The sequence below is a fragment of the Pseudomonas cichorii genome (genome assembly GCF_003700275.1).
GTDB classification, from domain to species: domain Bacteria; phylum Pseudomonadota; class Gammaproteobacteria; order Pseudomonadales; family Pseudomonadaceae; genus Aquipseudomonas; species Aquipseudomonas cichorii_B.
In genome coordinates this window covers 1-52,039 of record NZ_RBRE01000012.1, presented here as the reverse complement: position 1 = coordinate 52,039, position 52,039 = coordinate 1, and the positions used below count along the sequence as shown (strand labels likewise).

At 57.9% G+C, this 52,039-nt stretch carries 50 protein-coding genes; 36 read left to right on the top strand and 14 right to left on the bottom strand.

The window, feature by feature from the left end; all coding sequences use genetic code 11:
* A partial coding sequence (locus tag ALQ04_RS02660; RefSeq protein WP_147466554.1) for a XylR family transcriptional regulator occupies positions 1–1,194 on the bottom strand: 1,194 nt, incomplete at its 3' end.
* Positions 1,195–1,365: 171 nt separating this feature from the next.
* On the opposite strand from ALQ04_RS02660, the gene xylA reads away from it, so the two are divergent.
* From xylA to ALQ04_RS02615, 9 genes are all read left to right on the top strand, one after another.
* The gene (xylA, locus tag ALQ04_RS02655) at positions 1,366–2,682 is read left to right on the top strand and encodes a xylose isomerase (RefSeq protein WP_122314308.1); all 1,317 of its coding nucleotides are present in this window, start codon (positions 1,366–1,368) and stop codon (positions 2,680–2,682) included.
* 139 nt (positions 2,683–2,821) lie between these two features.
* Positions 2,822–3,823, top strand: coding sequence for a D-xylose ABC transporter substrate-binding protein (gene xylF / locus ALQ04_RS02650; protein WP_122314307.1), 1,002 nt, complete (start codon positions 2,822–2,824; stop codon positions 3,821–3,823).
* Positions 3,824–3,932: 109 nt separating this feature from the next.
* On the top strand, positions 3,933–5,489 hold the full coding sequence (gene xylG / locus ALQ04_RS02645; RefSeq protein WP_122314306.1) for a D-xylose ABC transporter ATP-binding protein: 1,557 nt from the start codon (positions 3,933–3,935) through the stop codon (positions 5,487–5,489).
* Positions 5,489–6,625, top strand: a complete 1,137-nt coding sequence (locus ALQ04_RS02640; RefSeq protein ID WP_122314305.1) for a sugar ABC transporter permease — start codon at positions 5,489–5,491, stop codon at positions 6,623–6,625. The genes xylG and ALQ04_RS02640 overlap by 1 nt, the downstream gene beginning before the upstream one ends.
* Before the next feature lie 87 nt (positions 6,626–6,712).
* Entirely contained in the window at positions 6,713–6,946 is a 234-nt protein-coding gene (locus tag ALQ04_RS02635; RefSeq protein ID WP_122314304.1) for a zinc ribbon domain-containing protein, read from the top strand.
* 175 nt (positions 6,947–7,121) lie between these two features.
* Positions 7,122–7,799, top strand: coding sequence for a DsbA family protein (locus tag ALQ04_RS02630; protein WP_122314303.1), 678 nt, complete (start codon positions 7,122–7,124; stop codon positions 7,797–7,799).
* A 63-nt stretch (positions 7,800–7,862) separates the two neighbouring features.
* Complete coding sequence (locus ALQ04_RS02625) at positions 7,863–8,438, top strand: flavodoxin family protein (RefSeq protein WP_122314302.1); 576 nt, start codon at positions 7,863–7,865, stop codon at positions 8,436–8,438.
* 216 nt (positions 8,439–8,654) lie between these two features.
* Complete coding sequence (locus ALQ04_RS02620; RefSeq protein WP_122314301.1) at positions 8,655–8,915, top strand: hypothetical protein; 261 nt, start codon at positions 8,655–8,657, stop codon at positions 8,913–8,915.
* Positions 8,916–9,140: 225 nt separating this feature from the next.
* Positions 9,141–11,915, top strand: a complete 2,775-nt coding sequence (locus ALQ04_RS02615) for a PAS domain S-box protein (RefSeq protein ID WP_259644886.1) — start codon at positions 9,141–9,143, stop codon at positions 11,913–11,915.
* A 15-nt stretch (positions 11,916–11,930) separates the two neighbouring features.
* Here ALQ04_RS02615 and ALQ04_RS02610 read toward each other — a convergent pair whose 3' ends face one another.
* Positions 11,931–12,308 carry a helix-turn-helix domain-containing protein gene (locus ALQ04_RS02610; RefSeq protein WP_122314299.1) on the bottom strand — a complete coding sequence of 126 codons (378 nt, stop codon included), beginning with the start codon at positions 12,306–12,308 and terminating at the stop codon, positions 11,931–11,933.
* A gap of 91 nt (positions 12,309–12,399) precedes the next feature.
* Between ALQ04_RS02610 and ALQ04_RS02605 the strand changes: the two genes are divergently transcribed.
* Positions 12,400–12,807, top strand: a complete 408-nt coding sequence (locus tag ALQ04_RS02605) for a DoxX family protein (RefSeq protein WP_122314298.1) — start codon at positions 12,400–12,402, stop codon at positions 12,805–12,807.
* A gap of 8 nt (positions 12,808–12,815) precedes the next feature.
* Here ALQ04_RS02605 and ALQ04_RS02600 read toward each other — a convergent pair whose 3' ends face one another.
* Entirely contained in the window at positions 12,816–13,376 is a 561-nt protein-coding gene (locus ALQ04_RS02600) for a TetR family transcriptional regulator (protein WP_122314297.1), read from the bottom strand.
* Positions 13,377–13,672: 296 nt separating this feature from the next.
* On the opposite strand from ALQ04_RS02600, the gene ALQ04_RS02595 reads away from it, so the two are divergent.
* Entirely contained in the window at positions 13,673–14,680 is a 1,008-nt protein-coding gene (locus ALQ04_RS02595; protein ID WP_122314296.1) for an NADP-dependent oxidoreductase, read from the top strand.
* A gap of 48 nt (positions 14,681–14,728) precedes the next feature.
* Here the strand turns inward: ALQ04_RS02595 and ALQ04_RS02590 are convergent, their stop codons facing one another.
* The 3 genes from ALQ04_RS02590 to ALQ04_RS02580 form a co-directional block, all read right to left on the bottom strand.
* On the bottom strand, positions 14,729–15,271 hold the full coding sequence (locus tag ALQ04_RS02590; RefSeq protein WP_259644885.1) for a demethoxyubiquinone hydroxylase family protein: 543 nt from the start codon (positions 15,269–15,271) through the stop codon (positions 14,729–14,731).
* 93 nt (positions 15,272–15,364) lie between these two features.
* Positions 15,365–15,670 carry an NIPSNAP family protein gene (locus ALQ04_RS02585; protein WP_122314295.1) on the bottom strand — a complete coding sequence of 102 codons (306 nt, stop codon included), beginning with the start codon at positions 15,668–15,670 and terminating at the stop codon, positions 15,365–15,367.
* A 118-nt stretch (positions 15,671–15,788) separates the two neighbouring features.
* Positions 15,789–16,688, bottom strand: coding sequence for an AraC family transcriptional regulator (locus ALQ04_RS02580; RefSeq protein ID WP_122314294.1), 900 nt, complete (start codon positions 16,686–16,688; stop codon positions 15,789–15,791).
* Positions 16,689–16,845: 157 nt separating this feature from the next.
* Between ALQ04_RS02580 and ALQ04_RS02575 the strand changes: the two genes are divergently transcribed.
* The 5 genes from ALQ04_RS02575 (at position 16,846) to ALQ04_RS02555 (ending at position 21,059) form a co-directional block, all read left to right on the top strand.
* Positions 16,846–17,604: an SDR family NAD(P)-dependent oxidoreductase gene (locus ALQ04_RS02575; RefSeq protein WP_122314293.1), complete on the top strand. Its 759-nt coding sequence runs from the start codon at positions 16,846–16,848 to the stop codon at positions 17,602–17,604.
* 52 nt (positions 17,605–17,656) lie between these two features.
* Positions 17,657–18,358, top strand: a complete 702-nt coding sequence (locus tag ALQ04_RS02570) for a glutathione S-transferase family protein (protein ID WP_122314292.1) — start codon at positions 17,657–17,659, stop codon at positions 18,356–18,358.
* Between the two features lie 216 nt (positions 18,359–18,574).
* Positions 18,575–19,270 carry a tRNA (adenine(22)-N(1))-methyltransferase TrmK gene (locus tag ALQ04_RS02565; RefSeq protein ID WP_310886501.1) on the top strand — a complete coding sequence of 232 codons (696 nt, stop codon included), beginning with the start codon at positions 18,575–18,577 and terminating at the stop codon, positions 19,268–19,270.
* Between the two features lie 146 nt (positions 19,271–19,416).
* Positions 19,417–20,076, top strand: coding sequence for a TetR/AcrR family transcriptional regulator (locus ALQ04_RS02560; RefSeq protein WP_122314290.1), 660 nt, complete (start codon positions 19,417–19,419; stop codon positions 20,074–20,076).
* A gap of 59 nt (positions 20,077–20,135) precedes the next feature.
* Entirely contained in the window at positions 20,136–21,059 is a 924-nt protein-coding gene (locus ALQ04_RS02555) for an NADP-dependent oxidoreductase (RefSeq protein WP_122314289.1), read from the top strand.
* A 72-nt stretch (positions 21,060–21,131) separates the two neighbouring features.
* Here the strand turns inward: ALQ04_RS02555 and ALQ04_RS02550 are convergent, their stop codons facing one another.
* The gene (locus tag ALQ04_RS02550; protein WP_122314288.1) at positions 21,132–22,028 is read right to left on the bottom strand and encodes a LysR family transcriptional regulator; all 897 of its coding nucleotides are present in this window, start codon (positions 22,026–22,028) and stop codon (positions 21,132–21,134) included.
* A 102-nt stretch (positions 22,029–22,130) separates the two neighbouring features.
* Here ALQ04_RS02550 and ALQ04_RS02545 point away from each other — a divergent pair, with 102 nt between their 5' ends.
* The 14 genes from ALQ04_RS02545 (at position 22,131) to ALQ04_RS02480 (ending at position 37,732) form a co-directional block, all read left to right on the top strand.
* On the top strand, positions 22,131–22,994 hold the full coding sequence (locus ALQ04_RS02545) for an aldo/keto reductase family oxidoreductase (RefSeq protein WP_122314287.1): 864 nt from the start codon (positions 22,131–22,133) through the stop codon (positions 22,992–22,994).
* Positions 22,995–23,417: 423 nt separating this feature from the next.
* The gene (locus ALQ04_RS02540) at positions 23,418–24,104 is read left to right on the top strand and encodes a GntR family transcriptional regulator (RefSeq protein WP_122314286.1); all 687 of its coding nucleotides are present in this window, start codon (positions 23,418–23,420) and stop codon (positions 24,102–24,104) included.
* Positions 24,105–24,227: 123 nt separating this feature from the next.
* Complete coding sequence (locus tag ALQ04_RS02535; protein WP_122314285.1) at positions 24,228–25,079, top strand: glycine betaine ABC transporter substrate-binding protein; 852 nt, start codon at positions 24,228–24,230, stop codon at positions 25,077–25,079.
* An 82-nt stretch (positions 25,080–25,161) separates the two neighbouring features.
* Complete coding sequence (locus ALQ04_RS02530) at positions 25,162–26,280, top strand: glycine betaine/L-proline ABC transporter ATP-binding protein (protein WP_122314284.1); 1,119 nt, start codon at positions 25,162–25,164, stop codon at positions 26,278–26,280.
* A complete protein-coding gene (locus tag ALQ04_RS02525) occupies positions 26,277–27,125 on the top strand; it encodes a proline/glycine betaine ABC transporter permease (protein ID WP_122314283.1) in 849 nt (282 codons plus the stop codon). Before ALQ04_RS02530 ends, ALQ04_RS02525 begins: the two co-directional genes overlap by 4 nt.
* The gene (locus ALQ04_RS02520) at positions 27,122–27,973 is read left to right on the top strand and encodes a proline/glycine betaine ABC transporter permease (protein WP_122314282.1); all 852 of its coding nucleotides are present in this window, start codon (positions 27,122–27,124) and stop codon (positions 27,971–27,973) included. Before ALQ04_RS02525 ends, ALQ04_RS02520 begins: the two co-directional genes overlap by 4 nt.
* A gap of 157 nt (positions 27,974–28,130) precedes the next feature.
* Entirely contained in the window at positions 28,131–29,144 is a 1,014-nt protein-coding gene (locus ALQ04_RS02515; protein ID WP_183142091.1) for a GlxA family transcriptional regulator, read from the top strand.
* Positions 29,145–29,373: 229 nt separating this feature from the next.
* On the top strand, positions 29,374–30,096 hold the full coding sequence (locus ALQ04_RS02510) for a GntR family transcriptional regulator (protein ID WP_122314280.1): 723 nt from the start codon (positions 29,374–29,376) through the stop codon (positions 30,094–30,096).
* Positions 30,097–30,207: 111 nt separating this feature from the next.
* Positions 30,208–31,527 carry an FAD-binding oxidoreductase gene (locus tag ALQ04_RS02505; RefSeq protein ID WP_122314279.1) on the top strand — a complete coding sequence of 440 codons (1,320 nt, stop codon included), beginning with the start codon at positions 30,208–30,210 and terminating at the stop codon, positions 31,525–31,527.
* Between the two features lie 172 nt (positions 31,528–31,699).
* A complete protein-coding gene (locus tag ALQ04_RS02500) occupies positions 31,700–33,031 on the top strand; it encodes an MFS transporter (RefSeq protein WP_122314278.1) in 1,332 nt (443 codons plus the stop codon).
* A gap of 81 nt (positions 33,032–33,112) precedes the next feature.
* On the top strand, positions 33,113–34,024 hold the full coding sequence (locus ALQ04_RS02495) for a dihydrodipicolinate synthase family protein (RefSeq protein ID WP_122314277.1): 912 nt from the start codon (positions 33,113–33,115) through the stop codon (positions 34,022–34,024).
* Complete coding sequence (locus ALQ04_RS02490) at positions 34,017–35,510, top strand: aldehyde dehydrogenase (RefSeq protein ID WP_122314276.1); 1,494 nt, start codon at positions 34,017–34,019, stop codon at positions 35,508–35,510. The genes ALQ04_RS02495 and ALQ04_RS02490 overlap by 8 nt, the downstream gene beginning before the upstream one ends.
* 132 nt (positions 35,511–35,642) lie before the next feature.
* Positions 35,643–36,134: a GNAT family N-acetyltransferase gene (locus ALQ04_RS02485; RefSeq protein ID WP_122314275.1), complete on the top strand. Its 492-nt coding sequence runs from the start codon at positions 35,643–35,645 to the stop codon at positions 36,132–36,134.
* Between the two features lie 227 nt (positions 36,135–36,361).
* The gene (locus tag ALQ04_RS02480; protein WP_122314310.1) at positions 36,362–37,732 is read left to right on the top strand and encodes a gluconate:H+ symporter; all 1,371 of its coding nucleotides are present in this window, start codon (positions 36,362–36,364) and stop codon (positions 37,730–37,732) included.
* Positions 37,733–37,762: 30 nt separating this feature from the next.
* Here ALQ04_RS02480 and ALQ04_RS02475 read toward each other — a convergent pair whose 3' ends face one another.
* Complete coding sequence (locus tag ALQ04_RS02475; RefSeq protein WP_122314274.1) at positions 37,763–38,284, bottom strand: nuclear transport factor 2 family protein; 522 nt, start codon at positions 38,282–38,284, stop codon at positions 37,763–37,765.
* A 1-nt stretch (position 38,285) separates the two neighbouring features.
* Complete coding sequence (locus ALQ04_RS02470) at positions 38,286–39,374, bottom strand: aldo/keto reductase (RefSeq protein WP_122314273.1); 1,089 nt, start codon at positions 39,372–39,374, stop codon at positions 38,286–38,288.
* A gap of 143 nt (positions 39,375–39,517) precedes the next feature.
* Between ALQ04_RS02470 and ALQ04_RS02465 the strand changes: the two genes are divergently transcribed.
* Positions 39,518–40,414, top strand: a complete 897-nt coding sequence (locus tag ALQ04_RS02465; protein WP_122314272.1) for an AraC family transcriptional regulator — start codon at positions 39,518–39,520, stop codon at positions 40,412–40,414.
* A 37-nt stretch (positions 40,415–40,451) separates the two neighbouring features.
* Here ALQ04_RS02465 and ALQ04_RS02460 read toward each other — a convergent pair whose 3' ends face one another.
* Both ALQ04_RS02460 and ALQ04_RS02455 read right to left on the bottom strand, forming a co-directional pair.
* Positions 40,452–41,675 carry a diaminopropionate ammonia-lyase gene (locus ALQ04_RS02460; protein ID WP_122314271.1) on the bottom strand — a complete coding sequence of 408 codons (1,224 nt, stop codon included), beginning with the start codon at positions 41,673–41,675 and terminating at the stop codon, positions 40,452–40,454.
* A gap of 69 nt (positions 41,676–41,744) precedes the next feature.
* Positions 41,745–43,001 carry a Zn-dependent hydrolase gene (locus ALQ04_RS02455; protein WP_122314270.1) on the bottom strand — a complete coding sequence of 419 codons (1,257 nt, stop codon included), beginning with the start codon at positions 42,999–43,001 and terminating at the stop codon, positions 41,745–41,747.
* A gap of 175 nt (positions 43,002–43,176) precedes the next feature.
* On the opposite strand from ALQ04_RS02455, the gene ALQ04_RS02450 reads away from it, so the two are divergent.
* Positions 43,177–43,650: an Lrp/AsnC family transcriptional regulator gene (locus ALQ04_RS02450; RefSeq protein ID WP_122314269.1), complete on the top strand. Its 474-nt coding sequence runs from the start codon at positions 43,177–43,179 to the stop codon at positions 43,648–43,650.
* 41 nt (positions 43,651–43,691) lie between these two features.
* On the opposite strand, the gene ALQ04_RS02445 is transcribed toward ALQ04_RS02450, so the two are convergent.
* Complete coding sequence (locus tag ALQ04_RS02445; RefSeq protein WP_122314268.1) at positions 43,692–44,540, bottom strand: nitroreductase family protein; 849 nt, start codon at positions 44,538–44,540, stop codon at positions 43,692–43,694.
* Here ALQ04_RS02445 and ALQ04_RS02440 point away from each other — a divergent pair.
* Positions 44,533–45,570, top strand: a complete 1,038-nt coding sequence (locus ALQ04_RS02440) for a LysR family transcriptional regulator (RefSeq protein WP_259644884.1) — start codon at positions 44,533–44,535, stop codon at positions 45,568–45,570. The two genes, ALQ04_RS02445 and ALQ04_RS02440, sit on opposite strands and share 8 nt — an antisense overlap.
* A 31-nt stretch (positions 45,571–45,601) precedes the next feature.
* On the opposite strand, the gene ALQ04_RS02435 is transcribed toward ALQ04_RS02440, so the two are convergent.
* Positions 45,602–46,120 (bottom strand): hypothetical protein, encoded by a 519-nt coding sequence (locus ALQ04_RS02435; protein ID WP_122314266.1) that lies wholly within the window; start codon positions 46,118–46,120, stop codon positions 45,602–45,604.
* Between the two features lie 410 nt (positions 46,121–46,530).
* Between ALQ04_RS02435 and ALQ04_RS02425 the strand changes: the two genes are divergently transcribed.
* On the top strand, positions 46,531–48,735 hold the full coding sequence (locus tag ALQ04_RS02425) for an OsmC domain/YcaO domain-containing protein (protein WP_122314264.1): 2,205 nt from the start codon (positions 46,531–46,533) through the stop codon (positions 48,733–48,735).
* Between the two features lie 92 nt (positions 48,736–48,827).
* The gene (locus ALQ04_RS02420; RefSeq protein WP_409077232.1) at positions 48,828–50,132 is read left to right on the top strand and encodes an NTP/NDP exchange transporter; all 1,305 of its coding nucleotides are present in this window, start codon (positions 48,828–48,830) and stop codon (positions 50,130–50,132) included.
* Positions 50,133–50,181: 49 nt separating this feature from the next.
* Here ALQ04_RS02420 and ALQ04_RS02415 read toward each other — a convergent pair whose 3' ends face one another.
* Positions 50,182–50,550 carry a PH domain-containing protein gene (locus ALQ04_RS02415; RefSeq protein WP_122314263.1) on the bottom strand — a complete coding sequence of 123 codons (369 nt, stop codon included), beginning with the start codon at positions 50,548–50,550 and terminating at the stop codon, positions 50,182–50,184.
* A gap of 272 nt (positions 50,551–50,822) precedes the next feature.
* Between ALQ04_RS02415 and ALQ04_RS02410 the strand changes: the two genes are divergently transcribed.
* Positions 50,823–52,039, top strand: a 1,217-nt coding sequence (locus ALQ04_RS02410; RefSeq protein WP_147466553.1) for a methyl-accepting chemotaxis protein, incomplete at its 3' end; no start/stop codon positions are given.

Below are 52,039 nucleotides of genomic sequence, written 5' to 3'. Positions count from 1 at the left end.
GGGCTCGGAGATGTGTATAAGAGACAGCCCCTCCCTGGCCCCCCGTGGCGTACACCCAAACTCCCGCCGAAACACCGTATGCAGATACTGCGCAGACTTGAACCCGCAATTCCTCGCCGCCTCGGCAATCGTCACACCGCCATCCTTCAACTCATCCGCCGCCGCCGCCAATTTGAATCGCAATATCTCGTCATGCACGCTACAGCCGCGCACTTTGCGGAAGTGGGATTCCAGCGATGAGCGCGACACGCCGACATAAGCCGCGACTTGCGCAGTCTTGATGCCCTGGCAGGCGTATTGGCGGATGAATAGCAGGGCCTGCATGACGTACGGGTCGCCCAATGGCTGGTGCAGGCTGGAGACCTGGACGTTGATGGAGTCGGGCGGAATCAGGATCTGGGTGGTTTTGGCCGGCATGCCGTGCAGCATCTGGTGGAGCAGTTGTGCGGCGGTGCGGCCCATGGTTTCGGTGCCCTGGACGACGGAGCTCAGTGGCACTCGGGTCAGGCTGCGGGTCAGTGGGTCATTGTCGATGCCGATCAGGGCCACTTGTTCCGGTACGGCGATTCCGGCCGTGAGGCAGGCTTGCAGCAGTTGCCGGGCGCGGGCGTCGCTGACAGCGATGATGCCGATGGGTTTGGGCAGGCTTTGCAGCCAGGCGATCTGTTGTTCGACCGCGCTGTCCCACAGCGGCGCGCTGGTGCCCATGCCGCGATAGACCTCGGCGTGCAGGCCGTCGCGTTGCATCAGCCAGCGAAAGGCCTTTTCCCGCTCCTGGGCCCAGCGGTTGGCCTGGGCTTCGGGCAGGCTGAAGCAGGCAAAGCGCGTCAGTCCGGCTTCGATCAGGTGCTCGTAGGCGAGGCTGATCATGGCCTTGTTGTCTGTGGCGACGTAGGGAATGCCTTTGGGGTAGGCGCGTTCGTCCTGATAGGAACCGCCCACGGCGACCACCGGTAACTTGATGTCGGCCAGGGCTTCGCCAATCAGCGGGTCGTCGAAGTCGGCAATGATCCCGTCGCCTTGCCAGCGTTCGATTCCTTTTAGACGGCACAGAAAGTCTTCTTCGAGAAACAGATCCCACGAAGCACGGGTACTGCTCAGGTAGTTGCCGATGCCGCTGATGATGCCGCGGTCGTAGATCTTGCTGCCGTTGAACAGCAGGGCAACGCGGTGCACGGGCGGTACGGTTTTCATTGTTTTTGTCCTGGGCCGGTCCACACCAAGGTGGTGCTCACAGACTAAGCGCGGGGAGGGCGAATCTCAATACGCAAAATCGCACCCGCTGTTGGTGATTTTCATAATTTTTGGCCATGGGGTGGTTGCTAGTATCTGGGCACTGACAAGAACAACAAAAGGACATTGCCCATGCCGTACTTCCCCGAGGTCGAGAGCATTCGCTACGAAGGCCTGGCCAGCGATTTTCCTCTGGCTTTCCGCCATTACGACGCCAACAAGATCATCCTCGGCAAACCCATGCGCGAGCACCTGCGCATGGCTGCCTGCTATTGGCACACTTTCGTCTGGCCCGGTTCGGATGTGTTTGGGGCCGGCACCTTCAAGCGCCCGTGGCAGCGAGCGGGCGATCCGCTGGAAGTGGCGATTGGCAAGGCCGAGGCCGCCTTTGAGTTTTTCACCAAGCTCGGTATCGACTATTACTGCTTCCACGATACGGATGTGGCTCCTGAAGGCAGCTCGCTCAAGGAGTACCGCAATCATTTTGCGCAGATGGTCGATCATCTGGAGCAGCACCAGGAGCAAAGCGGCATCAAGCTGCTGTGGGGCACCGCCAACTGTTTCAGCAATCCGCGCTTTGCCGCCGGTGCGGCGAGTAATCCGGACCCCGAAGTGTTTGCCTGCGCCGCCGCGCAGGTGTTCAGCGCCATGAACGCCACCCAGCGCCTCAAGGGCTCCAACTACGTGTTGTGGGGCGGGCGCGAGGGTTATGAAACTCTGCTCAATACCGACTTGAAGCGCGAGCGCGAGCAAATGGGCCGTTTCATGCGCATGGTGGTCGAGCACAAGCACAAGATCGGCTTCCAGGGCGATCTGTTGATCGAGCCCAAGCCGCAGGAGCCGACCAAGCATCAGTACGATTACGACAGCGCCACGGTGTTCGGCTTTTTGCAGCAGTTCGGGCTGGAAAATGAAATCAAGGTCAATATCGAAGCCAACCACGCGACTCTGGCCGGGCATAGCTTTCATCACGAGATTGCCACGGCTGCTTCGCTGGGGATCTTCGGCAGTATCGATGCCAACCGCGGCGATCCGCAAAACGGCTGGGATACCGATCAGTTTCCCAACAGCGTCGAAGAAATGACCCTGGCCACTTACGAAATCCTCAAGGCCGGTGGTTTCAAGAATGGCGGGTTCAACTTCGACTCCAAGGTGCGTCGCCAGAGCCTCGACCAGATTGATCTGTTTCATGGCCATGTTGCGGCGATGGATGTGCTGGCCCTGTCTCTGGAGCGTGCCGCCGCCATGCTGCAGAACGACCGGCTGCAGCAATTCAAGGATCAACGCTACGCGGGCTGGCAGCAGCCTTTGGGGCAAAAGGTTCTCGCAGGTGAGTTCAGCCTTGAATCACTGGCTGAACATGCCTTTGCCAGCGAGCTGAATCCGCAGGCCGTCAGCGGCAGGCAGGAAATGCTCGAAAACATCGTCAACCGGTTCGTTTATAGCTGACGGTCAGTCGCGTCTGTCGGCTGTTACATTCTCACGACAAATCTGTGCTGGTCCGGTTTTACAACGCTCTACAGTTGTACCAGCACGATACTCATCGTCAGGCAGTGTCTTTCAAACAACAATAAAAGGACGCACCACCATGAATAAAGTCAAACGCACGCTACTGGCCGGCGCTCTGGCCTTGCTGTCTGTTCCGGCCATGGCCGATTCTGCCAACCCGAAAATCGGTTTTTCGATTGATGACCTGCGTCTGGAACGCTGGTCGCGGGACCGGGATTACTTTGTCGCGGCGGCAGAACAAATGAACGCCAAGGTCTTCGTCCAGTCGGCCGATGCCAACGAGCAGAAGCAGATTTCGCAGATTGAAAATCTTATCTCCCGTGGTGTCGATGTGATCGTCATCGTGCCGTTCAACGCCACAGTGCTGACCAACGCAGTGGCCGAAGCCAAGAAGGCCGGGATCAAGGTCGTATCTTATGACCGGCTGATTCTCAACGCCGATATCGATGCCTACATCTCCTTCGATAACGAAAAGGTTGGCGAGATGCAGGCCAATGGCGTGCTGCAGGCTGCGCCTAAGGGCAATTACTTTTTGCTCGGTGGCGCGCCGACCGACAACAACGCAAAAATCCTTCGCGAAGGGCAGATGAAGGTGTTGCAACCGGCCATCGACCGGGGCGATATCAAGATCGTCGGCCAACAATGGGTGAAGGAGTGGAACCCCACCGAAGCGCTGAGCATTGTCGAGAATGCCCTGACCCGTAACGACAACAGGATCGATGGCATCGTCGCTTCCAACGACGCCACCGCAGGCGGCGCGATCCAGGCGCTGGCTGCGCAGAAGCTGGCCGGCAAGGTGCCGATTTCGGGGCAGGACGCCGATCTGGCAGCGGTCAAGCGAGTGATCAATGGCACCCAGACCATGACCGTCTACAAACCGCTGAAACTGATCGCCTCGGAAGCCGCGAAGCTTTCGGTGCAACTGGCGCGTAACGAGAAGCCCAGCTACAGCTCGCAGTACGACAACGGCAACAAGAAAGTCGACACCATCCTGCTGACCCCAACCCCGTTGACCAGGGACAACATCGACCTGCTGGAAAAGGACGGCTTCTACACCAAGGCGCAGATCGCCGGACAGTGACTCTTCGGGCCCCAGCGGCTCGATTGAGCACCGGAACAACTGCGCAGATTCTGCGCAGTTGACCTTCGGTCTGTGACCGGAGAGTGGACCCTTTTCTGTGAGCCTCGCCATGTCCGACTATCTGCTGGAAATGAACGGCATCGTCAAAACCTTCGGCGGCGTCAAAGCCCTCAATGGCATCGATATCAAGGTCAGGCCGGGGGAGTGCATCGGGTTGTGCGGCGAGAACGGCGCCGGTAAATCCACGTTGATGAAAGTGCTGTCGGCGGTCTATCCGCACGGCACCTGGGACGGCGAAATCCTCTGGGATGGCCAGCCGCTCAGGGCACAGTCGATCAGCGAAACCGAAGCCGCCGGCATCGTCATCATTCATCAGGAACTGACTCTGGTCCCCGATCTGTCGGTGGCCGAAAACATTTTCATGGGGCATGAGCTGACGTTGTTCGGCGGACGCATGAACTACCCGGCCATGACCCGTCGTGCCGAAGCCCTGATGCGTGAGCTGAAAGTGCCGGACATGAACGTATCGCTGCCGGTTTCCCAGTACGGCGGCGGCTATCAGCAACTGGTGGAAATCGCCAAGGCGCTGAACAAGCAGGCGCGTCTGCTGATTCTCGATGAGCCGTCCTCGGCACTGACCCGTTCGGAAATCGAGGTGCTGCTGGACATCATCCGCGACCTCAAGGCCAAGGGCGTGGCGTGCGTCTACATCTCCCACAAGCTCGATGAAGTGGCTGCGGTGTGCGACACCATTTCGGTGATCCGCGACGGTAAACACATTGCAACCACCGCCATGGCGGACATGGATATTCCGCGAATCATCACCCAGATGGTCGGCCGGGAAATGAGCAATCTGTATCCCACCGAACCCCACAGCATTGGTGAGGTGGTTTTCGAGGCTCGACACATCACTTGTTATGACGTCGACACGCCGAAACGCAAACGGGTCGACGACATTTCGTTCGTCCTCAAGCGCGGCGAAATCCTGGGCATTGCCGGGCTGGTCGGGGCCGGTCGCACGGAACTGGTTTCGGCGCTGTTCGGTGCCTATCCCGGTCGCTACGAAGGCGAGGTCTGGCTGGACGGTGAGCTGATCGACACCGGCACGCCGCTCAAATCGATCCGCGCCGGCCTGTGCATGGTTCCCGAAGACCGCAAGCGCCAGGGCATCATTCCGGATCTTGGAGTTGGCCAGAACATCACCCTGGCGGTGCTGGACAGTTACTCGAAGCTGACCCGCATCGACGCCGAAGCCGAGCTGCACAGCATCGATCAGGAAATCTCGCGCATGCACCTCAAGACTGCGAGTCCGTTCCTGCCGATCACCAGCCTTTCCGGCGGCAATCAGCAGAAAGCCGTGCTGGCCAAGATGCTGTTGACCAGGCCCAGGGTCCTGATTCTCGACGAGCCGACCCGCGGCGTGGATGTCGGCGCCAAGTACGAAATCTACAAGTTGATGGGCGCGCTGGCGGCCGAAGGCGTGTCGATCATCATGGTGTCCTCGGAGCTGGCCGAAGTGCTTGGTGTTTCGGATCGGGTGCTGGTGATCGGCGAGGGGCAGTTGCGCGGTGATTTCATCAACCACGAACTGAGCCAGGAACAGGTGCTTGCCGCCGCACTCAGTCAGACCGCTGACCATAACAATAACGATCGGAAGTCCGCGTGATGAACCAGGTCAAACAGCTCTTCACCCGCTACAAAATGCTCGCGCTGGTTATCGCTGTGGCGATTATCTGGCTGTTCTTCAGTTGGCAGACCGAAGGCGGATTCCTGACCCCGCGCAACCTCTCCAACCTGCTGCGGCAGATGTCGATTACCGGGATTCTTGCCTGCGGCATGGTGCTGGTGATCATCAGCGGCGAGATCGATCTGTCGGTCGGCTCATTGCTGGGCCTGCTCGGCGGCCTGGCGGCGATTCTCGATGTGATCTATCACATCCCGCTGCTGGCGAACCTGAGTATCGTCGCTCTGTGCGGACTGATGATCGGTATCGCCAACGGCTACATGACGGCCTATCTGCGCATCCCGTCATTCATCGTGGGCCTGGGCGGCATGCTGGCGTTTCGCGGCATCCTGTTGGGGATTACCGGCGGCACGACCATTGCGCCGGTTTCGCCGGAGCTGGTTTATGTGGGGCAGGGTTATCTGCCGCATACGGTCGGTACGGGGCTGGGCATTGTGCTGTTCGCACTGACGCTGTTCCTGACCTGGAAACAACGCCGCAATCGCGCGCTCCATGGTCTGGCGGCGCATTCACTGGTACGTGACGTCCTGCGCGTGGTGTTGATCGGCGCGGTGCTGGCGGCCTTCGTCCAGACCCTCAACAGCTACGACGGTATTCCCGTGCCGGTGCTGCTGTTGCTGGTTCTGCTCGGGGTGTTCAGCTACGTGACCAGCCAGACCGTGTTCGGGCGCCGGGTCTATTCAGTGGGCAGCAACATGGAAGCCACGCGCCTGTCCGGCATCAACGTGCAGGCGGTGAAGCTATGGATCTTTGGCATCATGGGCGTGATGTGTGCGCTCGCCGGGATGGTCAACACTGCACGCCTGGCTGCGGGCTCGCCCTCGGCTGGCAGCATGGGCGAACTCGACGCCATCGCAGCCTGCTTCATCGGCGGCACCTCCATGCGCGGCGGCTCCGGCACGGTCTACGGCGCACTGCTCGGAGCGCTGGTCATCACCAGCCTCGACAACGGCATGTCCATGCTCGACGTGGACAGCTACTGGCAGATGATCGTCAAGGGCAGCATTCTGGTCCTGGCGGTGTGGGTCGATGTGAGTACCCGAAACGAACGGCGCTGATACATTTCGTAGGGTGCCCGAGAACCAAAGGTCGAAAAGCCGGTCTTTAGTTCAGTTTTCGGCCATTACAAAAACGGACGGTGCGGTATGAGCCTGATCGATTGCTCTGAGTGCGCAGCAAGGATTTCCGACAAAGCCTACGCTTGCCCACATTGCGGCAACCCTCTGAAAGAGCCGCCTTCCAGCGGGCCTTTCAGCGAGAAAAACATTGGTCAGATCGCTGGCGTGACCGGCGTATGGCTGACCGCACCATGGCTGGCACGCATGGTGTTTGGCGTGGTCGCTGTGATTGCTGTCGCGGCGGTATTGATTCTGCGTTGAGGTTGTTTTCGCGAATGAATTCGCTCCTGCACAGTGCGTAGGAGCGAATATGTTTTGCCCGGATGCTGCGTGGATTTGACCGATCCATGCAACAAACCGTCTCCTGTAATCGGCTATTTCTCCGTCTCATAAATAAATAACGTAGAGGCCTGACGAATAACCGGAGCCGTTTTCCATGGCCAGCCTCAAACTTCATTACCTTTTTGACCCCCTGTGTGGCTGGTGCTACGCCAGTGCTCCGGCGCTTGAACGCCTTGCACATGAATTTCCACAGGCATTGCAACTGTGCCCGACCGGCCTTTTTTCCGGCGACGGTGCCCGAGCAATCACGCCAGCCTTTGCCATGCATGCCCGCTCCAATGATCAGCGTATCGCCAGCCTGACGGGCCAACTCTTCAGCCCGGGCTACTTCCAGCGGATTCTGGGCGGCGCGAACATGCGATTCGATTCCATGGCCATGAGCCGGGCGCTGACGGCAGTTCGAGAAATTGACGCTACTCTGGAACCCGTACTGTTTCATCGTCTGCAAACAGAGCGATATGTCGAAGGGCTGGATACCTCATCGCCAGACATCGTTGCCAGGATCAGTGTTGACCTGTTGCGAAATGAAGGTCATGAACTCAGCGAAAGCGAGTTCGCGACCCGGCTCCAGCACGGAAAAAACCTTGCGAAGCAGACCCGCCAGCGCATCGAGGATGCGCAGTTTCTGATGGACCAGGCTGGCGCCAGCGGTGTGCCGCTTCTGCTTGTCGAGATCGATGACAGCGTCCATTCGTTCAGCGGCGCGGATCTGTATGCCGCGCCAGGTGACCTGATAGCGAAAATCGAACAAATCGCATCAACGACTGCCTGATTGTTCAGGTACGTGATGCCAGATCTTGCAATCCAATCATCAAGCCAGGCAGAGATAGAAATCATGACTAAAGTTGCAATCGTTTACTTCAGTGGCTACGGCCACACCGCCAGGCAGGCGGAAGCTGTCCAGCGCGGTGCTGCTTCGGTTCCGGGGGCATCGGTAACCATGCTGCGCATTGACGAGCAGGGCAATCTTGCGGATGACAGCTTTGAATTACTCGCCCAGCAAGACGCGGTGATCTACGGTTCACCCACCTACATGGGCGGCCCGGCCTGGCAGTTCAAGAAGTTTGCCGATGCGTCCTCCAAACTGTGGTTCCAGCAGGCACTCAAGGACAAGGTCGCGGCCGGCTTCACCAACTCGGCTTCGGTCAATGGCGACAAACATTCCACCATTCACTATCTGTTTACGCTTTCTCAACAACATAGCCAGGTGTGGGTCGGCACGGGGCTGCTGCCAGCCAACAAGAAGGAAAACGGTCCTGATGACGTGAACTGGACCGCAGGTTTTGCGGGTGCAATGGCCATTTCCCCATCCGACGCATCTGCCGAAGAGGCACCTCGCAGTGGTGACCTGAAGACCGCAGAGCTGTTGGGTGAGCGCGTAGCGCGGATCGCTGGGAAACTGGCTTCCTGAGGTTTGCTCCTCCCGCATGTTTGAATTGCCATGGCCTGTGGGAGGAGCTTGCTCGCGACAGCGGCATTGAAGGCGACAAATGCATAATGACCAGGAGCAGATTCATCGGCGCCATTACTGAAACTAACGAAATCCCGCCAAAGCAGAAGTATTCCTCGCAGGGAATGCATCGGCTTTTTTGCAGTCTGTATCGGCATCCCAGTCAAGGATCCGACCATGCTCACCTATCGCAACCTCTGTCTACTCTGCCTGCCATTGCTGTCAGGCTGCCAATATCTGCCGCACAGTTCGTTCTTCAAGGCGCCCGAGAATGAGCCGAATCCGGGAATCGGGGAGCGTTCTATAACGTCTGGCGAGAGGTGGCATCCGTTGTTACTTATCTTTAATGAAGCATCGCTTATCCCTATTGTCTTGACCGGTTTCTCCAACCATCCAGAACTAGCTGCTACTGTAGACGCAGAGCCGTATCATGGCTAAGCCATATCACGCAGTTGAAACGTTGGAATTATTGGGAGCGATCATGTGTAACTGGGGGCGGTTCTGAAAGACCTGACTAGAGAGGAGCTGGAGGCTGAAGTCGTACGGCTGCGTACTGCACTTGAGAAAGCTTCTGCCCAGACGGCAACTGCTCCCCGACAGCCTCGGCCTCCGGTCGTCGGGTCTGGCAAAAGCCTGTCCCTGGATGCCGCACGGCAACGCGCCGTGTTCGAGAGTGCCATCGACTTCGCCATCATTCTCAGCAACCCGGCCGGGATCATCACCAGTTGGAACTCCGGTGCCACGCATATCATGGGCTGGAGTGCTGAGGAAATGTGCGGCCAAAGGGTCGACCGGATGTTCACGGCCGGGGATCAGGCCAGCGGCAGGGTCGAGCAGGAAATGCAGTTGGCGTTGCACAACGAAAGGGTTTCGGACGAACGCTGGCATGTACGCAAGGGCGGGCATACGTTCTGGGCTTCCGGCGAGTTGATGCCTCTCTACGATGAAGCGCGCACGCATCTCGGTTTCATGAAAATCCTGCGCGATCGCACAAAAGAGCATCTGGCCGGCCTGGCCATGGAGGAAACCAAGGAAAGGTATCGGCTGGCTGCCAAGGCTACCAACGATGCCGTCTGGGACTGGGACCTGGAAGCGAACCATGTCCATTGGAACGAGGCGCTGGAAGAGGCCTATGGTCATCCGCTGGCGGCTATTGAAGCAACGGGTGACTGGTGGATCGCCCACATCCATCCAGATGATCGACAACGTATCCATGACTCGATCCATGCGGTGATTGACGCGGACGGCACTGACTGGACTGACGGCTACCGGTTTCAGCGCCTGGACGGCACTTACGCGGAAGTGCTCGACCGCGGGCATGTGATTCGCAATAGCGAAGGTCAGGCGATTCGCATGATTGGCGCGATGCTCGATCTGACCAAAATGCGCACGGCAGAGATCGCCCTGCGCAAAAGTGAAGAACGTTTCAGAACGATCCTCGACACGATTGAAGCTGCATTTGCCATCGTCAAGGTCAAGTTCAATGCCGACGACCATCCTGTCGACTACCAGTTTCTGGAAGTCAATCCGGCCTTTGAACGCCAGTCGGGTGTCGATCTGCGTGGCATGTGGGTGACCGAATACGCTCCGAATCTGGAACCGTTCTGGTTTGAAATCTATGGGCATGTCGCAAAGACAGGAGAACCTACCAACTTCGAGAATTATGCCGAGGCGTTCAAGCGCTGGTTCGATGTGCGGGCAGTGCGTGTGGGGGATCCCGAAGAGCGCCAGATTGGCATCTTTTTCAACGATGTCACCGAGCGACGCAATACCCAGGAACGCCTGCTGGTCAGCGAAGCCGTTGCGCGTGCCAACGTGGAGCGAGTTCAGCTTGCCCTCGCGGCCGGAGCCATTATTGGCACCTGGCATTGGGATTTGCCGACCGACCGGTTTACGGTCGACGAAGCCTTCGCTCGCGCTTTTGGTCTTGATCCGGCCCACGGTCGCGAAGGTCTGGCTCTTGAGCAGGTCGTTGAAACCGTCCATCCCGATGATCGCGAGGGGCTGATGACCGCGATCAACGAAGCTGCACTTCGTGGCGGGCCATATTCGTATCAATATCGGGTGCGGCGTGCTGATGGGAAGTATTACTGGATTGAGGCGAACGGGCGTGTCGACCACGCCGAAGACGGTACTCCTCGGAGCTTTCCCGGCGTATTGATCGATGTCGAGGAACGGCGCACCGTGGTGGCGGAACGTGACCATGCGCTCACCGAATTGCGTGTCCTCAACGAAACACTGGAACAGCGTGTCACAGAGCGAACCCATGATCTGATGCAGGCCGAAGAGAAGTTGCGTCAGTCGCAGAAGATGGAGGCTGTAGGCCAGTTGACCGGTGGCCTGGCACATGACTTCAATAACCTTCTGGCGGGTATATCCGGCTCTCTGGAATTGATGAACATACGCATTGCCCAGGGCCGCTTGAATGATCTGGACAAGTACCTGGTGGCCGCTCAGGGTGCCGCAAAACGGGCTGCATCGCTCACGCACCGCCTGCTCGCATTCTCCCGTCGACAGACGCTGGACCCGCAACCGACCAATGTTAATAAGCTGATGGAGGGCATGACCGAACTGATCCAGCGCACGGTCGGCCCCGGCATTGTGGTCGAAACCGTTGGCGCGACCGGCCTCTGGCCTGCTCTGGCAGACGGCGGCCAGCTTGAAAATGCGTTGTTGAATCTCTGCATCAATGCGCGAGACGCCATGCCGGACGGCGGGCGAATCACCATCGAGACAGCCAATCGCTGGATTGATCGCGAAGCCGCTCGCGCCCACGACATGCCCGAAGGCCAGTATCTGGTGTTATGCGTGACCGACACCGGCACAGGCATGACCCCTGAGGTGATCGCCAAGGCCTTCGATCCGTTTTTCACCACCAAACCCATCGGGCAGGGCACCGGCCTGGGCTTGTCCATGATCTATGGCTTCGCCCGCCAATCCGGCGGCCAGGCTCGTATCTACTCCGAGATCGGCCTGGGGACCACCGTGTGCATTTACCTGCCGCGCTATTACGGAGATACGCCGCAGGATGCCGGTGAAGTAACCAACGCGATGCGTCCATCGACCGCAACCGGTGAAACGATTCTGATCGTTGACGATGAGCCGACAGTACGCATGCTGCTCACCGATGTTCTGAGTGATCTGGGGTACGCGGTGTTCGAGGCGGCCGACAGTATTGCCGGACTCAAGATCCTGCGCTCGAACGTTCATATTGACCTGCTGATCACGGATGTCGGCTTGCCCGGTGGCATGAATGGCCGCCAATTGGCCGATGCCGGAAGAGACCTGCGCCCGAATATGAAAACGTTATTTATCACCGGTTATGCGGAAAATGCAGTGATTGGAAATGGTCACCTCAGCCCCGGCATGCAGGTGCTTACCAAGCCTTTTGCGGTGGATACGCTCATTTCTCGTGTTCGGGAGTTGATAGGCAGTTAGTGGAGGATGGCGAGGCTATTTCCCGGGATTGCGCCCTCGTGAAGTCGGGCGCTTTTCAAGCGTATCGCCGTATTGCTGCCACCAGGCGGTCAGCGCTTCCATCGTCGGTCCAAGCCCTTGCGCCTTGAGGGTTATTGCATATTCAACGCGCGGTGGCACCTCTGCGAAGACCGTGCGTGATACAAGGCCGTCCGCTTCCAGCTCGCGCAACTGCGCCGTCAGCATGTGCTGGGTAACGCCGGGAATCGCCTTGCGCAGCTCTCCGAAGCGATAGATCCGCTGATTGAGCAGCCACATGATTTCCAGTTTCCACTTCCCGGACAGTAGCGAAAAAGCGCGGCGCATTTCTTCATGCATATTGATGCCGGTATCTTCAATAGTATTGTTTTCCATACTAAGTCCAACTTATTCATCCTGCTTGTGAGTTTTTATCTTAGTCAATACTGTGGCGGCCTGTCTAACTTGAATACAGATTGGAAATAATATGGCTGTCTATATTTACTGGATAAGTACTGCACTTCTGGCATTGCTGTATTTTGCTTCTGCCTTCCTGTACATCACCAAGGGCGACTTTGTTCGCAAGGCACAGGAGGAACTGGGTTATTCAGCTTCCCTTCTGGTGCCGTTCATGATTGTCGTCAAGGTACTTGGGCCTGTCGTGGTGCTGTGGCACTTCAACACTGCACTCAGCGATCTTGCCTACGCCGGCATCTTCTACCACCTGATCTTGTCCGGTCTGGCGCATCTGGGTGTTCATAAACCCAAGGGGGCAGTACCTGCGGCTCTGGGCCTTATTTTTCTGCTCCTGTCCTTCTCGACACAAAATGTCGCACGCGAACTGTCTTCGCCTTATGCACCTGCTGCGCCTGTGATCCAGGCACTTTTCAATTAAAGGAAAACTTACATCTTCAGAATTGCATCACGGCATGCCGCAAGAATCTCGTCGGCCAGAGGCGAGTCATCCGGACAGGCACGAGACATGACGATGGCGCCGAGCGCATGAGCCATGATGGCAATGTACTTGGCGCGTGCATGTGCAGCGTCTGAGCTGTCCGTTTCGCCACGTCCCTCGCGCAACGCCGAGAGCTGGGTTTCAATCCCGGCGGCAAATGTGGCTCGCACGCCTTCCTCCTTGCGGGCGGCGTCAGCGCACAATGCTGCAAATGTGCAGCCTGCGGCGCGATCATCGCGGTGCTCACGGGAAATATAGAGCTTCACGAAATCTTCGACCGAAGTGCCGACCGTCAGCTCTGCAGATTGCGCAATGCCACAGGCCGACGACTCCGCCATCAGATCGGCTTTGGAGTTGAAGTGCTTGTAGAACCCGCCCTGAGTGAAACCCGCAGCACCCATCAGGTCCGCGATACCGACTCCGTCGTAGCCGCGCTCTCGAAAGAGGGCAGACGCGGTTTCCACGATATGTGCGCGATTTTCCTGTGCCTGTTTCCTGGTTACTTTCATCGTCTGTCCAACCGTTTTTACATGGCAGCAGTATGCATTGATGTCACTTGAAATCAAAACGTTGACTTTTTAGAGGTTGATCGTAATCATTAGTGCCGTCTCGCAGCGTTCACCTCCTTGCTGCAAACCTTCAGGAAAGCCACATGACCACACTTGCGTCAGTTCTCATCATGGGTGCTTCCAGCGGTATGGGTGCCGCCGAGCGCTATCAGGCACTGACCTGATCTTTGCCGCCTGCGCTCTGCCAGGCAACTCCAGCACCTGACATCGTTCAAGCACACCGGACTTCGACCAACATGAAAGCACTTACATTAAAGCGTTATGGCAAATCACCGGAAATCGGCTTTGCGCAAGTTTCCCGCCCGACGATAAAGCCTGATGAACTGTTGGTTGAGGTTTACGCAGAGGGCTTGAACCCGATCGACAATATGATTCCCACGGGTATTTTCAAACCTGTCCTGAAGTTTCAACTCCCCGCAGTCATGGGCAGCGATCTCGCTGGCGTGGTGAAGGAAGTTGGCAGTGCGGTAACTCGCTTCAAGGTGGGTGATGCCATATTTGCCAGTTTGTTTGACCTTGGCAACGGTTCCATTGCCGAATTTGCAGCCGTGCCGGAAAGTGTTGCCGCCTTGAAACCAGACAACCTGGACTTTGTGCAAGCCGCTTCCATCCCCATGGTCGGGCTTACCTCCTGGCAAGCCCTTAAAGAGCGCGCCAACCTCAAACCCGGACAGAAAGTATTCATACCCGCAGGCTCGGGCGGCATTGGCACCTTTGCGATCCAGCTGGCAAAACAGCTGGGTGCTCAAGTGGCGTCGACCACCAGTACCGGGAATATCGAGCTGGTTCGCAGTCTGGGCGCGGACGAAGTGATCGATTACAAGAAGCAGGAATTTGAGCGGGTGCTGAAGGGATACGATCTGGTACTCGGCGCAACCAGAGGAGATGCGATTGAAAAATCCGTGGGCATCCTCAAACCGGGGGGCAAAATTGTTTCTCTCGTCGGCCCGCTGGATAAAGCCTTCGCTAAAGCTCGCAGAATGAATTTTCTCCTTACTTTCGTCTTTGGTCTGATGAGCCGCAAGATCATGGGCCTCGCGAAAAAGAGCAACGTCAGTTATTCATTCCTCTTCGTGCGCCCGGATGGCTCTCAACTCAACGAAATTGGCAGGTTGCTCGAATCCGGGCGGATAAAGCCTGTGATTGACCAGGTCTTTCCTTTCGAGCAGGCCAGGGAGGCACTTGATTATTTGGCAAAGGGCCGTGCCAAAGGGAAGGTTGTCGTGAAGATAAACCGGCTATAAAAGGGAGAAAGGATTGCGGCACTGAAACGGTCAAGTCACACCCGTTTTTCAAGAACGCATACCCATCCAGATTACGGCCTCAGTCCAGGCAGTCACTATCGGTGTCAGCACTCGGAACCAGGGATCGCGCACATCAATCTGTGCTGCTGAATGGTCATGATGGTGCTGCTCCTCTGCCACAATCGAAGTAATAGCCATCACCGCGTGGTGATCGATATCGCCCAGCACATCAAGTTGATGTGCCAAGTGCTTGAGCACCACACGTTCAACCGCGACGGTAGTAGCGACAATGGCTTTGCGGCCACAGATGCCCGTCACCAGACCCAACGCCAAGCCGCCGATGCCACACAACCAATAACTACGGCAGCGGGGAAAGTTGCGACGTTTCAGTTCATCCTTGAACACCGTTCGATGGCGGCGCTCATGGGAGAGAAATTCCTTGAGTTCATCCACCATGTCCGGAACGAAAAGCCGGGCCATAAACAACTGTCCGCTGTAGATACAGATCGCACCATGTTCACCTGCATGGTCAACTTTCATCATGCGATTGCCGAGATCTTCGTTCTTGGCCGTATAGACGGGTGAGTTCACATTGAGGTTTCTTGTTGGAGGGGCTTGGTCATCGATTATATCCGCGCTCTTTGGCCGTTGAGCATCTTGAATGCAGTACGGCCTGGGTGAGATTCACTCCAGCAAAGGGCGCAGAAAGCTACGCTCGTAGCTCAGGATGAACTTTTTCTCTACAGCCTGGCTGACTGCTGCAATGCACTCCTGATCAGTTTCGGCGTCCTTACGATAGCGCTCGTAATCTGCGAGGCTGGAGAAACTGAATAGGCAGTACGCGATATTGTTGGCTCCTTCAGCGGGGAGAAAGTAGCCATGATGTTGGCCGCCCATACGGGTGACCAGTTGTATCCAAAGTCGTGAGTAGCTTTCAAAAGCCGGGAGTTGATAGGGGTCAATAACGTACTTTACGTGACATGTGATCACTCAATCATTCCTTTGAAAAACGTGGGGGGCTTATCTTACGCTCGACTCTGCTGCAGATGAAACGTCAGCGACGGATTCCATGTAGCCTCCACGGTAACAGCCTGTCAGCTCCGGCTCGTTATACCCTTGCCGGCATACCTATCGCCTGCCGTATTTCGCGTACGTCGCGTGCAGGCGGTGCGCCGAATTGTCGTACATATTCGCGGCTGAACTGTGACGCGCTTTCATAGCCGACAGCGAACGCCACGTCAGACGCGCGATGCTCGCCACCGAGCAAAAGCTGACGAGCTTCCTGCAGTCTGAGCTGCTTCTGATACTGGATAGGGCTGAGGCCGGTCATCGCCAGAAAATGACGATGCAGGCTGGCGCGGCTCATGCCGCTTGCATTGCACAACGCCTCGATGCGCAGCCGGGTAGTGTAATTGTCCCTGATCCAGGCAATGGCCCGGCGGATACGATCCAGTGCGCCATCGGGTTGGGCAATCTGCCGCAGCAGTCGCCCCTGAGGACCCTGCAAGAGACGATAGAGCAATTCCCGTTCGAGCATGGGAGCGAGAACCGGGATATCGACAGGCGTATCGAGCAACGACAACAACCGCAGCAGCGTGTCGCGCAGTGGGGCCGTCATCGGGTTGATCATGATGCCAACCCCTTTTTGTTCGCTCTCGCGAACCGGCGGCATGGTCGAGGCCAATTCCGCCAGAATGGCCGGATCCAGCACCAGCGATACCGCAACATAGGGTTGTCCCCCTTCAGCATCAATAATCTGCCCGATCAAAGGCAGGTCCAGGGCGCTGATGAGGTATTGCTCACTGTCGTAGCCGAGAAGATTGTCGTTGATAGCAACCTGCTTCGAGCCTTGCAGGATAAAGCAGATCATCGAGCGATACAGGCAGGGCGCCTTGTCTGTCGTGCCTTGTCCGACGCACAGGTCCAGACGCGGAATCCGTGTGCTGGTCAAACCCGGCGGCGCATGGCGCAGGGCGATATCAAGATGCGGTGCAAGGTTGTTGTTCATGAGCCGATTATGCCCATGGTTCGCGAGCACGCAAACTGATTGATACAATCAGGCAATTAATTGAGCTTATTGGGCGTGGGTTGAAAACCGGTCATTGCCTATCTTGAGCAGGTCACGAAAGCGTCGAAAGGCGCTCCCAACCTAGCAGAGACAATCCATGACCCATCAGATCGCACTCATCACCGGCGCCAGCCGTGGCCTTGGCCGCAACATGGCTCTTCACCTCGCCAGGCGCGGCGTGCATATCATCGGCACCTATCGCAGCGGCGCAGCAGAAGCCGAAACGCTGAAACAGGAGATCGAGGCGCAGGGCGGCAAGGCCGCGATGCTGCCGCTCGACATCACCGATACCGCCAGCTATCCGGCTTTTTCCAAGGCTGTGACGGACACGCTGCAGAGCACCTTCGGCCGCGAGCGCTTCGACTTCCTCGTCAACAATGCTGGCAATGGACTCTTTGCGAACTTCAGTGACGCGACCGAGGAGCATTTTGCATCACTGGTTGCCACGCACCTGCGCGGTCCGATTTTTCTGACCCAGAAACTGTTGCCACTGGTGGAAGACGGCGGGCGTATCCTGAACGTTTCCTCCGGCTTCGTGCGTTTCACCCTGCCGGGGTACAGCCTTTATGCGGCGGTGAAAGCCGCAGTGGAGGTTCTGACCCGTTACATGGCCGTAGAACTCGGTGCGCGGCAGATTCGGGTAAATGCAATCGCCCCTGGCGCCATCGCAACCGATTTTGGCGGTGGTGCAGTGCGCGACAACAAGGATGTGAACGCCTATGTTGCACAGGGCATCGCTCTGGGCCGTGTTGGTCTTGCGGACGATATCGGTGGTGCGGTAGCCGCCATCCTGTCCGATGACATGGCCTGGGCCAACGGAACGACTTTTGACATTTCGGGCGGGCAATTGCTGTAGCCACAACCGCACTCACTTCATCCCGTCGCAGCCTCATCATCGAGAGACACTTATGCCGAACGCTCAACTTACGCTCATCAGCCATCCGCTATGCCCATTCGTTCAGCGTGCGGCAATCGTGCTACTGGAAAAGAAGGTGCCCTTTGTGAGGATCGACGTCGACCTCGCTGCCAAGCCCGATTGGTTTCTGGCGCTTTCGCCGACGGGAAAGGTGCCGTTACTCAAGGTGGGTCTGGCAGATGGGACGGACGCGATATTGTTCGAGAGCATGGCTATTTGCGAATATCTCAATGAAACCCGGGAGGGTGTCAGCCTGTATTCCAGCGACGCGCTGCTCCGTGCACAACAGCGCTCCTGGGTAGAGTTTGGCGCGGCGGCGCTCTCCGATGCATGGCAGTTTCTCAATGCCAAAGATATCGAGATTGCTGACAGCAAGAAAGCAGCCTTTCGAGACAGATTGCAGCGCCTTGAAGACAAGCTTGACCAGGCGCCCTATTTTTCAGGATCGGCGTTCAGCATGGTCGATGTAGTGTTCGCTCCTGTCTTTCGTTACTTCGATCTGCTGAGCCCAACCGTCTCCCGGCCTATCTTCGACAATCTTCCCCGCGTATCGGCGTGGCGGGCTTCCATGGCAAGCAGGCCAAGTGTCATCTCTGCCGTGGGAGAAGACTACGCCGAGCGGTTTCAGCAGCATCTCGTCAAACAGCAGGCAATACTCGCTAGGCTTTGTACGAAAAGTGGCTGTGCTCGGTGATGCTGCGTTAAAAACAGGCTCGGAATGCTCATTTACAACACGTAAAGTCGAGCGCGACTCCGACCGTTCCTCGCCTGTTTTTGCCTTGCCTGACCTTCGCTCGCCGACTTTTCGTACAAAGCCTAACCCCCCAACTTGAAATCCACTCCATCCCCGCCCAGAATCCTGCCCCGGTCCGCGGCACACTCCCGACCGCCGCGTAAAAAAGGATACCCCTTGAACGAACAAACCTTATCCATGCGCCTGGAACGTGTGGCGGCGCATGTGCCGATGGGCGCGCGCCTGGCTGATATCGGCTCGGATCACGGCTATCTGCCGGTGGCGCTGGTGCGTCGTGGTGTGGTCGTGGCGGCGGTGGCGGGGGAGGTGGCGTTGACGCCGTTCCATGCGGCGCAACGTTCGGTGCGCGAGAACGAGCTGGACGAGCAGATTAGTGTGCGCCTGGCCAATGGTCTGGCGGCAATCGAGCCGGGGGACGGAATCACGGCGATCAGTCTCTGCGGCATGGGCGGTGAGACGATCCGCGATATTCTCGACAGCGGTCATGCGCATCTGAGTGGTCAGGAGCTTCTGATCATGCAGCCCAACGGCGGCGAGCAGCCGCTGCGCCAATGGCTGATGGACAATGGCTATCGCATCCTCTGTGAAGAGGTGTTGCAGGAAAACCGTTTCGACTACGAGATCATCGTCGCCGAGCGTTCCGGCCCGGTGCTGTATTGCGCCGAGGAGCTGTATTTCGGTCCGTTGCAGATGCAGGCTCGCAGCCCGGCATTTCTGCTCAAGTGGCAGCGCATGTTGCGCCAGAAGCAGAAAACGCTGGCCGACTTCGCCCGGGCGCGGCAGGCCGTACCCGAAGAGCGGGTGCAGGATATTGCCCGGCAGGTGCAGTGGATTACCGAGTTGCTGGCTTGATTGCTGAAATCAGGTCTTCAATCTTCGACAACCGTATCGCTGGCTATTTGTTCGTGACTTGAGACAAATGCATGCAGGGGGGGGGCTTTTTAAATTTATTTGGTGTGGTAACGTACCGTACCAAATTGATCCAAAGGCATCGACTCATGGCCGTACAGCGCGACACAACCTCCAGCACTCATCGCACTGCAAAAGGCGCACAACGGGTCGAAAGCCTGACCGTGGTCGCTGCCGAGCTGTTTCTGGAGCGTGGTTTTGAAGCGGTGGCTGTCGAGGACCTGATTGCGCGGGTTGGTGGATCGCGACGTAATATCTACTGCCATTTTGGCGGCAAGGAAGGGCTGTTCGAGGCTGCGATGATGCATATCTGCGCTGAGATGGCCAAACCCCTCGAACAAATGAACATTCAGGGACTAGACACCGAACGTGTGCTGTCGGCCTTTGGTCTTGAGCTGGTACGTATCGCACTGTCGCCTCGCACGCTGGCAGTGCATCGCCTGCTGACCACCGAAGGCAAACGCTTTCCCGAAATCGCTCAGGCCATGTTGGCGTGCAGTTACCAGAAGGTCATCGAGCTATTGGCGAACTGGATTTCCACTCAGCAGGCTTTGCCGCAACCCAGGCTTGCCAGCCACATCCCGTCCGAGATGCTGGCGGTGCAATTCGTCAGCATGGTGTCCAGCGATCTCAAGTTACGCGCCATCGTCGGGCTGATTCCCTCAGACCTTTCGGCCGACAAGCTCGACCGTCTTGTTGCCAGTGCCGTGCACACCTTTCTGCATGGTGCTGCGGGTGCGCGTACGTAGCCCGAATGCCCCCGGTCGTAATCCCGTTGCCCTTGCGTTTTATCAGGAGAAAATCGCCCATGAAAGCCATTCGCATCGATGCCTATAACGATGTTCCCGCTGAAAAAACAGTGTCCGTACCGGTTATTGCCCCGGATGAAATTCTGGTCCGGGTTCAGGCTGCGGCGCTCAACCCGCTCGATGCGCTGGTGGTGTCCGGGTTCGCCGCACAGTTCTTTGATATCAAGCTGCCGCTGACTCTTGCCACCGACTTTTCCGGCACCGTGGAACATGTCGGTTCGGCGGTCAGCCAATGGCAACCAGGCGATAAGGTGATTGCCTGGGCGGATGCCGGTACCAGCGGTGGCTTGGGCGAATTTGCCGCAGTGTCTGCCAGCGCCTGTGTGCGCTGGCCGCAGAGCTTGTCGGCGGTAGAAGGTGCGGCAATTCCTACCGCAGCGATCACCGCCTGGCACGCGCTGTTTTCTGGCGCAGGCCTCAAGCGTGGTGAAACGGTGTTGATTCATGCCGGTGCCGGAGGTGTAGGCACTTTTGCCGTTCAGTTCGCCCACAAGGCGGGTGCCCGGGTCATCGCTACTGCTTCGGGTGATGGTCTTGAACTGGTGCGTCGTCTCGGTGCTGATCAGGTAATCGATTACAAGGCCGAAGACTTCACGACTGCTGTTTCCGACGTCGATGTGGTGCTGGATCTGGTGGGGGGTGAGACTCTTTCTCGCTCCTTCAAGGTGCTGCGCAAAAGAGGCCGGCTTGTCTCCACGGTAATGCCGCCTGATCAGGCCGCTGCTCAGGTCTACGGGGTGACTGCTGGTATCTTTTACGCCAAGCCCTATGCCGATCAACTCGGCGAGCTGGTGACCTTTATCGCTGAAAATGGCGTGCAGGTGGTTATTGATCGCGCATTGCCTTTTGCCGCGTTCGACGCGGCCTGGGCACGTCAGACTTCAGGGCGGGCACGGGGCAAGGTCGTGCTGAGTATCGAGTAAGTACACCGAATCGATCTGCCTTGAGCGATGGTTCACCTTGTCCGGATGCGATCAGGGTGAACCAGCTGCTTTTCAGTGGGCCTTGATGAAGTCGATAAAAGCCCGCAAGGGCGAGGGCAGGTAGCGGCGTCCGGGGTAATAGAGAAACGGCCCCGAGAAGTTCTGCCACCAGGGTTCGAGTATCGGTTCCAGTGCGCCGCTGTCCAGATGCGGTCGCAGCCAGTCCTCGAACAGGTAGACAATCCCGAGTCCATCGATGGCCGTCTGGATGGCCATATCCATTGCGCCGCCGATCCGGACCACCAACGGGCCGCTGGGCTCGACACAGATCACTTCGCCATTGCGTTCATATTCCCAGCCCGGCATGACCCCGCTGGGAAATCTGCCGCGCAGGCAGGCGTGCTCAAGCAAATCGCGTGGATGTTCGGGGCGGCCATGGGCGTTCAGATACGCTGGAGAGGCTGCTGTCGCACAGCGTTGAATACGCGGCCCGACAGGGATCGCGATCATGTCCTGTTCCAGGCGCTCATCGTAGCGAATGCCGGCATCACAGCCCGCCGCGAGCACATCGACAAAGCTTTCCTCGGCAATCACTTCCAGGCGGATATCGGGATAGGTTTGCAGGAACGGGGTAATGATCGACGGCAATATCACCCGCGCGGCACTCAGCGGCACGTTCAGCCTGAGCGTGCCGGACGGCCGGTCACGAAAGTCGTTGACCACATCCAGGGCGGCTTCGACTTCGCCCAGCGCCGGCACTATGCGTTCCATCAATCTGGTGCCGGCCTCGGTCGGCGTCACGCTGCGCGTGGTGCGATTGAGCAGGCGCACACCCAGTCGCGCCTCCATGCGCCGCACCGCATCACTCAGGCTCGACGCGGATTTGCCGCTGGTTCTGGCACCCTCGCGAAAACCTCCGGCGTTGACCACCGCCACAAATGCCAGCAAGTCCTGAATGTCAGTTGCCACTGTTCGCTCTCCCGTACGACCTGTGCTGATTGCAGCGGATTATCAGGTCAGTCGTCAATATTTATAGTGGCTTCACATACTGATCAGATAGAGGCAAAACAGATGAGCGACGCCAGCAAGGCAGGTACGTTTTTACTCGGCGACCGAACCGTCAACCGCATGGGCTACGGCTCGATGCAATTGGCAGGTCCTCATGTATATGGCCCCCCCAAGGATCCGCAGGCGGCAATTGCCGTTTTGCGCGAGGCATTGGCGTGCGGCGTGAATCACATCGATACCGCCGATTTCTACGGACCGCATTTTACCAACAGGTTGATTCAGCAGGCGCTGCACCCTTACGCCGATAACCTGGTGATCGTCACCAAGGTTGGTGTTCTGCGCGGCAACGATGCTTCATGGCTGCCCACGCAAAGTGCTGCCGACCTGATTGGCTGTGTTCACAGTAACCTGCGCAATCTGAAGCTGGATGTTCTGGATGTAGTGAACTTCCGTGCCTGGGGCACGCAAAATGCTCCGGCTGAAGACTGTATCGAGGAGCAATTCACCACGTTGGCCGAACTGCAACAGCAGGGTTTGATTCGGCACCTGGGGCTAAGCAACGTCACGGCCTCGCAGATCAAGCAGGCGCAGGGCATTGCCAGGGTCGCCTGTGTGCAGAACCACTACAACCTGTCGCATCGCAGCGACGAGGTGCTGATTGCCGATCTGGCTGCGCAAGGTATTGCTTATGTGCCGTTCTTCCCTTTAGGCGGGTTCTCGCCGCTGCAATCGGAAACCCTTTCCAGCGTCGCTTCTCGTGTGGGCGCCTCGCCGCTGTGCGTCGCACTGGCGTGGTTGCTCAAGCGTTCCCCGAATATCCTGCTGATTCCAGGCACTTCGTCGGTGGCTCACTTGCGTGAAAACCTGAGCGCCAGCGAGTTGGAGATTGCACCGCAGTTGCTGGCCGAACTGGATGCACTGGCTTGAGGTGACTAGCTCCAGCCTCGGGAAAATTGCGCCGCGCACCAATCGTGCGGCGCTTTGCTCCTGGACGTTTACCTCTGCTTGTAGGGGTGTCGGAAAGGCAGGATGAACGAGTTCATCCGCTACAGTCGCCCTCAGTCGCGTCAGCGACGTTCTCGGACATCCCCTTCGTTTGTTCTGTTTGAACCCCTCGGCGCAGGGTGTTCAATCTGCGACAGGAAACATTCCTGTTAGCGACCACTCCTCATTCCCGGCCTTTTTATAACCTTCTGTTTTTAAAGAGTTTAGTCAATTCTCCAGTCGTATTTTTATAGTATTTACTGTGTATACATAAGAAATACAAAGCATTGACGGTGCTGGCGACCCGTGCGAATCTGGATTCAACAACAAGCTGTCAGCACGGATTGACCGGTCCTGGAGGTCTTTGTGAAAAGCGGCAAAAGCACTCTTTATGACGACCTGAAACGTCAGATTCTGACCATGGAACTGGACCCCGACGAGGCTCTGGATGAAGTGGCGATCAGTGAGCGTTACGGGCTTTCCAGAACGCCGGTGCGGGAAATATTTCGGCGTCTGGCCGGCGAGGGCTATATCGACATCAGGGAGAACCGTGGCGCCCGGGTGATTGCCATGAACCACTCGACGTTGCGCAATTTCTTTCTGGTTGCGCCGATGGTGTATGCCGCGATTGGCCGTCTGGCTGTGCAGAACTTCAAGGCTCGTCAGTTGCAGGACCTCAAGGAAACCCAGCAGCGATTCCGTGCGGCGACACTGTCGCGCGATGCGTTGACGATGGTGGTGGAGAACAATCGCTTCCACGCCATCATGGGTGAAATGGCCGGCAATCAATATCTGGAACCCAGTCTGGAAAGGCTGCTGATCGATCATGCCCGTATCGGCCATACCTTTTTCCGTCCTCGCGACGAGGACACCGAGCAACGCCTGCAACTTTCTGCCGAACATCACGATGCGTTTATCGTGGCCATCGAGAATCGCGACGAAAGTGCCGTCGTTGATCTGGTGTTTGAGCATTGGGAACTTTCTCGCGAAAACATGGAGATGTTCATTGCCCCTGAAGGGATGAAAGCAGACCTGCCCTTTTCGATGGAATGACATCAGAAGCGGTGCGGTTGTAACTACGCAATAAACCAGAGGGTGAGCTTCACGTTTCACACCACGGGCTTCCATTGTCTGGAAGTTGATAAAAACAAATGCAAACGTAGATCGAGGAACGCCATGAAAAAGATTTGGAAGGCAGTTTGTGCGGTCGCGCTGATGGGCATGGTCATGCTGCCCGTTCACGCTGAAGAAAAGACCATTACCGTGGGGACATTGTCCTGGGAGGATTTGACGCCCATTACCGGTATTACCAAAAAGGCACTTGAAGACTCCGGCTATAGCGTCAAGGTCATTGAGTTTTCCGAATGGGGCATTGCTTATGCAGCCTTGAGCAAGGGTGATATTCAGGTCCTGGCTTCGCAAACCGATTACGCCGCCCAGGATTACTGGAACCGCAACAAGAATCGCCTGGAAAAAATCTCCCCGGTTTCCTATGGCCTTTATCAGGCCATCGCCGTTCCTAAATATGTCGATATCGACTCGCTTGAACAACTCAATGATAACGCCGATAAGTTTGGCTCCCGTGTCATCGGTATCGAACCGGGCTCGGGGTTGATGAGTGATGCCACCAGCGCGGTCAAGGAATACGGCATAAAACTGAAACTGGTCGAAGGCAGTACCGCGGCCATGACCGCTGCATTGAAATCGGCCATCGACCGCAAGGAGTGGGTTGCAGTAACGGTATGGGAACCGTCCTGGATGATGCAGAAGTTCGACCTCAAGTTCCTCAAGGACCCCAAAGGCATATTCCCGCCACCACAAGGTTATTACTGGATCGGCCACAAAGGCTTCTCTCAGGAATACCCGCATGCCCGTGAAGTCATTGCCAGTGTCTATGTTCCGCTGGCCGACATCACCGCCATCAACGGTCAGGTCAAGGACGGCAAGACAATGGAGCAGGCCATCAAGGGCTGGACGGACAATCACGCCGATCTGCTGAAACGCTGGGGCAACATTAAAAAACCATAAGTCATGTTTTTCTTTAACTGCCGCGTTGTGTGTTCCATTGGATAAATAGAAAAACCAGTGAACTGGTTCAATAGGCTTAACAATGAATACGGTCAAAGTAGACGCCAACGAAGTGCTGGTCGATTGTCAGTCTGTCTGGAAGATCTTCGGGCAGAACTCCAGGGCAGCAATGGAGGCAGTGGTACAGAAGGGGCTCAGTAAAACCCGCATCCTGCAGGAATACGGATGCGTGGTCGGGGTTTCCGATGTCAGTCTCCAGGTTCGTCGTGGCGAGATCTTTTGCATCATGGGCTTGTCGGGCAGTGGCAAGTCCACCCTTATCAGATTGCTCAATCGCTTGATAACGCCCAGTTCCGGCAAGGTGCTGGTCAAGGGCAACGATCTTTCCGCACTGTCTCCCGCGCAACTGCGGGAGGTCAGGGCGCGCAATATCGGCATGGTGTTCCAGAGCGTTGCCTTGCTTCCCCATCGTACGGTGCTGGAAAACACCGCCTTCGGGCTGGAGGTCCAGGGTGTTGGCAAGGCCGAGCGTTATCAGGTGGCGGAGCGGGCACTGGCCAAGGTCGGCCTGAGCGACTGGGCTTCACGCTATCCCAACGAGCTGTCTGGCGGCATGCAGCAACGGGTCGGGCTGGCACGGGCGATTACGGCCAACCCCGAAGTGATCCTGATGGACGAACCTTTCAGTGCGCTCGACCCGCTGATCCGTCGGCAATTGCAGGACGAGTTCCGCCAGCTCACCAAGGATCTGGGCAAGTCTGCCGTATTCATTACCCATGATCTGGACGAGGCGATCCGCATTGGTGACCGGATTGCGATCATGAAGGATGGGGTAATCATTCAGGTCGGTACCGCTGAAGACATCGTGCTCAATCCGGCTGATGATTATGTGGCCGAGTTTGTGGCAGGTATTTCCAGGCTGCATCTGGTCAAGGCGCATTCGCTGATGACGCCGGTGGCGGCGTTTCAGGCGGCGCATCCGGGCTGTGATCTGGCGCCATTGCCCAAGGCTTCGACCGAGGCCGACATCAACGAACTGATCGGTTTGACGATGGCTTCCAGTCTCGATGCGATCAGCGTGGTCAACAATGACCAGGTGGTGGGCGTGATCACGTCCCGTGATCTGCTGCGCGGCGTGCAAGGTATCCCCAACGACGGCACGGTCGGGCAAGCGGCTGGCGTGCTGGAGACGTCGACATGAATACTCCCGACTTTTCGGCGCAGTTCGATTCGGCTGTCGACTCTGGACTGGAGTGGCTTGCCGATAACGGCGAGTTTGTCTTCGATGCGCTCAACAAGGGCCTGGAAGGCGTTTTCCGCGGCGTGCTGTGGTGCCTTGCCTCTCCACCGCATTACGTAGTGGCGATTGCCATCGGCCTGATCGGCTGGCGCATGGCGGGCCTGCGCTTTGCCGTGCTGTCGACGCTGGCCTTGCTCGGCTGCGACGCTATCGGTTTATGGGCCGAGACGATGAGCACCCTGGCGCTGGTGCTCACAGCCACGATTCTGGCGTTGCTGGTCGCGGTTCCGCTGGGCGTGCTGGCGGGCCTGGCACCGATGTTCGATCGGGTGGTCGACCCATGCCTGGATCTGGTTCAGACCATGCCGCCATACATCTATCTGCTGCCGGCCATTGCGCTGCTCGGCTATGGTCCCGCTACGGCCTTGCTGGCGACTTTCATTGTCGCTTTGCCTCCGGCCTTGCGCCTGACTTCCCTGGGAATCCGCATGACGCCGCGGGAATTCATCGAGCTGGGTGAGGCCAGCGGCGTGACCGGGTTGCAGATGTTCTTCAAGATCCGCCTGCCGTTCGCAATGCCGAGCATCATGGCCGGCGTCAATCAGAGCCTGATGATGGCGTTCGGCATGGTGGTGATCGCCGGCATTGTCGGCTCCGGCGGTCTTGGCGAATCCATTTATGGTGCCGTGCGCACGCTGGATATCGCCAAGTCGATCAACGCGGCGATTGCCATCGTGATTCTGACCATGATCCTCGACCGTCTTGCCCAAAGCGCGGCGCGTTCGCGGATGGGAGATAGCCAATGAATCTCACGGATATACGCATTTCTCCCGGCGACTTCCTGGCTCCGGTCATTGATTGGCTGAACGCTAATATGCATGGCTTTTTCGTGTTGATCAGCAAGCTGATCGAAGCCACGCTGGGCGGCATTGAAACCGTGCTGCTGGCACCGTCGCCCTATGTGTTGATTGCAGTGGTCGTGGTCCTGGCGATTATTTTTGCCAACCTGCGAGTGGCCATCTTTGCCGGGCTGATGCTGGCTTTCTGTCTGTTCTCGGGGCTGTGGGTTGCGTCCATGCAGACGATTGCCCTGGTTTCCGTCTCGGTACTGATCTCGGTGGCGATTGCCTTTCCCCTCGGCGTGCTGGCGGCGCGGGTCAAGCGGGTCGACGCGGTATTTGTGCCGATCCTCAATGTCATGCAGACGGTCCCGCCGTGGGTGTATCTGATTCCGGCGGTCATGTTGTTCAGCCTCGGTCGCGTACCGGCGATCATAGCCACGATTGTGTATGGCATCCCGCCGATGCTGAGATTGACCACACTGGCCTTCAAGCAATTGCCCAAGGATCTGCTGGAGCTTGGTCAGGCGCTGGGGGCTTCGCCGCGGGCGATCCTGTTCAAGATCGAGCTGCCCAGCGCCGCGCCGACGCTGCTGGTGGGGATCAACCAGTGCATTCTGCTGTCGCTGGCCATGGTCGTCCTGGCCGGGCTGGTGGGCGCCGGTGGTCTTGGCGCGGAGGTCACCCGTGGCCTGACCAGAATGGAGATGGGCCTGGGGTTGCGTGCGGGTCTGGCGATTGTGGCAGTTGCGTTGCTTCTGGACCGCTTGTCACGTGGCGCCTTGCAGCGTCATTCTCCACGCAAGCTGGCTTGAGAAGATTTACATGCCGGGCGCCCTACGGCAGCGAGGTTTGCTGCCATCATGGGGTTGCGGGCATGCGCGATCCGCGCGGTTGGGTTTCTGGTTCAGGAGTGAGCGCTATCAAGGCGTTAAATCACAGGTTCGTCAGCATGGCGAAGCGAGGCGAACGTTGCTAGAGCGTCGTCAGTTCAGTGGTGCGATGAAGGGCAAGAACCTTCGTTATCTCAAGGAGCATGAAGGCCAGTCCGTCATCAGGGCGCGGGCGGGCTTTCTGCTGCTGGAGCATTTTTCCTTGCCGGCCTTTACCCAGGCGCTCGATACGATCGTCACGGCAAACCTGCTGCGGCCCGAGCTGTTTACTACCAAGACCTTTGGTTTGAGCGAGGGGGAAGTGATCAGCGACCTGGGTCTGGTGATCCGTCCCGATGCACGTCTGAGCCATGCCGAGATACAGGACCTCGACTTGCTGGTGGTGTGCGGCGGCTATCGGACCAGCCTCCAGGCAGACGATGAGTTGATCAGCCTGTTGCAGGGCGCGTCCGAACGGGGCGTGGCGCTGGCGGGAATATGGAACGGGGCCTGGTTTCTCGGTCGCGCGGGTCTGCTGGACAGCTATCGCTGTGCGATTCATCCCGAGCATCGTCCTGCACTGGCGGAGATTGCCCGCTTGAGCCAGGTCACCAGTGAAGCCTATGTGGTGGATCGCGACCGTCTGACCGCGTCCAGCCCGACGGGCTCGTTCTATATGGCGCTCGAATGGATCAGGGGCCGGCACGACAAGACGCTGACAGACGGTATCGAGGATATTCTGGCTTTCGAGGCCTCGCGCTACCGGCGGATAAAACCTTCGTTGAAGGTTTCGGTCTGTGGTCCGCTGCGGGAAGTGATCAACCTGATGGACGCCAATCTCGAAGAGCCTCTGGAGATGGAGACGTTATGTCTCTACGCCAGCCGCTCGCGCCGGCAGATCGAACGCCTGTTCAGGGAGCAACTGGATACCACGCCTCAGCGTTATTACATGGACTTGCGAATCACTGAAGCGCGTCGTCTGTTGCAGCACACCACGTTATCGATTGTCGAAGTATCGGTTGCCTGTGGTTTTGTTTCTCCGAGCCACTTCAGCAAATGCTACAACGCCTATTTCGGTTATCGACCTTCAAAGGAAACCCGACTGGTCAAGTAAGTGCCGGACGGGTTCCGGATATTTCATTCAGCGCATACCAATAAACAGAAAAGGGCACTTTTCTGCCTTGTCTCGTCTGTGAGTTTCATTCGTTTCAACCATTCGTCACTGCGTCTTGAGAGTTGATTAATCTCTGTATTTTAATTGTAGACACAAAGAATAATGTTGTCTTATAGTGAAAGTGCAGGTAGTAGACACTGTTCACTTACCCGTACAAAGGTTTCTAACGATGGCCATAAAAGAACTCGATCAACAGGCCTGTACCGATTTGCCTGTTGACCGTAAAGCCGTGTTGGGAGAGGCGCTGCGGCGCCGGATTCTGAGCATGGAGCTGGCGCCCGGCGCCGTTGTTGACGAGTTGGCCTTGTGCGACGAGTTCGGCCTGTCCCGCCCGCCTGTGCGTGAACTCATGCGCCAGATGGCTGCCGAGGGTTATATCGACCTTGAGGCGAATCGGGCGGCGCGTGTTTCATCGATGAGTTATCAGTCGCTGAGAAGTTTTTTCCTCGCCGCGCCGCTGATTTATATCGCAACCACGCAACTGGCTGCGACTCAGGCGACACCGGGGCAGATTGAAGAGTTGAAGCGCATACAGGCGCTGTTTCGCATCGCCATCGAAGAGAAGGATGTCGAGAAGCGCGTGCTCTACAACGATGAGTTTCATCTGCAGATCGGCAAGATGGCGCATAACGCTTATCTGATGCCCAGCCTGCAGCGTTTGCTGATCGATCATGCGCGGCTGGGGAAAATCTTTTATCGCCATCCGACCACGGCAGACATGCAGAACGATCTGGAACTGGCGGCCCGGCAGCATGACGAAATGATCAGTGCGATTGAAAACAATGATCCTGTTCTGGCTGGCGATATCGTGCGCGCCCACCTTGAACTGTCGCGTCGTCGAATGTCCGAATATGCCGCCCCGGAAGGACTGGAAGTAGCTATTACCTATTAAGTAAGCGAACAACACCGGCTTTACAGCAATAAACACTGCAACTTGTGTGATGCAAGCGTGCCTGAAGGAAACTTTGCGCACTTACAACTATAAAAGAACCAGGTCGCGAAAATGGCAAAAGTCAGATACACACCCGCCGACGACTCCAGTTGTGGCTGGTTTCATCTAAGCCCGTTCAGGATGGCTCGTCCGTCTCACTCCGGGACTCGTTCGGCCCGCTGGGTGGTGGTCGGTGCCGGGTTCACCGGGCTGGCGGCGGCGCGGCAACTGGCGCTGAACTTTCCGGATGACGAGATCGTCCTGGTCGAGGCTCAGGAAGTCGGTTATGGCGCATCGGGACGTAATGCAGGCTTCGCCATCGACCTGCCGCATGATATCGGTGCAGAGGACTATATCGGCGATATCAAGACCGCAAGAATCAGCATGGAGTTGAACCTCACCGGGCAGTCCATCCTGAAGAACCTGGTCGAGGAGCACAGGATCGAGTGCCAGCTACGCACCTGCGGAAAGTATCAGGCCGCCATCGAAGACCGCGGCATTGCTGTTCTGGACGCCTACCGCCGTGGCCTTGACCGGCTGGGCCAGGAATACCAGATGCTCGAAGAGCGTGACCTGCCACAGCACATCGGCACCCGCTTTTACCGCAAGGCACTGTTCACACCCGGCACGGCGCTCATCCAGCCTGCCGCGCTGGTCAAGGGGCTGGCCGACAGCCTTCCGGCCAACGTGACGCTGTATGAAAACACCCCGATTACTGAAGTCGAGTACGGTGACAAGACCACGCTGATTCACCGCAACGGCAGGATAGTTGCCGACAAGCTGCTGTTGACCAACAACGCATTCGCCATGAGTTTCGGCTTCCTGAAAGGCCGCATGCTGCCGATCTTCACCTATGGAAGCCTGACCCGACCGCTCAGCGAAGAAGAGCAGGCACGCCTGGGTGGCTTGCCTTACTGGGGCGTGATCCCCGCCGATCCGTTTGGTACCACCTTGCGCCGCACCCCCGATAACCGGCTGTTGGTGCGTAACAGTTTCAGCTTCAATGCCGACGGCAAGAGCCAGCAAAAGTACCTGCAGCGTTTTATCCAGCGCCACAAGGATTCATTCGATCGGCGCTTCCCGATGCTGCCGGATGTCAATTTCGAGTACACCTGGGGCGGCTCGCTGGCGTTGTCCCGCAATCACATGGCGCACTTCGGTCAGTTGGCCAATAACGTTTATGGCGCGCTGTGCTGCAATGGGTTGGGCGTTACCCGGGGAACCGTCACCGGAACACTGTTGGCCGACTGGCTGGCGGGCAAGCGTAATCCGCTTATCGACTTTCTGCTGACCTCTCCGGGACCCAATAAAAACCTGCCCGAGCCGATGCTTTCGGCGGGCGTCAATATGAACCTGCTCTGGGGACAATGCCGCGCAGGCAAGGAAAGTTGATCAAGTAACACGTCGGGCGTGCCGTTCAAATTTAAATGATTGATTGGAAGTTATAGCGCTATTGGCTTGCCGATAACGGCTGACTGTTGCCTGTCGAGACGGATTTCATTTGTTTGAATTTTGGGTTTGCGCTTCAACCCTCTGAATGATCGAGGCGAACCAGGAGATAATAATGACAAGTCCTAATACCTCTGTTGAGGATATACCACTCAATAACTTTCATCGTCTGTTGACGCTGCGCTCCGGTGGCGGTTCGTTTGTCGATGGTTATGTATTAAGTATTATCGGTATTGCGATGCTGCATATAAGCGATGCCTTGAGCCTGACAGACTTCTGGCAGGGCATGATCGCGGCATCGGCCCTGATCGGAGTGTTTTTTGGCGGTTTTCTCGGTGGCTGGCTGACGGACCGGCTGGGTCGCAAGAAAGTTTATTTCATTGGCCCGAGCCTGTTTGTCCTGTGTTCGCTGGCGCAGTTGTGGGTCGACTCGGCGCCCGTATTGTTCGCCCTGAGATTCATCATTGGCCTGGCCGTGGGCATCGAATACCCGGTCGCCACTTCCTTGCTGGTGGAGTTTCTGCCGAAGAAACAGCGCGGGCCGCGACTCGCTGCGTTGACCATCCTGTGGTTTACCGGGGCGGCCTTTGCCTACGTGGTGGGCAATGCCATTCTCAATGCCGGTGGTGAGGATGCCTGGCGATATGCGCTGGCGAGCACGGCGGTCATTGGCCTGATGCTGTTGCTGGTGCGCATCGGCACGCCGGAGTCGGCGCGCTGGCTGTTGAGCAAGGGGCGTGAGGCCGACGCCGAGAAGGTCATCAAGCATGTGTATGGCGTGCATTATTCGCTGCGGGATCTGCCGGAACAGCCAGACGAAAGGAAAATGTCCTTCGCCGACCTGCTGCGCTCCGGCTACGGGAAGCGGCTGTTCTTTGTTTCAGTGTTCTGGTCCTGCTCGATTATTCCGGTCTTCGCGGTCTACGCCTTTGCGCCCAAGGTTCTGCTGGCGCTGAATCTGAAAGGCGAGTGGGCTTCTTACGGTTCAATGGCCATCACCCTGTTGTTTGTCGTGGGTTGTGTGATTGCCACAAGACTGATCAACACCATTGGCCGTCGCAGCATGCTGATTCACAGTTTCCTGTGGTCGGGGCTGGCGCTGTTGCTGCTGGGGGTATTTTCAAACAGCCACGAAATGCTCGTGCTCTTTCTCTTCGGAGCCTATGCCGTCTTTATCGGCGGTGCGCAGGTTCTGCAACTGGTTTACCCCAACGAACTGTTTCCCACCGAAATTCGTGCCTTTGCCGTGGGCATCGGCACATCGCTGTCCCGGGTTGGCGCCGCAATAGGAACTTACCTGGTGCCGGTTTCGCTGCAGACGCTGGGTATCGGCAACACCATGTACATGGCGGCCGTAGTCACTTTTATCGGGCTGATGGCGGCATGGGCCATGGCCCCTGAAACACGTTCGTTGAATTTGCGGGATGCGGCGGCCTTGAGCAACTGAACCCGAGGCAATGCGTTGTCACCGATAAAGAGCGATGGGCGTTTTATCGGCAAATATTTACCTGACCGATGGAGAGAAATCATGAAATTTGAAGGCATCTATACCCCGGCAATCACGCCTTTGACGCCACAAGGGGAAATCGACAAGCCGGCGTTCGCCGAAGTGCTCGAATACCTGATTGAGTCGAAAGTTCATGGAATCATCATTGGTGGTTCGACCGGTGAGTACTACGCCCACACGTCTGAAGAGCGTATCGATCTTGCGACCCAGGCGAAGGATGTCATTGGCGGGCGTCTGCCATTGATCATCGGGACCGGCGCTATCCGTACCGAAGACTCCGTCGAATACGCCAAGGCTGCCCGCGCCATCAAGGCCGATGCATTGCTGGTGGGTTCGCCGCCTTATGCGCTGCCGACCGAGAAGGAAAACGCCACCCATGCCCTGACCGTCGACCGCGCCGCCGACCTGCCGATCATGCTCTACAACTACCCGGCGCGCATGGGTGTCAGCATGGGCCAGGAGTATTTTTCGGCCGTTTCCCAGTCCCGCAACATCGTTGCCATCAAGGAAAGCTCCGGCGACCTGGCTCAGGTCCATAACCTGGCGCGCAATTATCCGAACATCGGCCTGTCCTGCGGCTGGGACGATCAGGCGCTGGAGTTTTTCGCCTGGGGAGCCCGTAGCTGGGTTTGTGCCGGATCGAACTTCATTCCACGCGAACACGTCGCTCTCTACGAAGCCTGTGTCATTGAAAAGGACTTCGACAAGGGCCGCCGGATCATGAGCGCGTTCATGCCGCTGATGGACTTCCTGGAAAGCGGCAAGTTCGTGCAGTCGATCAAGTTCGGCTGTGAGCTCAATGGCTTGCGCACCGGCAGTGTGCGGGCGCCGCTGCAAGGGCTGTACGAGCATGAAAAAGAGACGTTGAAAGACATCGTCACCATCCTCAAGCGTGAAGTCGCTCAAGTAACCGGGAGTGCAAACAATGGCTGATCTTCTTGGCGCGGCGGAATATGCCGCCATCGCCCAAAAACTGAAATTTCCCACTGCGTCCTTCGTCAATGGCGAGCCCTATATCTCCGGTTCGGGGCAGACGTTTACCACCACCAATCCGGCGACCAATGAAGTGCTTGCCGAGATCACCGCCTGCGATGCCAGCGATGTGGATTTTGCGGTCGACAAGGCCAGGGAAGCTTTCGAGGACGGGCGTTGGCACAAGCTGAGCCCCGGCGAGCGCAAGAAAGTGTTGCTGCGCTTTGCTGACTTGCTGGAGCAGAACGCCCATGAACTGGCAGTGCTGGAAAGCCTGGATAGCGGCAAGCCGATTCGCGAATGCCAGCTCACGGATATTCCTGAAACCATTCACACCATTCGCTGGCATGCAGAGTTGATCGACAAGATCTACGACAACACTGCTCCAGTGGGTGCCGGTGCCCTGACGCTGGTGGTGCGCGAAGCGATTGGTGTGGTCGGCCTGGTACTGCCATGGAATTTCCCGCTGCTCATGCTGGCCTGGAAAATCGGTCCATCCCTGGCTGCGGGCTGCTCGATCATCGTCAAGCCCGCCAAGGAAACCACTCTGACGGCCTTGCGCGTCGCCGGGCTGGCGTATGAAGCAGGCGTGCCAGCCGGTGTCTTCAACGTGCTGTCGGGTGGCGGCAAGGAAGTCGGTGAACCGCTTGGCCGGCATATGGATGTGTCGATGGTCAGCTTCACCGGCTCGACCGATACCGGCCGCCGCTTCCTTAACTACGCGGCAGACTCGAACCTGAAGCGGATCGTGCTCGAATGTGGCGGCAAGAACCCGGCGGTTGTGCTCAAGGACGTCGAAGACCTGGATCAGGTGGCCAGCCATGTGGTCAACGGTGCCTTCTGGAACATGGGGGAAAACTGTTCGGCTTCTTCACGGCTGATCGTGCATGCCGACATCAAGGACGAGTTGCTCAAGCGCATTGGCGCGCAAATGAGCGAGTGGAAAATGGGCAGCCCGCTGGACCCGGAAAACCGTCTTGGCGCACTGGTCAGCAAGGCGCATTTCGAGAAGGTCCGTTCCTATATCCAGCAGGCTGCAGCCGAGAAACTGCGCGTGGTGTTCGGCGGCAATACCGAGGGCGATATCTTTGTCGAGCCGACGGTGGTCGACGGCGTGGGCGCTGACAGTCGTCTGTTTCAGGAAGAGATTTTCGGCCCGCTGCTTGCGGTCACGACCTTTACCACCATCGAGGAAGCCATCGCCCTGGCCAATAACACGGTGTACGGCCTGGCAGCCTCGGTCTACACCGACAACCTGCGCCATGCCATCAAGCTGTCACGGGAAATACGTGCCGGTGTGGTGACGGTCAACTGCTTCGGTGAGGGCGACGCTTCCACACCATTTGGCGGCTACAAGGAATCCGGGTTTGGCGGGCGTGACAAGTCCATCTGGGCCCACGACCAATACACCGAAATTAAGACCATCTGGATCGACGCCTCCGAGTGAAACCGCTTGATGAGGCGGGATAGCAGGCAGGGCGGTTAAAGGATTCGGATCGAGACAGCGTTGTGAGCAGAATGCATGACCTGCATCCTGCTCTTTATCTATCATGCTGCCTTTTGCTGAACCGGAAACCTCATGCCTGCCATTCACTATCGCAATGCCATTCCCGCCGATGCACCTCGTTGCTTCCAGATCGAAACCACGGCCTACGAAGGCGACGAGGCGGCAACCCTGGCAAAGATCACGACGCGCATCGCGCAGTATCCCGAAGGCTTTCTGATCATGGAAAGCGACGGCGAAGTGATCGGTTTCATCAACGGCGGTTGCGCGCATCAGGTCGTCATGTCGGACGAAGACTTCAAGGAACTGATCGGTCATTCGGCCGACGCGCCGAATGTGGTGATCATGTCGGTGGTGATCGATCCCGCCCATCAGGGCAAAGGCTACGCCATATCCATGATGCAGGAGTTCGTGCAACGCATGGTGCGGCTCGGCAAACAGACCATCCACCTGATGTGCAAGGAACGCCATGTGGAGCTGTATCGGCGCATGGGCTACCGCTACGTTCAGCCTTCGGCATCCGATCATGGCGGGATGGTTTGGCATGAGATGGTGATGGCGCTGTAGCGTTATCGATAAAGATACATCCTCCCATGGGAGCAGATTCATCCGCGAAAACGGCATCGCAACCCATGAAGATTCATCGCTTGTAGCGGCTTCTCGCGAATGAATTCACTCCTATATGGCGCTGCATTCCGGTATGGTTTGGCTAATTGAAACAAATTGTTTCATTTGTTCTTGAGGAAAATCAGGGACAAGCGCCTGGAATAAAACCGTACAGAAAGGGGTGTATGTTGGATCTGTCGTCTGCTGCCTGGGTGTTTCATGACACCCGTCTGATTGTCTGCTGCCTGATTGCCATTGCCACGATCATCGTGCTGATCAGCGCTACCCGGCTTCCGCCGTTTCTGTCGATTCTGGTGGGTGCATTCATCGCCGGCATCGGCGCGGGGTTACCGCCCGAGGCGGTTGCCAAGGCCTTCAGCAAGGGCGCTGGCGGTATTCTTGGCGAGGCCGGGATCATCATTGCGCTGGGGGCGATGCTCGGAGCGTTGATGGCGGAGTCGGGGGCGGCGGATCGTATCGCTTCCACCTTGCTCGGGCTGGGCAAGGGCAAGACCTTGCCCTGGGTCATGGCGCTGGTGGCAATGGTGATTGGCCTGCCGCTGTTCTTTGAAGTGGGGCTGGTAATGATGGTGCCGATCATCTTCGTCATGGCGCGTCAGTCCGGTCAGCCGCTGTTGAAGATCGCGATTCCGGCGCTGGCCGGCATGACCACGCTGCATGCCTTGATGCCTCCACATCCCGGTCCGCTGATCGCAGTCAGTGCCTTGCACGCCGATCTTGGGCTGACCATGTTGCTCGGGCTGTGCATTGCCATTCCCGCCGTGATTCTCGCCGGGCCGCTATACGGTAACTGGTTGTCCCGACGCATGCACATCGAGGCGCCTGCCGAACTGGGCGAGCTGTTCAGTGCCAGGCCCGATGCCAGCCGCCAGCCGGGGTTCGGCATTTCGCTGCTGATCATTCTCTTGCCGGTGATTCTCATGCTCGGCAGCACCCTGGCCAAAGTGACCATGGAGCCTGAAAGCAGCCTCGCCCTGACCTTGAAGTTTCTCGGCGAGCCGCTGGTTGCCCTGACCATCGCGGTGCTGGCAGCAACAGTGTGCCTGGGTTGGGCCAACGGTCTGTCCCGTGAAAAGGTGGGCGGCACCTTGCGCAAGAGCCTGGCGCCCATTGCCGTGCTGTTGCTGACCATCGGTGCCGGTGGCGGCTTGAAGCAGACATTGCTCGATGCCGGTGTCAGCCAGACGATCAGCAAGGTGGCGGAGGGCGCGCACATGCCGTATCTGCTGCTGGCCTGGCTGATTGCCGTGGCGTTGCGTCAGGCTACTGGCTCGGCCACCGTGGCGACCACCACGACGGCAGGCATTCTCGCGCCAATGATGGCCGGCCTGGCGCCGGTCGAAGCTTCGCTGGTGGCCTTGGTGATCGGGGCCGGCTCGGTGTTCTTTTGCCATGTCAACGATGCCGGCTTCTGGATGGTCCGCGAGTACTTTGGCCTGCAACTGAAGCAGACACTCTGGGTGTGGTCAGTGTTGCAGACAATCGTTTCGGTTGTCGGGCTGCTTGGCACGCTGCTGTTGTGGCACTGGCTGGCGTGATGCCTGCAACCCTTTAACCACTCGACTGGCTTACTCGACCGCAGGCGCAGGGATGCGCCGCAAGACATCGTCGTAAGGCACCAGATCGAGAAAAGCGGTGGCCTCGACGGCCTTGCCGTTGCGCATGTGAAAGATCCAGGCATAGCTGTTGTCATAGGCTTGGCCGTCGCGAGCCACACCGGCACCTTCCCACTGAACGATGACGTGATCGCCATCCGCCCAGACCTGTTTGCTGACAGGCCGTACCGGGCTGGATAACCGCGATACGAAGGGTCGCACAGCCTTTTCGATGAACCGCTCGCGCCCCTGATAGACACCGGCACTCGGGCCTGAGCCCTTGATCGTCCAGACGATGTCCGCTGTCAGCACTTCAGTGAAGAAACCGTTTCCCCCGGCGGCCCAGCGTTCAAATGCTTCGCTGACGATTTGCTTGTTGCGCGCCGCCACATCCTGCCCGGCAGCATCCGCTACGTGGGGCATCAGTCCGCTGCCGAGCAGCATGGCAAACGCCAGGCTGGCCGGACGGGTCTTTTTGAATATCGACAGGTTCATGTCAGAAACTCCTGTGCAGCAAGCGTCCAGGCGATTCATGGGCATCACCGAATATCAATTGCTGAACCATCGGACGGGATACGAAGCGGGCCGGAAAGATCGCCTCGGGCGCACTGGCCTGATCCAGGCGGGCAATCTGTTCGTCGCTCAAACGCAAGCTGAGCGCCTGCAGATTGTCCTGTGCCTGAGCCAGGGTTCTGGCGCCCATGACCGGCGCGACCACTGCCGGATTCAACAGTGTCCAGGCCAGCGCCACTTGAGACGCTGTGACGCCGATGTCTGCGGCTATTTCGCTGACAACGCCCGCAATCTCCAGAGAGCGTTCGGTCATATGGCCGGATGAACTGATCACGCCCTTGCGCGTCGGGGACACTCCCGCTTCGCTTGCCTGGTTCAGGTCCTCGCGGCTGTACTTGCCGCTCAAGATGCCACCACCCAGCGGCGACCATGGCAATACGCCCAGGCCCATCGCCCGGGCCATGGGGATCAATTCGTGCTCGACGCTGCGCTCGACCAGACTGTATTCGATCTGCAGGGCGACCAGCGGTGACCAGCCACGCAGTTCGGCGAGGGTTTGCAGTTGAGCGACTTTCCAGGCCGGGGTATTGCAGATCCCGAGGTACAGCACCTTGCCGGCACGCACCAGATCGTCCAGCGCGCGCATCACTTCCTCGGCAGAAGTAGTGAAGTCCCACGCGTGCAGATACAACAGTTCGATGCGGTCAGTGTCGAGTTGCTTGAGGCTGGTTTCCACTGAACGGGTCAGATTCAGGCGGTGATTGCCGCCCGAATTGGGATTGCCCGGGTCGCGGGCCATGGTGTATTTGGTCGAAACGACAAGCTGCTCGCGCTTGCCCTTGAGCAACTGGCCGAGGATGCGTTCCGCAGCGCCGTTGGTGTAGTTGACCGCGGTATCGATGAAGTTGCCGCCGTGATCGACGTAGGCATCGAAGATTTGCCGCGCCTGGGCGTCATCCGCTCCCCAGCCCCAGTCGGAACCGAAGGTCATGGTGCCAAGGGCAAGCGGCGAAACCCGCATGCCGGATCGTCCCAGAAGGCGATAGTGGTCGAGTGCAGAGATAGTCGGCATGATGAACTCCTTGCAGAAAATGGAACCTGAAATCTGTAGGGATCAGTCTGCCGTTGGTGGCGCGCCGGGCTGTAGCAGGATTGTCCTGCGTCCTTGCATGATCGTCCGGGTGCGCGCGACATCCCGTTTTCACAGGAGCAAGCATGGGCTCACTGCAAAAGCTGGTCGACCTCATCGGTCGCCACACTCCGACCGATGGCATCCATCGGACCTCGATTGCCGGCGTCAGCCTGGTGCGCTCGGCAACGCCGACGGTGCCCATGCCGGTCGTCTATGAACCGACCCTGTGCCTGATCGTCCAGGGCCGCAAGCGAGTGGTGGCCGGGAGCGCATCCTATATTTATGACGCGGCCAGATATCTGGTCGCCTCGGTGGACATTCCGGTGATGGGCGCGGTTATCGAGGCGAGTGAAGCTGCGCCTTATCTGTGTCTGGTCGTCGATCTGGACATGGCGGCATTGAGCGATCTTGCGCTACGGCATCCCGTTGCCCAGGACAACACGCCACCCGCTGCGGGTATCGAACTCAATGACACCACGCCCGAACTGCTGGACGCCGCAGCCAGGCTGGCCGGGTTGCTGGACACGCCGGGCGATATCGAAGAGCTGGCGCCACTGACGATTCGCGAGATTCTTTATCGGCTGCTCATCCAGCGCGACAACGGCATGGTTCGGCAGATGGCTCAGGCCGACAGCCGCTTGAGCCAGATCGCCAGAGCCATCGCCTGGCTGCGCAGCCATTACCGCGAAACCTGCCGTATCGATGCCATTGCCGATATTGCGGGCATGAGTCGCTCCACCTTCCATGCACATTTCAAGGCCGTCACCTCAATGAGCCCGCTGGAGTTTCGCAGCCAGTTGCGCTTGCAGGAAGCACGTCGGCTGATGGTTGCCGAAGCACTCGATGCAGCAGGCGCCGGTTACCGGGTGGGCTATGAAAGCCCTTCGCAGTTCAGCCGCGATTATGTGCGGATGTTCGGCATGCCGCCGGCCAGGGATGCGTGTCGGTTGCGCAGTGCTGATGGCGCCTGGGCTGGATGATGGTGCAAGGCCGTGCATGGACCTTTCAAGGTTTTGCTCAGCGCGAATGTCCGGCCCGGGCGAGCAACCAGGCATGTTGCCTGGCCCGCACAGATGTATCGGATTCGCCCACCAGTTCCGCGTAAACACCCGGCGCCGTGGCACCTTCGGTGCTGATCAGCAGGATTCGCGATTGCGCATTGATGCCGACCTCGGCGGCCATGGCTGATGCTGCTGCGATGCGCATCAGGCCGGCAAGCCCGGCGACCGCTGACTCTCCGGCTTCCAGCGGAATGTCGTGTTGGCTGCCGGCAGCGAGGCGGCGCATGGCGCTTACTGCTTCGTCGTCGTGCACGGTCATGAAGAAGTCGATGCCAGGTTGCAGGAACTGCCAGGCCAACGGCGAGGTTTCACCACAGGCCAGACCGGCCATCAGCGAGTCGACACTTCCGCTGGCTCTGGCAGCTTTACCCGCCAGCGCACTCTGGTACAAGCAATCGGCCTGTTTCGGCTCGACGACGATGAAAGCTGGGCGTTGGGCACCCTGTAACTCCCAGAAATAGCTGACGATACCTGCTGCCAGACCACCGACGCCTCCTTGCAGGAAAACGTGGGTGAATGGCATGGCTTCTGCTTCGAGGATTTCGGCCGCGATAGTGCCGTAGCCTTGCATCACATCGCGGGGAATCTCTTCATAACCTTCATAGGACGTATCTGAAACCACCCACCATTGCTGTTTGCGGGCCAGTGCTGCCGCTTCCTGTACAGAGTCGTCGTAATTACCGCTGATTCGTAAGATTTCGGCACCGTAGGCCGCAATCGCATGTTCGCGCTCAAGGCTGACGTTGGCATGCAGCACGATCACGCATCGGCATCCGACACTTTGCGCCGCTGCTGCCAGTGCCCGGCCATGATTGCCGTCAGTGGCGCTGATGACCGTAAAACCGGCGAGGGCCGAGCGGTACTCGCCCGACAGCAAGCGTTGAGGCTCGAAACGCTGCTCCGTAAACAGGCGCAGGATCAGGCGAACCAGAGCAATCGGTGCGCCCAGAGCCTTGAAACTCCCCAGTTCCGAACGCTGCGATTCATCCTTTATCAGAAGGCTGCCGACACCCAGTTCTGCGGCCAGATCGGGCAGTGAATACAGCGGTGTCCCGACATGGTTGAGGCGCGGCCATTGCGAGAGCCAGGTACGGCTTTCGTTGGCCTTGCGGATATTCATGATGCGCTTGAGGGCCTCGGGACAGGCTTCGCGTATTGCGTTGGGGTTGGCTAGGAGCATGGCGGTTTCCTTTGGGCAAAGCAGGGCCGTCGTCACCGGATCGAGCGGTGACGCTTTCATTCAGGGGGGTTAGCGGTGAGCGTTCAGACGCTGGAGAACCACATCGAGCAGCACTTGCGCGCCGTTCAGCAGTTGTTCGTCATCGGTATGCTCGCGCGGGTTGTGGCTGATGCCGCTACGGCTTGGCACGAAAATCATTGCCGAAGGCGCCATTCTGGCGATCATCTGTGCGTCGTGACCTGCTCCTGAGGTCATGCGCCTGTGGCTATAGCCAAGGCGTCTGGCGGACGCTTCGATGGCGTCGGCCAGCCCGGCATCGAAAGTCACGGGCTGGAAGCGCACCAGTTGTTCGGTGCTGATCTTCACTCCTTCGCTTTCGGCGATCCGTTCAAGGAAGCGGGCCAGACGTTTTTCCGCCTGCACCAGTCGCTGCTCGTTCGGGTCGCGCAGATCCACTGTAAAGCTGGCCTTGCGCGGTATGACGTTGATCACATTCGGCTCGAAGCTCATGCAGCCAACGGTCGCCAGCGTGTTGCCGCCGGACTCGCTGGCAATCCTGCGCAGTTCAGTTACCACGGCACTCGCCACATAACCGGCGTCGTGGCGCAGGCGGGTAGGCGTCGTGCCAGCGTGGTTGGCATTGCCTTGCACAACCACTTGTTGCCAGGAAATGCCCTGAAGGTTTTCCACTACACCGATCAGGGTGTTTTCCGCCTCAAGGATCGGGCCTTGCTCGATATGCAGTTCCAGATATTCATGCGGCACTATGGCACCCGGCTCCAGATCGCCGGCATAACCGATGCGTTCCAGCTCATCCCCCAGGCGCGTACCGTCGGTGCCAATGCTGGCCAATGCTTCGTCGACTGACAGTCCGCCCGCGTACACCAACGAACCCATCATGTCCGGTTGATAGCGCACGCCTTCTTCGTTGCTGAAGGCGCTCACGGTAATCGAGCGGGACGGCAGTTTCCCTGCTTCGCGAAAAGCGCGGATCACGGCCAGACCTGCCAGAACCCCGTAGCAGCCATCCAGTGCTCCGGCGTTGGTTACCGTGTCGATATGCGAGCCCATCATCAAGGGGGGCTGGCTGCCGTGGTCTTCGGCAGAGTGCAGGGTGGCGAAGATATTGCCGATCCTATCCACCTGAATATCCAGATCGAGGGCCTTCATCCACATGACGAGCTGATCACGCCCGGCTTTTTCGGCATCCGTCAAGGCAATGCGGGTACGCCCACCGTTCAGCGTGTCGCTACCAATCTCGCCCAGCGCCTGGATCTGCTGAAGCAGGATCGGACCGTTCAGATGAAGATCAAGGTGTTGGCTCATGAAACTCTCCGGGTGCAGCGGACGATTGAATCTGATCCACGTGTGACTGAGTAGTGGTTTATGGGATAAATTCTATTGCGGTTCGGCGTACTGATTCGTTGAATTAGGCGCTATAAGTGAATTTATATTTCACTGACCGGTACTTTCCCGATTGCATATTCAGAGTCCGCCATACATGAGTCTCGATCATTTCGATTTTGCCCTTCTCGAAGCCATTCAGGAGGACGCCACGACTTCCCAGCAGGATCTCGGTGCTCGGGTGAACCTGTCTTCGGCGGCGGTGAATCGCCGTTTGAAAAAGTTGAATGCCGATGGCGTGGTGCGCAAGACCGTGGCCCTGATCGATCCGGCGCAGGTGGGCTATGGGCTGACGGTGATTGCAGAGGTGGAGGTCGAGAATGAGCGTCTGGATCTGCTGGACGCCATGAGGCGCACGTTCCTGGCCTGCCCGCAGGTCCAGCAGTGCTACTACGTCGCGGGCGAGTGTGATTTTGTGCTGATCCTGTCGGTCAGGAACATGGAGCAATACACGGAACTGACCCGCACGCTGTTTTTCGAGAGCAATAACGTCAAGCGCTTCAAGACGCTGGTATCGATGAGCAACGTAAAAGTGGGGCTCAAGGTCCCGGCAGAGCGGCAAGAGCGCTGATGGAACAGCTCGCCGTCCCTGGCCAGCCTGAAATGCCGAGATCAGCGCAACTTGAAGCCTTGCTGAACCACCATCTCGCGAAGGTGCTCGCGACCGCCCATGTATGCCATGCTGGTGGTCGATGAGTGTACCGCCTGTTGCCAGGTCTTGATCTGCATTCCCCGGTCCTGACGAAATTGCAGGAATGCCTGTTCATAACCTTCCAGGTAATCACGGTAACCCTCGTGGTTGTAGCGGTTGTAATGCAGCACGACAGGCTGCGCCGGGCGCGGGCGGATGCCGCTGGGTCGCGTCGGATCCGGATGACCGACGGCCATGCCAAAAGGGATAAAACTGTGGGGCGGCAGGTTGACCAGCTCCGCCACTTCCCTGGCCGCATTGCGCATTACTCCAAGAAATACTGCGCCCAGTCCCATGGACTCAGCCGCCAGCGATGCATTCTGCGCGGCAAGCGATACATCTATTGAAGCCATGAGAAATGAATCCAGGTAATCGAATACCAGCGGCTCGTCGCCTTGTGTCCGGGTGATTTGCGCCGAGCGGGAAACGTCAGCGACCCACAACAACAGAGCCGGCGCTTCTTCGATCCACGGGATGCGATCGGTCGGCACGGTACGGGCTATGGTGTCGGAAAGTTTCTGCTTGAGTTCCGGATCGGTGACCGCAATCAGGCTCCATTGGTGAAGGCCTGAACCGCTGGAAGCTGACTGTGCAGCCGCGACCATGGTTTCAAGCGTGCCTTGCGCCAAGGGCTCAGGCAGAAACGCCCGGACTGAACGGTGGTTGAGCATCGCTTCGACCTGAGGGTTCCAGTGGATGTTGTCCGGTTTGGTTTGTGCCCCGTAGCGCTGTTCGAGAAGGGCTGTCCTGCTGTCGGCATGAGTGGTCATTTTTCGGTTCTCCGCAAATCATGGATGGCGGCAGGATAGCGAGCTTTTTGCTACTAAAAAGCACCCCAATTCCGGCATCTTTATCCATGTGTGTGGACAATCCGTGAAGTACCGCTACCATGCGGGCATGGACCATCTCTGCGCTATCCGCGCTTTTCAGCGCATCGTCGAAACCCGCTCCTTTACCAAGGCTGCGGGGCAATTGGGCATGCCGCGCTCAACGGTCAGCAAAGCCTTGAACGACCTCGAAACACACCTGGGAACCAGGCTCGTGCAACGCACCACGCGCTCGGTAGCCTTGACCGTTGAGGGCGCTGAATATTATCGAAGGGTCAACCGACTGATCGCAGAACTGGAAGAGGCTGATGACGCTTTACGCGGCATGGGATCGGCAGCCCGTGGTCGCCTGCGGATCGACGTCCACTCTTCGCTGGCGAACTTCGTGCTGATTCCGGTCCTGAGCGAATTCAAGCAGCGCTTCCCGGATATCCAGTTGCTCCTGGGCATCAGCGATCGCCCGGCGAATCTTATCGAAGAGGGGATAGATTGCGTCATCAGGGCCGGCGAGCTGGCTGACTCCTCACTGATCGCGAAGACGATATACGAGGATCGATTGATAACCTGCGCCAGTCCGTATTACCTGAAACAGCATGGCGTACCGACGTCGCTCGCAGACCTTGAAAACAACCATCAGATCGTGGGTTACCTCGGTGCCACAAGCGGCGAAGTATGGCCGATGCGCTTTCATGCCAGCGGCGCGGAACAGCGTCTGTCGCGCTTTGATATTGCGGCCAATGACAGTGCTGGCCACATCGGGTTGATGGTAAACGGACTGGGCGTCGGACAAACCCATGCAGCAGTCGTCCGGCATCTGCTGGCATCGGGCGCTCTGCTGCCGGTGCTTGAAGAACAGACCGATATTGCGGTGCCGATATCGGTCATCTTTCCGCCAGCCAGGCGCTTGAATGCCCGGGTTCGCCTGTTTGTGGACTGGGTGGTGGAGCGGCTTTCAAATCCGCCTCAGGACTAGCGCGAAGTTGAAACCGCTTCCGCGCCGACTGTTAGCGCCCGTAAGCCGACTGCAACTGTGCCGGCGTCAAGGGATCCTCGAATGGCACGGGTACTGATTTCAGTGCACCGTACAGGTTGCGATAGCGCCAGTACTTATCGCTGTTGGCCAACTGATAACCGCGCTCGACCACACGCTGGCCATTGAGCACATACCGCAAGGTTTCCTGAGCGGCCAACGGCGGTGTCGGCATCATCAGGTCGGTGGCCAGCATACGCATTGACTCGTCAATGCACTCGTCAAGAACTGCCGTGACTTGCCCCAGATCCAGGGTGCCGTCATCGATACACTGTCCGCCGCAGCGTCGAATCGGTTGACCAGTTACTTCCAGGCGCATGCGATACAGAGCCAGACCGGAAATATCCTGAACTTGGACCTGATTGACCAACACGAAATTGCCTCGCTCGGGTGTGACGTTAATTGCTATGCCAATAGTAGGTTCTTTGGTACCCCATAGCTGTTGGTCAAGCGCAATCGGGGGTTGGACGTGGGCACAGCCGGTGAGAGACAGGCAGGCAAGTTAAGTCAGTGCTGTCAGAGTGCGAAGCGTATGAAATGCATGTAACAAGTCCCTGTAGTTAAAACGGTTTTGCCTGTATCGACAGCCTCGGCAATAACGATGGCGGCCATTTGATATTTGCTTTCCTCGTTCTACAACATTACTGGTATCAGCCTGGTTCGCTCGGGCGCGCCGACCATTCCGATGTCTGTGGTCTATGAACGCCCTTCGCAGTTCAGTCGGGACTGCGGCCTCGCTTCTTTTCCTGTTTGGGGGCTGCAGGAAATGTATCTGCGCTCAGTGACCAAGTGGCAGGCATGAGTTGCCCCGGGACGTCGGCCCAGCCGTGAAAGCGCAAGACTTCCAGCGGAAAAACCGGATAATGGCCGCCAATCGTTTGCTCGCTATTCTGGTAATCCCGCATGGAAATCAAGGTCAACTTTCTCGACAACCTCCGACTTGAAGCCAAGTTCGATGACTTCACGGTGGTTGCCGATCAACCTATCCGTTACAAGGGGGATGGTTCGGCACCGGGTCCGTTCGACTATTTCCTGGCCTCATCGGCCTTGTGCGCGGCTTATTTTGTGAAGTTGTACTGCGAAACCCGCAACATTCCCACCGACAACATTCGCCTGTCGCAGAACAACATCGTCGATCCGGAAAACCGCTACAACCAGATCTTCAAGATCCAGGTCGAGCTGCCTGCGGATATATCCGCCAAGGACCGCCAGGGCATCCTGCGCTCCATTGACCGCTGTACGGTCAAAAAGGTGGTGCAGGCCGGGCCTGAGTTTGTGATCGAAGAGGTGGAGAATCTGGATGCCGACGCCCAGGCGTTGCTGATCCCGAGTCTGTCTGCGGGAGAGGGCACTTGTATTGCCGGCAAGGACCTGCCGCTGGAGCAGACCATCGCCAATATGTCGGGCATCCTGGCGGGCCTTGGCATGAAGATCGAAATCGCCTCGTGGCGCAATATCGTGCCCAATGTCTGGTCGCTGCATATCCGCGACGCGCATTCGCCGATGTGCTTTACCAATGGCAAGGGCGCGACCAAGGAAGGCGCACTGGCTTCGGCATTGGGTGAGTTCATCGAACGGCTCAACTGCAACTTCTTCTACAACGATCAGTTCTGGGGCGAGGACATCGCCAATGCCGAGTTCGTGCATTATCCGGACGAACGCTGGTTCAAACCTGGGCGCAAGGATGCACTGCCGCAAGAAATCCTCGACGAATACTGCCTGGAAATCTACAACCCCGACGGCGAGTTGCGTGGCTCGCATCTTTACGACACCAACTCCGGCAATGTCGAGCGCGGCATCTGTTCACTGCCGTATGTGCGCCAGTCGGATGGCGAGGTGGTGTATTTCCCGTCCAACCTGATCGAAAACCTGTTCCTCAGCAACGGCATGAGTGCCGGTAACACGCTGGCCGAAGCGCAGGTTCAATGCCTGTCGGAAATCTTCGAGCGGGCCGTCAAGCGTGAAATCCTGGAAGGTGAAATCGCGCTGCCGGATGTCCCCCAGGACGTGCTGGCGAAATACCCCGCGATCCTGGCCGGTATTCAGGGCCTGGAAGAGCAGGGCTTTCCGGTGCTAGTGAAAGATGCATCCCTGGGCGGTGAGTTCCCGGTGATGTGCGTCACCTTGATGAACCCGCGTACCGGCGGCGTGTTTGCTTCGTTCGGCGCGCACCCAAGCTTTGAAGTTGCACTGGAGCGCAGCCTGACCGAGTTGTTGCAGGGCCGCAGTTTTGAAGGCCTGAACGATTTGCCGCAGCCGACCTTTGAAAGCCATGCAGTGACCGAGCCCAATAATTTCGTCGAGCACTTTATCGACTCCAGCGGTGTGGTGTCGTGGCGCTTCTTCAGTGCCAGATCAGACTTCTCGTTTGTCGAGTGGGATTTCTCCGGCCAGGGCGAAAACTCCAATGCAGAAGAGGCCGCAACCTTGTTCGGCATTCTCGAAGGCATGGGCAAGGAAGTGTACATGGCGGTGTATGAACATCTGGGAGCATCGGCCTGCCGCATTCTGGTGCCGGGTTATTCCGAGATCTATCCGCTGGAAGACCTGATCTGGGACAACACCAACAAGGCGCTGCTGTTCCGTGCCGACATCCTGAACCTGCACAGCCTGAACGCAGCCAGCCTGAAGAAGCTGGTCAAGCGCCTGGAAGACAGCGAGCTGGATGATTACACCGACATCACCACCTTGATCGGCATCGAGTTCGATGACAATACGGCCTGGGGGCAGTTGACGATCCTGGAGTTGAAACTGCTGATCTACCTCGCCCTGCAGAAGTTTGAAGAGGCGAAAGAGCTGGTTGAAGCCTTCCTGCAATTCAACGACAACACCGTCGAGCGCGGCCTGTTCTATCAGGCCTTGAATGTGGTGCTGGAAGTTGAACTGGACGAAGAGTTGGCGCTTGAAGACTACGAATTCAACTTGCGTCGCATGTTCGGCAACGAACGAATGGACGCGGTGCTGGGCTCCATGGATGGCAGCGTCCGCTTCTACGGCCTGACGCCGACCAGCATGAAGCTGGAAGGCCTCGACAGACATCAGCGGCTGATCGACAGCTACAGGAAACTGCATGCAGCGCGGGCGAGGTTTGCCGGGTTGTCTCGTTGAGTTGATCTGTAGCGTTTCAATTGGCACGGATGATAGGTGGGCCAGGGGCTGAAATAGGCTTTACTCCATGGTTCACCACATCAGGAGCAACCATGCCGAGCAAGTCCGCTACGCCGCTGATGCACATGCTCTCCAGGCTGTTCAACATCGAACAGGATGAAGTGCAGCCGGTTGTTATCGGTCTGCTGATGTTCTTCACCCTGTTCACGGGTTATTTCATGCTGCGGCCCGTGCGCGAAACCATGGGGATTGCCGGGGGTGTGGACAACCTGCAATGGCTGTTCACCGCAACCTTTCTCGCCACGCTGGTCATGCTCCCGGTGTTTGGCTGGCTGGCTTCACGATTGCCACGTCGTGCACTGGCGTTGTGGGTGTATGTCGGCTGCGCATGTCTGTTGCTGGGGTTTGCCGGCGCTTTCTGGCTTTATCCGGACAGCATCTGGACGGCGCGGATCTTTTATATCTGGTTGTCAGTGTTCAACCTGATCGCCATATCGCTGGCCTGGAGCGTGCTGGCCGATGTGATGGCAGCGTCCCAGGCCAAGCGCACCTTCGCGTTGATTGCCGGTGGCGCAAGCGTGGGCGGTCTGCTCGGTCCGGTGCTGGGAGCATTGTTGGTGCGGCCTGTGGGGCATGCAGGTTTGCTGATCCTCAGCGCGCTGTTGCTGTTGGCCTGTGCTGCTGCCGCAACGGCCTTGCACCGCTGGCGGGATGCCAGGCCTCTGGCGGATGCCGACAAACCTGATCCCAGCCACAGAGCCATCGGCGGCAATCCATTCGCCGGTGCGACCCAGACATTCCGTTCGCCGTACCTGATGGGCATCACCCTGTTCGTGCTGATGCTGGCGAGTATCAACACTTTTCTGTATTTCGAGCAGGCGCGTCTGGTAGCTGAATACTTTCCGGATCGCACCGAGCAGACGCGGATTTTCGGCCTGATCGACGCGACCGTGCAGGCGTTGTCGCTGATGGTCCAGGTATTTCTCACCGGGCATCTGGCCAGACGACTGGGAGTCGGCGTTCTGCTGGTGGCCGTTCCATTGTTGATGGTGCCGGGGTTTCTGGCACTGGCTGTTGCGCCACTGTTCTCGATATTCGTGGTGGTCATGGTGATCCGCCGTGTGGGCGAATACGCCCTTGTCAGGCCGGGCCGCGAGATGCTGTATGCGGTTCTGCCTGCCGAGCAGAAGTACAAGGCCAAGAACTTTATCGACACGGTGGTTTATCGCGGCGGCGATGCTGCAAGTGGCTGGCTCAAACGTGCGATCGATCTGCTCGGCGAGCATCCGGCTGCGGCCATGCTGTTTGGTGCCCTGTTGGCGGCTTGTTGGGGGGTATGCGGCTTTTGGCTGGGGCGTCGCGAGCGGGCGCTGGAGGGGGGCGGTAATCTCAAGTAACCAGGCGCTGATCGTTCCTTTAGAAGCGATCAGCCGGTTATTAGCGCTTTTAGAAAATATGCCGGGAAATGATCTTGGAGATTTCGACAATCGCGGTCTTGCCGGTGAACTCGAACTTCACTTTACCCAGTGCCGAGAAGTAGACCTCAAGCTCGGAGTCCATGTCGAAGGTGCCGGATGTTTCCACGGAATAGGCGACGATGTTCTTGTAGGGCAGGGAGGTGAAGTCTTTCTTGCTGCCGGTGAGGCCTTGCACATTGACCGCGATGATGCGCTTGTTGGTGAATACCACGCCGTCGCGCATGGATTTATAGGAGTCGATGATTTGCTCGCCTTCCAGCAGAAGCTCAGTGACACGCTCGGCGTATTCGCTGTTCTGTTTTAGCTTGAAGAAGCCCTTGTTGCTGAAGTCGATCATCTGTCTGTCCCTGTCTGCAAAGTGTTTTTTACGGTCTGTCGGCATCCGCGCGGGTTTTGAAATCCTGCCGGAACCCTGTGCTTGTGCGTAGCGCGCCGAGGATAGCATTATGCTTTCTTTCTGAGTTGCATGACTGCAGGCAGCGGTCTCTGAGCTTGCATGGTTGGGCGTGGAACGAAAGCCTGCAAATAGTATTAACTAACCGGACGAAGGTGCCGACAACACCATAGGGATGTTTTGCTCTATATGAAGGACCACAAGAGGGCTGCCGGGTGTCTATAAAACTACGCTTGCTTCTGCTGATGTGTACTGGCGTGCTTGCCATCCTGATCATGAGTCTGGTCAGTTATCTGGGCAATACCCGGATGGCTGGAGCGATGGAAGACAACGAGGTCAGCATGACCGCGCTGCGTAACCACCTTGAAGCCGACATGATGCACGACGCCTTGCGCGCCGATGTGCTCTCGGCAATGTTGGTCGGCCTGGGGAAAAGCGACAGCAGCAAGGATGAAGTGCGCAGCTCGATTGCTGAACATGCGGCGCTGTTTCGCAAGGTACTCGACGAAAACCTCAAGCTGCCGGTCGATGACACCATCAAGGCGGGCCTGAACAAGGTCAAGCCCAGCCTGGAAACCTATATCACGGCTGGCGAAAGGATTGTCGGGCTGGCGCTCGACAACCCCGAAAGTGCCCAGCAGGAACTGGGAGTCTTCAACAAGGCATTCAGCCAGTTGGAAGACGAGATGGCCAGTCTCAGCGAGATAATCGAAAGCAGCACGCAACAGGCCAGAGAAGAAACCCGACAAACCATCGATAACGCCAATGTGGCCCTTGGCGCAGTACTGGTTGCCAGCCTGATATTGCTGATCGCTCAGGGACTCTGGGTCATTCGCAGCATCATGGGGCCTCTGCAGTCCGCCAGCCGGATTGCCGAGAGTATTGCCCACGGCAACCTGAGCGAGCCGATCGTCGAGCCGCGGCAACGCGATGAGGCGGGCATGCTGATTCGCAGTCTGGCGACCATGCAGCGTGACCTGCGCGGCATGATCGAAGTGGTGCGCCGCAATGCCCATGGCGTCACCGGCATGAGCCAGCAACTGAGCAGCGGCTGCCATGAAGTGGCAGACAGCAGCCAGCAGCAAAGTACCGCAGCCGGCACCATGTCCGCAGCGGCCAGTGAGATGACCGCCAGCATCGAAGACATTACCCGGCATGCCGAGCGCGCCCTGAACATGGCCAGCCAGGCCGAAGAACTGGCCCGCAATGGCGGCCGGGTGATCCATCAGGTGGTCAGCGACATGGACGGTATCGCCCGTTCGGCCCAGCAATCGGCGCAGGTGATCCGCACGCTGGACCAGGAGTCCGAAGGCATCTTCAACATTATCCAGGTGATCAAAGGCATCGCAGACCAGACCAACCTGCTGGCACTCAACGCCGCCATCGAAGCTGCCCGCGCCGGTGAGCAAGGGCGCGGCTTTGCCGTGGTAGC

What these genes read in the sequence shown, in the direction of transcription:
- ALQ04_RS02545 (WP_122314287.1), top strand. Translation starts at nt 22,131, where the DNA reads ATGAGCGACGCCAGCAAGGCAGGTACGTTTTTACTCGGCGACCGAACC.
- ALQ04_RS02465 (WP_122314272.1), top strand. Translation starts at nt 39,518, where the DNA reads ATGGGCTCACTGCAAAAGCTGGTCGACCTCATCGGTCGCCACACTCCG.
- ALQ04_RS02595 (WP_122314296.1), top strand. Translation starts at nt 13,673, where the DNA reads ATGAAAGCACTTACATTAAAGCGTTATGGCAAATCACCGGAAATCGGC.
- ALQ04_RS02415 (WP_122314263.1), bottom strand. Translation starts at nt 50,550, where the DNA reads ATGATCGACTTCAGCAACAAGGGCTTCTTCAAGCTAAAACAGAACAGC.
- ALQ04_RS02630 (WP_122314303.1), top strand. Translation starts at nt 7,122, where the DNA reads ATGGCCAGCCTCAAACTTCATTACCTTTTTGACCCCCTGTGTGGCTGG.
- xylG (WP_122314306.1), top strand. Translation starts at nt 3,933, where the DNA reads ATGTCCGACTATCTGCTGGAAATGAACGGCATCGTCAAAACCTTCGGC.
- ALQ04_RS02445 (WP_122314268.1), bottom strand. Translation starts at nt 44,540, where the DNA reads ATGACCACTCATGCCGACAGCAGGACAGCCCTTCTCGAACAGCGCTAC.
- ALQ04_RS02470 (WP_122314273.1), bottom strand. Translation starts at nt 39,374, where the DNA reads ATGCCGACTATCTCTGCACTCGACCACTATCGCCTTCTGGGACGATCC.
- ALQ04_RS02455 (WP_122314270.1), bottom strand. Translation starts at nt 43,001, where the DNA reads ATGAGCCAACACCTTGATCTTCATCTGAACGGTCCGATCCTGCTTCAG.
- xylA (WP_122314308.1), top strand. Translation starts at nt 1,366, where the DNA reads ATGCCGTACTTCCCCGAGGTCGAGAGCATTCGCTACGAAGGCCTGGCC.
- ALQ04_RS02635 (WP_122314304.1), top strand. Translation starts at nt 6,713, where the DNA reads ATGAGCCTGATCGATTGCTCTGAGTGCGCAGCAAGGATTTCCGACAAA.
- ALQ04_RS02485 (WP_122314275.1), top strand. Translation starts at nt 35,643, where the DNA reads ATGCCTGCCATTCACTATCGCAATGCCATTCCCGCCGATGCACCTCGT.
- ALQ04_RS02530 (WP_122314284.1), top strand. Translation starts at nt 25,162, where the DNA reads ATGAATACGGTCAAAGTAGACGCCAACGAAGTGCTGGTCGATTGTCAG.
- ALQ04_RS02640 (WP_122314305.1), top strand. Translation starts at nt 5,489, where the DNA reads ATGAACCAGGTCAAACAGCTCTTCACCCGCTACAAAATGCTCGCGCTG.
- ALQ04_RS02505 (WP_122314279.1), top strand. Translation starts at nt 30,208, where the DNA reads ATGGCAAAAGTCAGATACACACCCGCCGACGACTCCAGTTGTGGCTGG.
- ALQ04_RS02610 (WP_122314299.1), bottom strand. Translation starts at nt 12,308, where the DNA reads ATGGAAAACAATACTATTGAAGATACCGGCATCAATATGCATGAAGAA.
- ALQ04_RS02575 (WP_122314293.1), top strand. Translation starts at nt 16,846, where the DNA reads ATGACCCATCAGATCGCACTCATCACCGGCGCCAGCCGTGGCCTTGGC.
- ALQ04_RS02500 (WP_122314278.1), top strand. Translation starts at nt 31,700, where the DNA reads ATGACAAGTCCTAATACCTCTGTTGAGGATATACCACTCAATAACTTT.
- ALQ04_RS02495 (WP_122314277.1), top strand. Translation starts at nt 33,113, where the DNA reads ATGAAATTTGAAGGCATCTATACCCCGGCAATCACGCCTTTGACGCCA.
- ALQ04_RS02560 (WP_122314290.1), top strand. Translation starts at nt 19,417, where the DNA reads ATGGCCGTACAGCGCGACACAACCTCCAGCACTCATCGCACTGCAAAA.
- ALQ04_RS02490 (WP_122314276.1), top strand. Translation starts at nt 34,017, where the DNA reads ATGGCTGATCTTCTTGGCGCGGCGGAATATGCCGCCATCGCCCAAAAA.
- ALQ04_RS02555 (WP_122314289.1), top strand. Translation starts at nt 20,136, where the DNA reads ATGAAAGCCATTCGCATCGATGCCTATAACGATGTTCCCGCTGAAAAA.
- ALQ04_RS02520 (WP_122314282.1), top strand. Translation starts at nt 27,122, where the DNA reads ATGAATCTCACGGATATACGCATTTCTCCCGGCGACTTCCTGGCTCCG.
- ALQ04_RS02570 (WP_122314292.1), top strand. Translation starts at nt 17,657, where the DNA reads ATGCCGAACGCTCAACTTACGCTCATCAGCCATCCGCTATGCCCATTC.
- ALQ04_RS02535 (WP_122314285.1), top strand. Translation starts at nt 24,228, where the DNA reads ATGAAAAAGATTTGGAAGGCAGTTTGTGCGGTCGCGCTGATGGGCATG.
- ALQ04_RS02580 (WP_122314294.1), bottom strand. Translation starts at nt 16,688, where the DNA reads ATGAACAACAACCTTGCACCGCATCTTGATATCGCCCTGCGCCATGCG.
- ALQ04_RS02600 (WP_122314297.1), bottom strand. Translation starts at nt 13,376, where the DNA reads ATGAAAGTAACCAGGAAACAGGCACAGGAAAATCGCGCACATATCGTG.
- ALQ04_RS02475 (WP_122314274.1), bottom strand. Translation starts at nt 38,284, where the DNA reads ATGAACCTGTCGATATTCAAAAAGACCCGTCCGGCCAGCCTGGCGTTT.
- ALQ04_RS02425 (WP_122314264.1), top strand. Translation starts at nt 46,531, where the DNA reads ATGGAAATCAAGGTCAACTTTCTCGACAACCTCCGACTTGAAGCCAAG.
- ALQ04_RS02525 (WP_122314283.1), top strand. Translation starts at nt 26,277, where the DNA reads ATGAATACTCCCGACTTTTCGGCGCAGTTCGATTCGGCTGTCGACTCT.
- ALQ04_RS02420 (WP_409077232.1), top strand. Translation starts at nt 48,828, where the DNA reads ATGCCGAGCAAGTCCGCTACGCCGCTGATGCACATGCTCTCCAGGCTG.
- ALQ04_RS02620 (WP_122314301.1), top strand. Translation starts at nt 8,655, where the DNA reads ATGCTCACCTATCGCAACCTCTGTCTACTCTGCCTGCCATTGCTGTCA.
- xylF (WP_122314307.1), top strand. Translation starts at nt 2,822, where the DNA reads ATGAATAAAGTCAAACGCACGCTACTGGCCGGCGCTCTGGCCTTGCTG.
- ALQ04_RS02510 (WP_122314280.1), top strand. Translation starts at nt 29,374, where the DNA reads ATGGCCATAAAAGAACTCGATCAACAGGCCTGTACCGATTTGCCTGTT.
- ALQ04_RS02460 (WP_122314271.1), bottom strand. Translation starts at nt 41,675, where the DNA reads ATGCTCCTAGCCAACCCCAACGCAATACGCGAAGCCTGTCCCGAGGCC.
- ALQ04_RS02605 (WP_122314298.1), top strand. Translation starts at nt 12,400, where the DNA reads ATGGCTGTCTATATTTACTGGATAAGTACTGCACTTCTGGCATTGCTG.
- ALQ04_RS02450 (WP_122314269.1), top strand. Translation starts at nt 43,177, where the DNA reads ATGAGTCTCGATCATTTCGATTTTGCCCTTCTCGAAGCCATTCAGGAG.
- ALQ04_RS02625 (WP_122314302.1), top strand. Translation starts at nt 7,863, where the DNA reads ATGACTAAAGTTGCAATCGTTTACTTCAGTGGCTACGGCCACACCGCC.